The following is a 57,064-nucleotide window of genomic DNA, read 5'->3' as shown; positions in this document are numbered from 1 at the left end:
TGCTGCCGGTGACCGTCGAGGTCGCCGACGTCCAGGTCACCGGTGAGGGGCTGCCATGGCGACCGCGCCGCGACGACGTTCTTGTGCAGTATTGCCGGGAGGTCTTCGGGTTCACCCCATTCGACGTGGTGGACCTGTCGGTGCCCGAGGCAGGGCTGACCGGGGTCGCGTTCGTGCTGCCGACCCCGGCCAACCCGGCGGCCCGCGCCGGCCACCGCGTCTATCTCAAGCGGATGCTGCTCGCCGAGGGTGCGGAGGGCGTCCTGCCCGAGTGGGCGTTCTTCGCCCGGTGCGTGTTCGACGCCGGTGAGCTGCGCCCGACCGCGAGTCGCGAGGCCCTCTATGAGGACCAGCTGCTCGAGTCGACCCGTGAGGCGCTCGGCGACCAGCTGCGCGGCTGGCTGGTCCGGCTCGCCACCCGCGACCCGCGGCGGCTGACGGAGTTCCTCGAGATCCACCACCTCGGCGTCAAGGCGCTCGCCGTCCACGACGACGAGATGCTGCGCCTGGTCGAGCGCTGGTGGCCGATGGAGACCAATGTGGGTCGGATGACCCTCGCCGACTTCCGCGCCGCGCACGGCCTGGTGCGTTACACGGTCCAGGTCGACGAGTTCCGCCAGATCGGCGCGGTCGCCGCGGCGCAGGGCATGCCGGTGGTCAATGCCGGCTATGTCTATGACGCGCAGCTGATCGAGCGGCTGCCGCTCATCGAGCCGGGCGCGATGATCGAGCGGGTCGAGCCCAGCGACCTGACCACGCACTTCGACCCGCTGGAGCCGGGGCTGGAGCTGGCCCGGCGGCCGTTCGTCGCCCACGCGCAGCGGGCCATGGACCGGCTCGGCTGCGAGGTGGTCCTGCGCGCGTTCGACCCGGCGGGCATGCCGGCCATGTATCTGGTCAACCGGTCGGCCGCGTTCGCCGCCGAGCTGCGGGCGACCCGGGAGCGGGTCGACGAGGTGTGGGCCGACGTGCTCGACGCGCTCGCCCGCACCGACGACGAGGACCGGCCCCAACTGGTGCTCAACCATCGCAACCCGCTGGTCCGGCGGGTGAGCGAGCTCGCCGACGACGACCTGGTGCGGCTCGCCGTCGAAGCGTTGTATGGCCAGGCGCTGCTGCTCGGCCACCATCCGCTGCGGCCGGCGGACGCCGCGCTGCTCAACAGCTCATTCCTGGGCCTGCTCAACAAGGCGGTCGCGCGTGAAGACTGAAGACGAGCTCTGGGCCCTGCTCCGCGAGGCCGACCACATGCCTTATGGCAGCGGCCAGATCGCGCTGGTCGAGCAGATCGTGCAGCACGCCGACGCCGGAGGCTTCGACGAGCTGCGCTTCGCCGCCCGCATGCAGGCCACGACGGCGTATGTGCACGGCGGGGAGACCGCGAAGTCGTTCGTGACGTTTTCGTGGTGCCGCGCGGAGTATGACGCCCACCCGGACCGCTTCGACCGGCACTCCGAGAGCCTGCTGCTGTGGCAGTTCAAATACATGGTGTCGGGCCTGCTGAAGTTTCCCGAGGTGCCGCTCGGGCGCACCCATGACGTCCTCGACGACATGGAGCGCCGCTTCCGGGCCGGCGGGCACAGCCTGCAGGCCGTCTATTCCTATCGGCACGCGGTCGCCGCGCACGTCGGCGACCCGTCCGCCGACGAGTGGTATGAGAAGTGGTGCGCGACGCCGAGGGACGACAACTCCGACTGCGTCGGCTGCGACCCGACGTCGAAGGTCTATCACCTGGTGTCGGCCGGTGACGACGAGGCGGCCGTCGCGCTCGCCCAGCCTGTGCTGGCCGGCCACCTCACCTGTGCCGAGCAGCCGCAGTCGATCCTGACGTCGCTGCTCGTGCCGTTTCTGCGGACCGGCCGGCTCACCGAGGCCGCCGACGCGCACCGCCGCGCCTATCGCACGCTCCGCGGCAACCTGGCAGACCTGCAGCGCATCGGCGAGCACGTGGTGTTCTGCGCGCGGACGGGCAACGAGACCCGCGGCCTGGAGATCGTCGAGCGGCACCTGAGCTGGCTCGACAAGGCACCGCACCCCCAGGCCGACATGTGGTTCTCCGCCGCGGCGGCACTGCTGCTCGGTCGCCTCGACGACACGGTGCTGATCGCCGGCACCCCGGCCGGCGTCGGCGGCGGCGGCTCGGGTGGCTTCTCGGGTGGCGGCACGGCAGGCGTCGGCGGTGGTGGCGCGGGTGGCGCGGGTGGCGGTGGTGGCGGTGGTGGCGCGGGCGGCGTCCCCGGTGGCACCTCGGGCGGCATCGGTGGTGGCGCGGGCGACGTCGGTGGTGGTGTTCCGGGCGGTGGCGCGGCAGGCGGTGGCGGTATTGCGGGATACGTGACGGCGCCGGAGCTTGCCGAGCGGCTGGCTGCTCGGGCGCGGGCGCTGGCGGCGCGGTTCGACGCTCGCAACGGCACCGACAACATCGGTCGGCTCATCGAGGCGCGGCTGCGCGCGGAGCCGCTCGTGGAGCACCTCCCGCTGAGCGCCGTGGCCCGGACGCTGCGGGCCGCCGCCGTCCCGGCCCCGGCCCCGGCCCCGGCGCCGCGTCCGCTGCCGAGTGATCCGGCGGAGCTGCTCGACCGGGCCGAAGAGCTGTTCGACGAGTATCGCTTCACCGAGGCGCGCGCCGCGTGGGAACGCTTCGACGAGCTGGTCGCCGACCCCGCGCCGGCGCTCGTGGTCCGACGCATCGAGGGCCGCGGCCGGCTGGCGGGTGTCGACCAGGAGCCCGGCGTGGCCGAGGCCGCGTTCCTGGAGGCCGCCGCCGGCTATCGCCGGCTCGGCGACGAGCGGTCCGCGCTGGTCGCCGAGGCCCGCGCGCTGCTCGCTCCCGACGCCGAGGACCGGCAGGAGGAGGTCCTGGCCAGGCTGACGGAGGTCACGGAGCGGATCGTCGCGCTCGGCGACGCCGACACCCGGGCCGAGGCGCGGCTGCGGCTGGAGTATCCGTTGCTGGCGCTCGACCGGCTCGACGAGGCGCTCGCCGCGGTCGAGGCCGCGGCCGCCGAGCAGCCGGTCCGGCCGGCGCTGCGGGCGGAGCTGGCCGGCCGGCGGGCCCGGTGCCTGCTGGTGCTGGAGCGCTTCGAGGAGGCGGTGACGGCCGCCGTCGACTGCCGGGAGCAGTATGGCCGGCTCGGCGACCCGCCGCCGGTCGCGCTCGCGGCGCTGATCCACGGTCACGCGCTGGCCAATCTCGACCGGTTCGACGCGGCCGTCGAGGCGTTCGACGCCGCGCTCGCCGCCGCCGTCGAGCGCGACCCGAGGCTGTCGGCGCTGGTGGGCCGGGCCCGGGCCAGACTCGCCGGCGGACAGCCGGCCGAGGCCGTCGACGACCTCGTCGAGGCGATCGCCGACCACGTCGCGCACGGCGAGGACGCGCCGGCCGCGATCCTGCGCTTCGATCTGGCCGGCGCCTACGACCAGACCGGGCAGCTGCTCGACGCGGCCGAGGCGGCGGAGAGCGCGATCGACGTGCTCGACCGGATCGGCGCGCAGGACCACGCCGACCGGACCAGGTATCTGCTGTCCCGGGTCTATCGGGAGCTCGACGAGCCCGACCAGGCCCTCGCGCTGCTGGAGACGCTCGCCGGCAATCTCGACGGGTTCGACAACCTGCAGTCCCGGGGCGGGATGCTGCAGGAGGCGGCCCAGCTGCTCTACCGGGCCGACCGGGACGCGCAGGCGGCCGATCGGTTCGGCGCGGCCGCGGCGGCGTTCGAGGCGGCCGGGGTCGTGCAGGCCGAGCTCTACAACCGGCGGATGCGGGCCCTCTCGCTGCGCTGGGCCGGCAGCGTCAAGGAGTCACTCACCGCGCTCGCCGAGGCCGATGCCCTGGTTGCGTCGTTGACCAGGACGGTCGACGCGGCAGAGCCGTGGCTGGTGTGGCAGCGGGCGATGCTCGACTGCGACGCGGCCCGGGTGCTGCTCGGCGCCGGCCGGGGCGACGAGGCCCTGGCCCGGGTCGGCGGCGCGGGCGGCGTGCTGCGCGGCATCGGCGCGCTCGGCGAGGCCCTCGACGCCGACCTGCTGCACGCCGAGCTGCTCCTGCGCGCCGGCGACCCGGCACCCGCCGAGCCGCTGCTGCGCTCGGTGCTCGGCTCCGCGCCGACCGGCTCGCAGGCCGGGCAGAACGCGGCCTGGATGCTGGCCGAGGCCCTCGAGGGAATGGACCGCTCAGACGAGGCCGCCGAGATCCGCCGGCTTCATCTGGAGCAGTGACGAACTTAACGACCGTTCAGCGAACGTCTTGACACAAGGTTAGGCTTTCCCCATGACGCTGGAGCAATCGGCAGTGCGACCACCTGCACAGACCCGCGGTGCCGGTCCTGCCGGACAACGCCGCCGCTCACGGCGCGAGGAGATCCTCGAGATCGCGGTCGGGCTCTTCGCGACCCGCGGCTATCACGGCGTCTCCATGGACAACATCGGCGCGGCCGCGGGCGTGACCGGTCCGGCGCTCTATCACCACTTCGCCGGCAAGGAGGCGATGCTGGCGGCCGCGCTCATCCCGGTCAGCGAGCAGCTCCTCGCCGGCGGGCAGGCCCGCATCTCCGAGGCGTCCGAGGACCCGGCCGCCGCTCTTGCCGCGCTGGTCGACTTCCACGTCGAGTTCGCCCTGGCCAACCCGGCGGTCATCGCCCTGCACCTGCACGAGCTCGACCGGCTGCCCGAGGAGCCCCGGCGGCAGATCCGGCGGTTGCAGCGGCTCTATGTCGAGGAGTGGGTCAACACCCTCACCGCACTGCGCCAGGAGCTCAACGCCGGCGAGGCCCGCGTCCTGGCCCACGCCGCCTTCGGTCTGATGAACTCCACGCCGTTCCTCGGCGGCGAGGTCGACCGGCCGCGCCGCGCCGAGCTGCTCCGCACCGCGACGCTCTCCGCGCTGCGAGGGTGACCCTCCGGGGGTTATCCACAAGCCCTTTACGTGTAAACCCACAGAGTTATCCACAGGAGACGCTCCGCATGCTGACCTCGCTGCTCGTCGCCAACCGTGGGGAGATCGCCCGCCGGATCATCCGCACCGCGCGCAGGCTGGGGATCCGCACCATCGCCGTGCATTCCGACGCCGACGCCGGGCTGCCGTTCGTCAGCGAGGCCGACGAGGCGGTGCTGATCGGCCCGGCCAACCCGGCCCAGTCGTATCGCAACACCGAGGCGATCCTGGCCGCGGCGAAGTCGACCGGCGCGGAGGCGATCCACCCCGGCTACGGGTTCCTGTCGGAGAGCGCGGCCTTCGCCGCCGGCGTCGTCGAGCACGGCCTCATCTGGGTGGGGCCCGGGCCCGAGGCGATCATCGCGATGGGCGACAAGATCAACGCTCGCAATGTCATGGCCGCCGCTGGTGTACCGGTGGCGCCGGGCACCACCGACCCGGCCGCCACTGCCGACGAGGCCGCCGCCGCCGCGAATGACATCGGCTACCCCGTGATGGTGAAGGCCGCCGCCGGCGGCGGTGGCATGGGCATGGGCGTCGCCGCCGACGAGGCCGGGCTGCGCACGGAGTATGAGAAGGTGCGCGCCTTCGCCGAGCGGATGTTCGGCGACGGGTCGGTGCTCATCGAGCGGTATTTCCCCCGCGTGCGCCACATCGAGGTGCAGATCCTCGGCCTCGCCGACGGCCGCGTCGTCGCCCTCGGCGAGCGCGAGTGCTCGGTGCAGCGCCGCAACCAGAAGCTCGTCGAGGAGACGCCGTCGCCGGCCCTCGACCCGCGGCAGCGCGCCGACCTGCTCGCCGCCGCCGTCCGGGCCGGCGAGGCGGTCGGCTACCGCAACGCCGGCACCGTCGAATGCCTCTTCGACCCGACGACCGGACAGTTCTTCTTCCTGGAGATGAACACGCGTCTGCAGGTCGAGCACCCGGTCACCGAGGCGGTGTTCGGCATCGACCTGGTCGAGGAGCAGTTGCGGGTCGCGTCCGGCCTCGCGCCGACCTTCGACCCCGGCGCGCTGCGCGCCACCGGTCACGCCATCGAGGTCAGGGTCAACGCCGAGGACCCGAAGCGCTTCCTGCCCGGCCCCGGTGCGATCACCACGTGGGTCGAGCCGGCCGGCGACGGGGTGCGCGTCGACGCCGGGTATGGGCCGGGCACCGTCGTCACCCCCAGCTACGACTCGCTGATGGCGAAGCTGATCGTGCACGGCACCGACCGTGCCGACGCCCTCGCCAAGCTGCGGGGCGCTGTCGCCGGGTTCGAGGTCGTCGGCCCGAAGGTCAACCTGCCGTTCTTCGCGGAGCTGCTCGACAACGCCGAGTTCGTCTCAGGCGACTACGACACGGGGATCGTCGGCCGGATGCGTGCTGGAGGTGTGCGGTGAGCTTCGTTTCCATCCGTGAGGTCGGGCCCCGCGACGGCCTGCAGAACGAGGACCCCGTCCCGGCCGCCGCCAAGGTGCGGCTGCTCGACGCGCTGTCCGCGACCGGCGTGGGCAGGATCGAGGCCGTCTCGTTCGTCCACCCGAAGGCGATCCCGCAGATGGCCGACGCCGATGAGGTGTGGGCGGCCGCGGTCAAGAACCCGGCGGTGCACTACTCGGCGCTGGTGCCCAACTCGCGCGGCGCCGAGCGGGCGCTCAAGGCCGGCTTCGGCGAGATCGAGGTCGTCGTCTCGGCGTCCGAGACGCACAACCAGCGCAACGTCAACCGGTCGACGGGGGAGTCGCTCGACGACATCGCCGCCCTGATCGCGCTGCTGCACGGCGCGGGCGCCACCGCCGAGGTGATCATCTCGACCAGCTTCGGCTGCCCGTTCGAGGGCGACATCGACCCGGCGCGGGTGGCCGGCATCGTCGACCGGGTCGTCGCCGACGGCGCGGACCGGGTGGCGTTCGGCGACACGACCGGCATGGCCACGCCCCGCCGGGTGCAGGACGTCGTCGGTCTCGTCCGCGACCGCCACCCCGACCTGCCGCTGCTGCTGCACTTCCACAACACCCGCGGCGCGGCCCTGGCCAACATCCTCACCGCGATGCGGATGGGGATCACCGAGTTCGACGCGAGCGTCGGCGGGCTCGGTGGCTGCCCTTACGCGCCCGGCGCGACCGGCAACGTCGCCACCGAGGAGGTCGTGCACCTGCTGCACGACATGGGCTACGACACCGGCATCGACCTGAAGGCGCTGATCGGGGCGGCCGCGATGGCCCAGGAGATCGTCGGGCGGGAGCTGCCGTCGGGCGTGCTCAAGGCCGGTCCGCGAATCCCTTTCTGACGCTCCCTGTCCCACTTGTGCCCGATTCGCCGGGATAGTGGCGTGTCCCCGGCGGAGACGGTTCGTTGCTCAGTACGGAAACAGTCACATGTGGGGCGACGAGCCCGACATTGAGCCCGTACTGAGAGGCGGCCATGGCCCAGAGGAGCGAGCGCAACCCGCGCACGGCCCGCTGTGTCCGGTCCGCTGCCCGGATCGCCGTCAAGGGTCTGGTCGTCGCCGGTTTCGCCGGCGTGGCCTGGATGCTGTCGGCGTCGGCGGCGCACGCCTCCAGCAGCACGACGACGTCGTCGGGCTCCGACGGTTTCGCGTCCGGGGTCTCCCTGATCGCGCCGGTGACCAACCTGGTCACCGGGACCGGCGGCTCAGGACTCGACCTGCTCGGCTTCGGCGCCGGCGGCAACCGTCACGGCGCCTCCAGTCACAGCTCCAGTGGTCACATCGGGTCCACCGGTGTGCCCTCCGGGGCGACGAAGCACGAGTCGAAGCGTGACCTGCTCACCGGGACGGTGCTGACCGTCCTGCGACCGGTGACGGGCACCGTCCTGGCCACCACCGACAGGGTCACGGACAAGGCGGCCACCAAAGCCGCCACTCCGGCATCCGTCAAGATGTCCCGCTTGACGACGGTGAACGCGTCGAGCGCCACGAACTCACGCACCAAGAGGCCGGCCAAAGCCGGCATCAAGAACGCCCGCAAGACGTCTACGCAGGAGCCGGCCGTCCAGGCCGAACCGGTCGGCGTCGGGTCAACGGGCGACGTCGTAGCCGCGGCGACCGGCACCTCCCGTGCCGGCGTCGACCCGACACGCGTCGCCTCCCGTGCCATGGACACGTTCGACCGGCTCGACGCCGGCGACGCCACGCACGAGAAGCCGGTCGCGGACCGGACCGAAGCGCAGGGCACGCGCCACGTGCCGCTGCTGCCCCGCCCGGCGCCCGTCCCGGCACCGGCGGTCGGCATCACCTCGGGAGTCCCGGGCACCGGCTCGGGCCTCAACCACGACGGTGGCGCCGCCGCCACGCTGCCCGCCGCACCGGCCGGCACGAAGGTGGTCACCTTCCGGCTGGACGCGGTCGAAGACGCCGAGCTGAGGCTGCTCGCAGCCGAGAGGCCGACAGTCTCACCCGACTGAGGCCGGCCGGCCAGCCGACGCGACGCGAAGCGGGCCGAGCCGGAGCCAGCCAGGGTCCCTGGGCCTGCATCGACCGCATCGACCACATCGCGGCATCTCGCACCACCGAACACACACGCACCATCCGGGCGCACGTCGACAGGGCGGAGCCGGGCAGAGCCTGCCCGCACGCAGGTATCACGGCTCTGATCCGCGCCCATCAAAAGCAGCACTGAAGAGAAACACCTACCGAAGGGTCTCACTTTCACCATGAAGACGTGGGTTCGTAAGTCGCTCAACGTGGGCGTGCTTTCCGCGGGCTTCCTGCTCATCTCGGGCGGGGCCGCGCACGCCGACTGGACGACTGGCTACAACGCCGGCCTGCTCAACGGCAATCAGTTCGACACCACTCTCCAGCTGCCGGTCAACGTCTGCGGCAACTCGATCGCGGTCCTCGGCTTCGCCGACGCGTCCTGCGGCGGCGGTGCCGCGGCGATCGACACCGAGAGCGCCACCACCGAGGACTGGACCACCGGGTACAACGCCGGTGTCGCCAACGGCAACCAGTTCGACACCACGCTCCAGGCGCCGATCAACGTCAGCGGCAACGCCGTCAGCGTCCTGGGCTTCTCGCAGGCCTCCAGCCAGGGCGGCGCGTACGCCGTCAAGGGCGGCATGGCGTCGGACGACCGTGGCCGGGGCAACGGGCACGGCCACGGCCGGGGTCACGGGCACGGCGGCGGCAACGGCGGCGGCAACGGCAACGGTGGCTACGCCGCGAACAACAACGGTGGCTACGACGACGCCGCGGCCGACGACTACACCGAGAGCACCGGCAACCGCACCGAGGACTGGACCTCGGGCTACAACGCGGGTCTGCTCAACGGCAACCAGTTCGACAGCACGCTGCAGCTGCCGGTCAACCTGAGCGGCAACGCGATCAGCATCCTCGGCTTCTCCAGCGCGCAGAGCGCCGGCGGTGCCTGGGCGGTCAAGGGTGAGAGCGCCTCCACCGAGAGCTCCACCACCGAGGACTGGACCACCGGCTACAACGCGGGTCTGCTCAACGGCAACCAGTTCGACACCACCATCCAGGCGCCGGTCAACGTCTGCGGCAACGCGATCGCGATCCTCGGCTTCTCCAGCGCCTCCTGCGGCGGCGGCGCGGTCGCCGTCGACGGCGACGGCTGGGGCGGCGGCAACGGCGGCGGCAACGGTCACGGGCACGGCCACCACGGCAACGGCGGCGGCAACGGTGACTGGGACGACGACTGGGACGACAACGGTAACGGCAACGGTGGCTACGGCGACGACAACGGCAGCGGCAACGGTGGCTACGGCGACGACGACGCCGACAGCAACGGTGGCTACGGCAACGGCGGCAACGCCAACAACAACGGTGCCTACGGCAACGCCGCGGGCAACGCCAGCAACATGAGCTCGCACGGCGCCTCCGCGTCGCACGGCAAGGCGAAGACCAAGAAGGTCTCCAGCGAGCACGGCCGCGGCAACGGTCACGGCACCGGCGCCGCCAACGACGGTGGCTACGGCAACGGCCAGAACAACGGCGGCTACGGCAACGGCAACAACAACGGCAACAACGACGGCGGCTACGGCGCCGGCAACGGCAATGGGCACGGCAACGGCAACGGCAACGGGCACGGCAACGGCAACGGGCACGGCAACGGGCACGGCAACGGGCACGGCAACGGGCACGGCAACGGTGGCGGCGCGACCGCCGTCAAGAACTCCTGCAGCGACTGGACCACGGGTTACAACGCCGGTCTGCTGAACGGCAACCAGTTCGACACCACGCTGCAGGTGCCGATCAACATCAGCGGCAACGCGATCAGCCTGTTCGGTTTCTCGCAGGCGTCCAGCCAGGGCGGCGCGGTCGCGTACTCCTGCTGACATCGGTGCCAGGGTCCCTCTGATCCGCAGGGGGACCCAGGGTCACGCCGGGTGCACACCGACCCGTGCCCGACGAGCCATTGGTACTTGACCTCCGTTTCGGCTAACCTGAACGATCGTTAGGCATAACGATCGTTCAGGTTGCTGACGCGGAGGTCGCGCCATGGTGGAGGGTCTTCGGAAACGCGTCGAGGCCGGCGGTGCGGAGAAGTATCACGCGGCCAACGCCGCTCGGGGCAAGCTCTTCGCCCGGGAGAGGGTTGCCCAGCTCGTCGACGACGGAACCTTCGTCGAGGACGGGATGTTCGCCAACGTGCTGGCCGAGGGCCTTCCGGCTGATGGCGTCGTCACCGGCACCGCCACCGTCGACGGCCGGCCGATCTGCCTGATGGCCAATGACTCGACGGTCAAGGCCGGCTCCTGGGGCGCCCGGACCGTCGAGAAGATCATCCGGATCATCGAGAAGGCCTACAACACCGGCGTCCCGATGGTCTATCTGGTGGACTCCGCCGGCGCCCGCATCACCGACCAGGTCGATCTCTTCCCCGGCCGGCGCGGCGCGGGCCGCATCTTCCACACCCAGGTCCGCGCCAGCGGCAGCATCCCGCAGGCCTGCGCCCTGTTCGGCCCGTCCGCCGCGGGCGGCGCCTACATCCCCGCCTTCTGCGACGTCGTCGCCATGGTCGAGGGCAACGCCTCCATGTATCTCGGCTCCGACCGCATGGTCGAGATGGTCACCGGCGAGAAGACCACCCTCGAGGCGATGGGCGGCGCGCGGGTGCACTGCGCGGAGTCCGGCGTCGGGCACTTCCTGTGCAAGACCGAGGTCGAAGCGATCGAGACCGTCCGCCGCTACCTGTCCTACCTGCCGTCCAACTGGACCCAGCCGGCTCCGGTCGCCGCTCCCGCCGAGGCCACCGGCCTGCCGGAGATCCCGGCCAGCGAGCGCCAGGCCTTCGACATGCGCCGCTTCGTGAAGGGGCTGGTCGACGAGGGCTCGTTCTTCGAGATCCAGGCGCTGTGGGCGCGGGAACTCACCACCGGCTTCGCCCGCATCGACGGCAAGCCCGTCGGCGTCGTCGCCAACAACTCGCTGTTCAAGGGTGGCGTGCTCTTCGTCGACTCCGCCGACAAGGCGACCCGCTTCGTGCAGCTCTGCGACGCGTTCAACGTGCCGCTGCTCTTCCTCGCCGACGTGCCCGGCTTCATGGTCGGCTCGGCGGTGGAGAAGCAGGGCATCATCCGGCACGGTGCCAAGATGATCACCGCAATCTCCGAGGCGACGGTGCCGAAGATCTGCGTCGTCGTGCGGAAGGCTTACGGTGCCGGGCTCTACGCGATGGCCGGTCCCGGCTTCGAGCCCGATGCCACCATCGCGCTGCCCACCGCCAAGATCGCCGTGATGGGCGCCGAGGCGGCGGTCAACGCCGTCTACGCCAACAAGATCGCGGCGCTGCCCGACGACGAGGCCCGCGCGGCCTTCGTCGCGCAGCGGCGCGCCGAGTATGAGCGCGACATCGACATCATGCGCCTGGCCAGCGAGCTGGTCGTGGACATGGTCGTCGAGCCGGGCGCGCTACGCGGCGAGCTGGGCCGGCGTTTCGCCGCCGCCGCTGGGAAAGACCGTCAATTCTCGCGCCGCCGTCACGGCGTCACGCCCGTCTGAGAGGCACTGTCATGGTCGACTTCACCCTCGGCGAGGATCTCGAGGCGCTACGCCTCAGCGTCCGCGAGTTCGCCAACGACGTCGTCGCGCCCGTCATCGGCGACTACTACGAGCGGCACGCGTTCCCGTATGACATCGTGCGCCAGATGGGCAAGATGGGCCTCTTCGGCCTGCCCTTCCCCGAGGAGCACGGCGGCATGGGCGGCGACTACTTCGCGCTCTGCGTCGCCCTGGAGGAGCTGGCCCGCGTCGACTCATCCGTGGCGGTCACCCTGGAGGCCGGCATCTCCCTCGGCGCCATGCCGATCTACCGCTTCGGCACCGCCGAGCAGAAGGCCCACTGGCTGCCGAAGCTCGTCACCGGCGAGGCCCTGGCCGCGTTCGGTCTCACCGAGCCAGGTGCCGGCTCCGACGCCGGCGGCACCCAGACCCGCGCCGTGCTCGACGAGACCACCGGCGAATGGGTGATCAACGGCTCGAAGGCGTTCATCACCAACTCGGGCACCGACATCACCGTCATGGTCACTGTCACCGCCGTCACCGGCGTCAATCCGGACGGCTCCAAGGAGCTCTCCTCGATCATCGTGCCGAACGGCACCCCGGGCTTCACCGTCCAGCCCGGCTACTCCAAGGTCGGCTGGTGCGCCTCCGACACGCACGAGCTGAGCTTCTCCGACGTGCGCGTGCCCGCCGCCAACCTGCTCGGCGAGCGCGGCCGCGGCTATGCGCAGTTCCTGCGGATCCTCGACGAGGGCCGGGTCGCGTTCGCCGCGCTCGGTGTCGGCCTCGCCCAGGGTTGTGTCGACGAGTCGGTCGCCTACGCCAAGCAGCGTCGCGCGTTCGGCAAGGCGATCGGCGAATACCAGGCCATCCAGTTCAAGCTCGCCGACATGGAGGCCCGCGCCCACACCGCCCGCCTCGCCTACTACGACGCCGCGTCGCGCCTGGTCAACGGCCGGGACTTCAAGCGCCAGGCCGCGATCGCGAAGCTGCAGGCCAGCGACGCCGCGGTCACCAACGCCCGCGAGGCGACCCAGGTGCACGGCGGCTACGGCTTCATGAACGAGACCCCCGTCGCCCGCATGTGGCGCGACGCGAAGATCCTCGAGATCGGCGAGGGCACCTCAGAGGTCCAACGCATGATCATCTCCAGGTCGTTGGGGCTCTAACGTTTAAGGGGATTTCGCGGGCTTGCACGGGCGTGCTTGCATACTGCGATGTTCGCGAAACTCGGCACGCTCATGGACCGCCACCGCTGGCCCGTCATCGGGGTGTGGCTGGCAGTGACCGTGGCGGGTGCGGTCTTCGGTGGCGGCCTGTTCGACCGGCTCGCCACCACGAGCACCAACCGCGCCGACAGCGAGTCGGCGATCGCCCAGCACCGCATCGACGAGCTCGCCCCTGAGGGCTCGATGGTGATCGCCGTCATCGAGGGCAAGGACGTCTACGACCCGGGGCTCAACGCCAGCGTCACCAAGGCGACCCAGGAGATCAAGGCCATGCCCGGGGTCAAGGAGGTCAACGACCTCTACAACGGCCCCGGCGGTCAGATCGGCGCCGACAACATGAGCTCGACGGTGCGCGTCGAGCTCGACCCGAAGCTCGGCGAGAGCGCCCGCGAGGACCTCGAGGACAAGGTCAAGGCGCGCCTGAAGCGCATCGAGGCGCCGAAGGTCACCGTCGGCGGCACGAAGATCGCCGAGCGGGCGTTCGGCGAGCAGTCGGTGCGCGACCTCGCGATCGGCGAGAGCATCGCGCTCGTCGCCCTCCTCGTCGTGCTGGTGCTGATCTTCGGTGGGGTCATCGCCGCAGGGCTGCCGCTCGCGGTCGCAGTCGTCGGCGTGTCCGGGTCGCTGCTGCTCCTGCTCGGCCTCAGCTTCGCGACCAAGGTCAGCGAATACTCCCTCAACGTCGTCACCCTGCTCGGCATCGGGCTCGCCGTCGACTACTCGTTGCTCATCGTCGCCCGGTTCCGCGAGGAGCGGCTGACCCACGAGCCGACCGAGGCGCTCGTCGAGGCGGTCGCGCGGTCCGGCCGGGCGGTCGCGATCTCCGGCATCGCGGTCGCGGCGACCCTCGCGGGCCTGACGGTCTTCGCGGAGCCGCTCCTGGCCGCCGTCGCGCTCGGCGGCGCCGCCGTCGTCGTGCTCGCGACCGTTGCCGCTCTGTCGCTGGTACCGGCGCTGCTCTCCCTCGCCAAGCACAAGATCCCGGCCGCCGGCGAAGGGCGGTTCACCCTCAGGACGGACCTCCTCGCGAAGCTCGCCGCGAAGGCACAGCAGTCGCCCGGACCGGTCGCCCTCGGTGTGACCGTCGGCCTGCTCGTACTGGCGGCGCCGCTGCTCGGGGCGAACTTCGCCAACTCCGACGCGCGGGCGCTGCCGCACAGCAACGAGGCCCGGCAGGCCTACGACGCGCTGCAGACGAAGTTCAACAACAACCACCCCGACGACGTCGTCGTGCTGCTGGAGGCCGGCCCCGAACGCGCCGACGTCCGCATGTTCATGAACCAGGTCAACAAGGAGCTCAGCGGCCAGCTGTTCCGCCAGGAGGTGCGCCCCGACGTGCCCAAGGGCTGGACGGTCCTCGACCTGACCCCGAAGGGCGAGGTCGGTGGGCAGGAAGGCCTCGACCTGGTGCGCAAGGTGCGGGCCATGCCGACCCCCTTCCCGAAGTGGGTCACCGGATCGAGCGCGGAGGTCATCGACTACCGGGACTCCCTTGCGCGGCGGCTGCCGATCGTGGCGCTGATCGTGCTCATCGTGACCGTCGTGGTGCTCTTCGCGCTCACCGGCTCCGTGGTCATCCCGCTCAAGGCCGTCCTGATGAACCTGCTGACCCTCGTCGCCACGCTCGGCGTCCTCGTCGTGGTGTTCCAGTGGGGCTGGGGTCAGCTACCGCTCTTCTTCGACTCATGGGGCGGCATCGACCTGACGACCCCGGTGCTGCTGTTCGTGTTCATCTTCGGACTGTCGATGGACTACGAGGTCTTCCTCCTGGCGCGGATCAAGGAGGAGTACGACCAGCGTCCCGACACCAACCGGGCGGTCCTGCGCGGCATCACGAAGTCCGGCCCGGTTGTGACGGCCGCCGCGATCTGCATCGTCATCGTGTTCCTCGGCTTCGCGGTCGGCGGGCTGGTCGCGGTGAAGGAGATCGGCGTCGGCATGACCGTCGCCGTGATCATCGACGTCACGGTCGTGCGGGGGCTGCTGCTGCCGGCGCTCATGACGATGCTCGACACCTGGAACTGGTGGGCACCGTCGTTCCTGGCCCGGCCGGGTGCTGCTCGGGTGGCGGGGGCCGGGACGCCTTCAGGGAAGCGGGCTCCGAAGCAGCGGGCCGCGGACCCCGCGGACGACCTGACGGTCGAGGTGCCGACGCTCACCAAGCCCGATAAATAGACAATCGTCGGCGTTCCGACGACCAGCTTCTGCGGGACGGCTCCGATTAGTACCCTTCCTCAACATGTCTCCAGTTGCGGATCATGATCCGCGGGGCGCCGGGGCAGGGTTCGCCGCCGCGTTGCGGGCCCGCCGCCTGGCACGGGGACTGACCCAGGAGGAGCTCGCCGGCCGGGCCGGCCTCGGTGTGCGAACCCTGCGCGAGCTCGAACGCGGCCGGGTCGCCCGCCCCCAGCGGGGAACCCTCGCCCTGCTCGCCGACGCGCTCGACCTCGTCGGTGCCGACCGGGAAGACTTCCTGGCCGGGATCGTCACCACCACCCCGGCGACCCTGCCGCTGCCCACGGTGCCCGCGCTCATCGGCCGCGACGCCGACATCGCCGAACTCCTCGACCTGCTGGAGCGCGCCGACCTGGTCGCGCTCGTCGGTCTGGCCGGCGTCGGCAAGACGGGCCTCGCCCACGCCGTCGCGCACGCCACCCCGGGGACCGCGGTCTCGGTCACGATCACCGATGTGTCGCAGCCCACCGACGTGTTCGCCGCCGTCGCCGCCGTCTTCGGCGTCGCCCGCGCCGAGGAACTCCTCGACCGGCCGGCGCTGCTCGTCCTCGACGGCATCGACCGATCCCACCGCAGCGCGGTCAAGGCCATCACCTGGCTCCGCGCCCGCGTGCCGGCGGTGAAGATCCTCGCGACCAGCCGCCGCCCCCTCGCCGGCGTCATCCCCGGCGCCGTCGACTGGCGGGTCGAGCCGCTGGACCTGCCGCACACGTCGGCACCCACCTCGCTTGCGGAGGTGCGCCGCACGCCGGCCGTCGCACTGTTTCTCGACCGGCTCCGCCAGGTCCGCCGGGAACCCGTGCCGGACGCCGAGATCCCCGCCGTCGCCGAACTGGTCCGCCGCCTCGACGGCCTGCCGCTCGCGATCGAGCTCGCCGCCGCCCGTGGGCGGGTGCTGGAGCTGCCCGAGCTGCTGTCGCGGTACGGCAACCGCGTCCTCGACCTCGCCGCCACCGACCCCGACGGTCAGCGGCTCCGCGACGCCGTCGCCGCCAGCTACCACCTGCTGGACGAGCCCGACCAGGCCGCGCTCCGCCGACTCGCCATGTTCCGCGGCCGCTGGTCGCTCGAGCTCGCCGAGGCGCTGCTCGGGTTCAACGCCGAGACCGTGCTCGACCGGCTCGTCGGGCTCGGCCTGGTCAGCGTCCGTGGCCCCGGCGACCTGCGCTTCCGCCTCCTCGACGTGGTCCGCGACTTCGCCTCCGAACGGGGCGCCGAGCAGGGCGAGCTGCGGAAGTTGCGCATCCGCCACGCCGAGGTCGTCACCAGGATCGTGGTCCGGCTCGCCGCCGACCTCGTCGGACCGGCCAGCGCCGCCGCCGTGTCCCGGCTCGACTACCTCAACAGCGACATCCGCGCGGCGCTGCGGTACGCCTCCGTCCGTGATCCCGCCATCGCGCTGCGCCTCGCCGGGGCCATCCCGCGCTGGTGCCGCCTGCGCGGCCGTGACGTCGAGGCGCACAGGCTGCTCCGGCGGCTCCTCGACGACCCGCGCACCGCCGGCTGCGACCCGCTGATCCGCGCGACCGCCCAGGTCGCCGCCGGGATGCTCGCGATGGCGCACGGGCGGGGCTTTGCCGAGCTCTGGCCGACCGAGGCCGCGCTCGAGGTGCTCGTCGCTCACGGTGACGCCGCCGGGGAACTCGCCGCCCGAGCCGTCCTGGCGGGGGTGTGGCAGGCGGTCGGCGGCGCCGACGAGTCCCGCCGGCACAACGAGGCGATGCTCGGGCTGGCTATCCGTACCGGCCGAATCCGGGAGATCGCCGTCTCGCAGAACAACATCGCGTGGCACGACATCCGCACCGGCGACCTGGCCACCGCGGCCCGGCGGCTGGCCGGCGCCGGACGGCGCGCCGCGGAGGCCGGCGACACCCGCCTCCAGGTGCTCACGCAGGCGAACCTGGCCGAGGTCGCGCGCCTCGACCGCCGCTACGACGACGCCGTCGACCTGGCCCGCCGCGCTGCCGCCGCGACCGCCGAGGTCGGCGACCCCACCCACCGGGTCCGCGCGCTCGGCACGCTCGGGCAGGCGCTCGCCGAGTCCGGTCGCCTGCAGGAGGCGGCCGAGGTGCTGGTCGAGCTCGCCGAGCTGCCCGGCAATGCGGGGGCGTCGGCCATGATCGGCGGGTATCTCGGGCTGGCCGAGGGCGACCGTGCCGCGGCGGCTGCCGCGTTCGAGACGGCGGCGAATCTGCTCGCCGGTCGCGATGACATCCGGGATGTACTGGAGGCGCTCGTCGGACTGGCCGCGAGCGCCGGGGCGGCCGACCGGGAACGGGCGCTGGGCGAGCTGGACGGGATCTGCGCGCGGGGCGGGCTGGCGTTGCTGCCGCGGGAGCATTCGCTGCTGGCGGGCTGATCCCTGCCTGGGCTTCGGCCCGGCTTTACGGCTGAGCCTTTGGTCCGGGCTTAGGCCGGGCTGCGGTCCGGGATTGGACCGGGCTTCGGTCCGGCTTTTGGGCACGGACGAAGACCCCCCGGGCGCGTGTTGCCTTCCCACCTGCTTCGTCCGTGCCGGTCCCCGTGGTGCGGTGCCTCCCCAGGGCGGACATTAACGAAGCTGTTCGTCTGGAATGCGGCTTTGCGTCCTTTTCACCACATGGACCGGCAGAAGCTGCCGGTGATCCTGCCGGTCGCGTTCCCGGCCTTTCACGTCCTGGATCAGGCGGCGGCGGCGACGCCTGAGGTCGCGCCGGGGCGGACCGCGTCGCGGATCGTCCTCAGCCCGCCGAGCAGGGTCTGCAGGGACTCCGGCGACAGCCGGCCGGTGAACCACTCGTCGATGAGGGCGACGTGACCCGGCAGCACCGCATGCATCTTGGCGACACCGGCCGGCGTCACCACCGTGAACGAGCCCCGCCGGTCCGTCGGGCAGGCACGGCGCATCGCGAGCCCGTCGCGCTCCAGGCGGTCGACGACCCGGGTCACGCCGCTGGTCGACAGGCCGGTCTGCGCCGCGAGGTCGGTCATCCGCAGCTCGCCGCCGGGCGAGCGGGCGAGCCTGACCAGCACCTCGAAGTCGACATTTCCGAGACCGTGCTCGGCCAGCTGGACGTTGAGCCGCGCGGTCACACCGGTGAAGGCCTCGACGAACAGGCCCATGGCGGTGATTCGCGGATCTTCCAGCATCTCGTCGGTCACAGTGGCAGTCTAACAGAAGAGCTTGACAAACGAGAGTCTGCCGTGAGTATATTTGCGTCAGCAATCTTCTCCGCCACAGCACATCTGGAGGGCATCATGACCGCACCGGTCGGCACCCGCGAGTTCAACGGCGTCAACATCCCCACGCCCGGCAAGTTCGACATCGACCCGGCCCACACCCGGGTCAGCTTCACCGCCAAGCACCTCATGGTGAGCAAGGTCCGCGGCGGCTTCACCAAGGCCGGCGGCACGATCGTCATCGCCGAGGACCCGCTGCAGTCGCACGTGGAGGTCGAGATCGACGCCGCCAGCATCGACACCGGCGTGGCCGACCGTGACGGCCACCTGAAGAGCCCCGACTTCCTGCACGTGGAGCAGTGGCCGGCGCTGACCTTCAAGAGCACCCGCGTGGTCGGCTTCTCCGGCGGCGAGTTCAAGCTCGTCGGCGACCTGACGATCCGCGACGTCACCCGCGAGGTCGAGCTCGACGTCGAGTTCGAGGGCCACGCGAAGAGCCCGTGGGGCCAGGAGGTCATCGGGTTCAGCGCGACCACCGAGATCGACCGCGAGGAGTTCGGCATCACCTGGAACCAGGCGCTCGAGACCGGCGGCGTCCTCGTCGGCAAGAAGATCAAGATCGAGATCGGCGCCGAGGGTGTGCGCCAGGCCTGAGTCGGCCCCGGCCGACAGCTGTTCTGATAGATCGCCTTCGAGACCGGTTCGCGACTTAAGCCGGAGTTTGACCGTCGTGCAGAGGGTGGGCGAAATATCCCACCCTCTGCAAGGTTTTGCTCACCGTCGGCTGAAGCTGCGCCCGTTTTGTCCCTAGCGGTACATCCCGACCACTCCTAACGTGGAGGGTCCACGGGGTCGGCCGGGATTTGGGGAACACAATGGGGCAAGACGTCATACGGGGAGCATTCTCGCGTGAGGACCGCGCCCGATATCGGTATAAAGTACGTCGATGTCTTGATGTGTTCGCCCTGATGCTCAACGACTTCCGGTTCGACTCGGACCGGCCGATGACAGGTCTCGAGATCGAGCTCAACCTCATCGATCCCGAAGCCCAGCCGGCCATGCGCAATGCCGAGGTGCTCGCCGACCTGGCAGACCCGTCGTTCCAGACCGAGCTCGGCCAGTTCAACCTCGAGATCAACGTCGCGCCGCGCGTCATCGAGGGCGACGGCCTCGACGTCTACGAGCGCGAGGTCCTCGCCAGCCTCGTCCACGCCGACGAGCGCGCCCGCAAGTCCGACGCCCAGCTCGTGCTCATCGGCATCCTGCCGACCCTGCGGCCCGAGCACACGGTGCTCGCCAACCTGTCCAACAACCCGCGCTACGCGCTGCTCAACGAGCAGATCATCAATGCGCGCGGCGAGGACATCGCCCTGGACATCCGCGGCCAGGAGCGCCTCGAGGCCGAGTCCGACTCGATCGCCGCCGAGTCCGCCTGCACCAGCGTCCAGTTCCACCTCCAGGTCGCCCCCGAAGACTTCGCGATGCACTGGAACGCGTCCCAGGCGATCGCCGGCATCCAGGTCGCGGTCGGGGCGAATTCGCCGTATCTCTTCGGCAAACGGCTCTGGGCGGAGACCCGTATAGCGCTGTTCGAGCAGGCCACCGACACCCGCCCCGAAGAGCTCAAGGCCCAGGGCGTCCGGCCCCGGGTCTGGTTCGGCGAGCGCTGGATCACGTCGATATTCGACCTGTTCGAGGAGAACGTCCGCTACTTCCCGCCGCTGCTGCCCATCACCGACGACGAAGACCCCGTCGCCGTCCTGGAGGCCGGCGGCGTCCCGCACCTCGGCGAGCTCCGGCTGCACAACGGCACCATCTACCGGTGGAACCGTCCGGTCTATGACGTCATGAACGGCCGCCCTCACCTGCGCGTCGAGAACAGGGTCCTGCCCGCCGGCCCCACGGTCGTCGACCAGGTCGCCAATGCCGCGTTCTACTTCGGTCTCGTCGGCGAGCTCGTCCAGCAGGACCGTCCGATCTGGACGCAGATGACGTTCTCCGCCGCCGAGGAGAACTTCCACACCGCCGCCCGCGAGGGCCTCGACGCCCGGCTGTGGTGGCCCGACCGGGGCGAGGTCCAGGTCGCCGAGCTCGTCCTGGACGAGCTGCTGCCCCTCGCCTCGGCCGGCCTCGACCGCTTCGGCGTGCACCCCGCCACCCGCGACCGCCTGCTCGGCGTGATTGAGGGCCGCTGCCGCACCGGCCGCAACGGCGCCGCCTGGCAGACCGAGACCGTCGACGATCTGGAGGCCAGACACCACCTCGACCGCCGCTCAGCACTTCGCGAAATGCTCCAGCGCTACAGCGTCGGCCTCCACACCAACGAGCCCGTCCACACCTGGCCCGTCTGAACCACCGGGGCGCGGTGGCTTGCCGGCGGGGTTGCTCGTGGGCGCGCTGCGGGCGGGGCGTTTCGCGGCGGGGTGTTACTCGCCGGACTTGCCGCGGCCGCGACCACGGCCCCGGCCGGGGGCGGGCTTGGCGGGTTCGGATGAGGTCGAGGTGTCCGAGGGCCACAGCGGCTCGACGGGGCCGCGGGCCGACGACGTCGGGGCAGGGCCGTCCGCGTCGTCGGTGACGGTGTCCTCGGCGTAGGCGCGGTTGGCCGACTCCGAGGCGTAGGTGCGGCCCGACGACTCGGAGCTGCCGTAGGCGCGGGACGGGGCGTAGGCGTCGGACTCGAGGTCCTTGGCCGAGTCCAGCTCAGCGCTCTTGGCGACGCTCGCCTTGCCGGCCGAGGCAGGCGGCTTGCTTGCGGCAGCGGGCGCGGGCGGCTTGGTGGCGGTGGCCGTCGCGGATGGCTTGGCCGTCGCGGTCGGCTTCGCGGCGGCGGCCTGCTTGGGGACGGAGGCCTTGCCCGAGGCCCCGATCGTGACCGGCTCGGCGGTGCGGTCGGGGGCGGCGGCCCACGGGTCGTCGGTGTCCGGCTGCTCGCCCGACTCGGCGCGGCGGCGGGCCTCGGCGGTGTCCGCGTCGGCGAGGGCCTGGGTCCAGTCGGCGATGTCGGAGGCGGCGCGGGCCTCGCGATCGGCGGCGGCGGCCTGGCGGGCGGCCCGGGCCTGGGCGCGGGAGCCGCGTGGGCCGATCGCCGACACGATGACCGAGCCGGCGAGGCCGGCGAGCACCGCATACGGGGCGATGACGAAGGCCGACAGCTGCGGGTCCCGCTCGCCCACGGCGGGGGCGGCGAGGAAATAGGCCAGGGCGACGAGCAGTGGGCCGGCCGCGCCGGAGACCGCCACGCCCACTCGGTTGTCGCCGCGGCGGCTGGCGGGCCATGCCGCGAGGGCGCCGATGACCAGGGCTATGGCCAGCATGAGCAGCGCGCCCGGCAGGTTGACCATGTTGCGGATCCAGGTCGCGTCGGTGAACTGCCAGGTGCCGAGCTGGGCGGCGGTGGCGAGGTTGCCGTCGGCGCGGACCACGTCGACGACGGCGACGACGGCGAGGGTCCACAGCCACGCCGACGAGGCGATGACGTTGGCGGCGATCGCGCGGGCGGCCAGAGCGGCGACGGCGATCAGCAGGCCGACGATGATGCCGGCGATCGCGTAGCCGCCGGCGGTGAAGTAGGGCGCGACGTTGTCGGGCCGGGGCGTGCGCGACGGCACGGCGACCAGCGGCACGACGATGAGGGCGCCGACCGCCGCGGACAACGCGATCACGATCCGCCAGGCGGCGGTCAGCGCGTGCGCGCCGGGTGTGGAGGCGTCGCCCGCGACCGGGGTGTCAGCGGGGCTGAGCCGGTCGGCGCACAGCGCACCGATGACCGTCGAGGAGGCCGCGAGCCACGCCACCCAGGCGAGGCTGCTGACCCAGACGGTCGCGCTGTTACCGGTCGGCTGCCAGGAGATGATCCCCAGGCCGTAGCCAAGACCGAGCTGCGCGGCACCCGCGCCCGCCGCGACACCGATCGCGGTGAATATTGAGGTTGCCCAGCTTCTTGCGGCCATGCCGCGCAGCGTACGCCGAGCAGGCAACCCGGGCGAGTCGATGTCCGGGGAACGTCAGGCGGTGCAGCGCGCCGTCGCGGAGGGTGGACCTGAGGTGGGCAACCTGTGCACAGGCAGGCGATATGTCGGACAAGGTGATGAACTGGGACCTATGCCTGACGAGCCGGACGCTACCGCCCCGTTCGACAAACCACCACGTCCGGGCGACGCAGACCCGGATGCCACGAGGATCGGCCCCGGCCAGAGCCAAGACCCGGACGCCACGAGGATCGGCCCCGGCCAGAGCCAAGACCCGGAAGCCACCCGGATCGGCGGGGGTACGTCGCCGCTGCGGCCCGACGACAGCGGCGCGACCAGGATCGGCGGCCCGCTCGGCCATGACGAGCCGCCCCGGTGGTCGGCCCGCGCCAATGTCCCCCGACCGGGTGACCCGTCGCTGCGCCCGCCCGCGCCCGAGGAGTGGATCGAAGAGGACCCGTATCAGGGGCGCTCCTGGTTCACCCCCGTGATCGTCGGCGTCGTGGCGCTGCTGCTCGTCGGCGCGCTGACCGTCGGGTTGTACCTCATCTATCAGGCCACCGCCGACGGCGACAACGCGCCGTCGGGTCAGCTGCCGGGTGTGACGGAGAGCAGCAGCGCCGCCGTACCGACGCAGACGCGACAACCGTCGACCGCGCCTCCCTCGTCGGCGGCTCCGTCCGAGACGACGGAGGCCCCACCGGTCAGCGTCACGATCCCGCCACTGAAGGGCGACTCCCTCGCGCAGGCGACGATCAAGCTCCAGCAGCTCGGGCTCGAGGTGAAGGTCGTCCGCCGCGCCGACGGCTCGGTGCAGCCCGGCGAGGTCGCCGCGTCCGACCCCGACGAGGGCGAGATCATCGCGACCGGCGGGACCGTCACCCTGTACGTGGCGACCGCACCGAGCGCGGCACCGTCGAAGAGCTCGGCGTCGCCGTCAGCGGTGCCCCGCTAGCGAAGGCGGGGCCCGCACGAACCCAAGGAACTACAAGGAAAAAGGAAGCGAAGCAGCGGCTACGCCGATGCGGAGACGGGTATCCGCGTGGTGACGCGTTGGGTGCGGGTGACGAAGCCGGGCTGTAGTCCTTGCAGCAGCACGAAGATGGACCGGCGCTCGACCGCGTCGCCGGCGGCGTTGAGCTGGTAGCCGTCCAGCCACGCCCATCCGTCGTAGGTCTGCCAGTCGTGCACCCGGATCACCCGGAACAGCATCGGCTGCACGAACTGCACGCTCGCGGCCTTGGTCACGCGCAGCACGTCGCCGGTCTTCGGTAACACAGTTGGGACTCCCGTCATCATCCGTCGGCATGGGGAAGGCCGGCCACGGCAAAGCCGTAACCGCCGATCGGCTCGATCGTTTGTCGCTGCGTCCGCGATGGTGCTCAAGGTCGTCTCGCTGGCGCGAAGATGAACAGACCGTGACCACCGCCACACCCACAGATTGCCCCAGGACAGTGATCATTGCAACTTGCACGACGAAAATTCCATCTCACGCATGAGTGAAACCACCCCCGGGTGGCGGCGACCGCACGAGGTGGCGAAAAATGTCGTGCCGACGCTGGGTTGCGCAGCTTCATGATGTTGCGCTGATCTATACGTATCGGTATTACGTGTCCTGGCGCGGAGGTGTGACGCGTGGCAAGTCGACGAGGCAGCCCGACGCTGCGACGGAGGCAGCTCGGCATGGAATTGCGCCGTCTCCGCGAGGCGGCACACGTCACTATTGATCATGTCGCCGAGCGGCTGGAATGCTCCGGATCCAAGATTTCCCGGCTCGAAACAGGACAGACCGGCGTCACTCCCCGAGACGTACGGGACATGCTGGACATCTACGGTGTCGACCCTGAATACGCCGAGCAGCTGCTGAAGATCGCCCGGGAGGCCCGCCAGAAGGGTTGGTGGCAGCTCTACGGCGATGTGCTCACCGGTGCCTACGTCGGCCTCGAGGCGGCCGCCGACCACATCCGCTCCTACGAGGCGCTCGTCGTGCCCGGCCTGTTGCAGACCGAGGAGTACGCGCAGGCCATGATCCACGCGGCCCGCCCGGACATCAGTGTCACCGAGGTTGAAAAACGGGTGCGTGTCCGTATGAGCCGCCAGTCGTTGGTCACTCAGGATGACCCGATAGATCTCTGGGTGGTACTGGACGAGGCAGTGCTACGCCGCCCGGTCGGGGGAAGAGCGGTCATGCGCCGTCAGCTCGAGCATCTGAGCCTGGCGGCGGGATGGCCGAACGTGACCCTCCAGATCCTGCCCTTCTCCGCCGGTGCCCATGCCGGGATGGACGGGACATTCACGATGTTGCTGTACGACGAGTCCGCCGGGCAAAACTTCGTGTTCGCCTCGAATGCGGCTGGCGGTCTCTTTCTCGAGAAGGACGACGAGCTTCAGCGCTACGGATTCATCTTTGACTACTTGCGCGCCAACGCACTCCGTCCGGACGAGTCAGTGTCAATGATCGTGAAACTGACAAAGGAGCTGTAGTGGAAATCCAGGCCAAGGGCTTCAGCGTGAATCTTGAGGATGCCGGCTGGCGCAAGAGCACCCGCAGTGGTCCGTACTCGGACAACTGCGTCGAGGTCGCGTTCGTCGGCGGGGCCGTGGCGCTCCGGGACTCGAAGGACAAGGCTGGGGCGGTTTTGCTGTTCACCCCGGAGGAGTGGCTGGCCTTCGTCGGTGGGACCAAGGACGGGGAATTCGATCTCGCGTAGGTAACACGCCAGGTCCGCAATCGACCGGTCCGGCCCGCGACGGTGGTATCGCCGTTGCGGACCGGGCCGGTCATCGTTGTATTTGACGAGCGCTCAGACCCGAACACACCCGAGTCAGATAAGGCTTGTATCCGATGAACAATGGCCCCGACAACTTCGGCAACGGATCGTCGAAGACCGACGACCGTTTCTCCGGGCAGCTCGGAAGCTACCGCCCGGGCGGGCGCCGGGACGTCATCGGCGACGGGCCGATCGACGACCTGTCGCCGCGCAACGGCTCGCCGCTGGACCGTGCTTCCCTGCCGCTGGACAACTCACCGATCGCCTCATCGCTGACGCCGCCGAAGCTGCCCGAGTCGTCGCTGGTGGCCGACCTCGGCCCATTGGGTGGCCCGCTGACCGAGCCGATGTTCGGCCGTTCCAACGTGCTGCAGGACTCCTGGCTGGACGGCCCCAGCGGCTCGATGGCCGACCACCCGCTGCTGCGGGGGCTGCTGCTGGAGCTGCCGCCCAAGGGCACGATGCCGCAGCAGGAGTGGCTGGACCGCTGGTTCGAGGCGGCCCGCTCGATCCTGGAGCTCATCTACTCGCAAGAGGCACGCGGACTGAAGTAGTCACCGAGCTCGCCGGTCGACAGGTCGGATCCCCATGCAGTACAAACGCAGGGAGACTCGACCTGGGGAGGTCGGGCGGGCTCCGGTGCGCGTGAACGCGCATCGGGCCCGTCGTTAGGTTGGGACGCATGAGCTTTCCCAAGATCGAGCTGCACGTGCACCTCGAAGGGGCGATTCCTCCCGCGACACTGCTGGAGATCGCCCGCCGCAACGACCTGCCGCTGCCGGTCGACACCGTCGAAGGCGTGCTTGGGCTCTACGAGTTCACCGACTTCAAGAAGTTCGTCGAGGTCTGGATCCTCACCACGAACTGTCTGCGCACCGCGGACGACTTCCGGCAGATCGTGGTCGACTACGCCGGCGTGGCCGCGTCGCACGGTGCGGTCTACCTGGAGGCGATCTTCTCTCCCGGGGAGCGGGCGCAGCGCGGGGTCGCCTGGGAGGACCTGTACGAGGGCTACACGGACGGCATCGCCGAGGCGTACGAGCGGCACGGCGTGATCGTGCGGCTGACCCCTGACCTGTACCGCGGCATGCCGGTGGACGTGGCCGAGGACGTCGCCCGCTGGAGCGTCCGTTACGCGGACCGGGGCATCGTCGGCCTCGGGCTGGGCGGCAACGAGCAGGCCGGTCCTGCGGTGACCTACGCGAAGGCGTTCGAGCTGGCCCGCGACGGTGGACTGGCGATCGTGCCGCACGCCGGCGAGTCGGCGGGCGCGGAGTCGATCCGCGAGATCCTGACCCTCGCGCCGGACCGGCTGCGGCATGGCATCCGCGCTGTCGAGGATGCCGGTGTACTGGCCGAGATCGTCGATCGTGGCCTGGTCCTGGACGTGTGCCCGACGTCGAACCTCAGGACCCGCTCGGTGGCGTCCCTCGCCGAGCACCCGCTGCCGGCACTGCTGGCGGCCGGAGTGCCGTGCACCGTCAACACCGACGACCCGGCGATGTTCAACACGGATCTGGCTCAAGAGCACCGGGTCGCTGCCGATCTCGGTCTAGGTGCGAAGGACGCCTACCTGGCCGGCGTCGCGGGTGCGGCCTGCGACGACGACATCCGGGCAATGCTGAGAAGCAAGATCAGTGATATCGGCTGAATGTCCGATTTGCTGGCTACGTTCGGCCGAGGTCGGTGTCGCAAAGTTGATGGTCGATCTTGAAATGTCCGCTTAGCTTTGGGCGGGTTCGCCGGTGGTATGGAAAAAGGCAAGGGTGAGTGACGTGTCTGATCTGATGTTCGCAATGATGAGTGGCGGCGGCCTCCTGGCCCTCAGTATCGGCGCGTTCGGCGTCCTTGACGCCTACCACAAGCGGGGGATCGGCGAGAAGCGTGTCGACTGGCTGATCGCGCTCTACGCGTTCGGCGTCGTCATGAACATCGTCGCCTACGTGATGCTCGACCGCTGGTACATCGCGGCGCCGCTGGCGCTCATGCTGGTGCCGGCCGAGCAGGCGCTGGCGAAGCGGGGCACCTTCAAGCGGCGGACCGTCAAGGTCGACGCGATCACCGGCCGCTGACCGCACAGATTTCCGTTTGAGGCCGGTCCCCACGCGGGGACCGGCCTCAAACTGTGCCTTTGAACTTCAGACCGCGAACGTGCTCAGCGGCTCCGTGGCCGGGGCCGGCGGGGTCGCCCGCCACAGGCGTGCCTTCTGCGCGCCGAGCCGGGCCAGGTAGGCCGGGTTGAGCAGCACGTAGCGCTTCCAGAGCCGCTTGGGCTCCAGGCCGAGCCGCCACAGCCACTCCAGGGCGTATTTCTGCATCCACGCGGGAGGGTTCTTCAACCCGCCGGCGTGATAGTCGAACGCCGCGCCCACCGCCAGCATCGGCGCGTCCACGAGGTGGCGCATGCCGTAGACGAAGATCTCCTGCCGCGGGCAGCCGAGGCCGACCATGACCACGCGCGCCCCGGACTCCTTGATCCGGGCGGCGATCTGCTCGGGCTCACCCGGCTGGGCCGCACGGAACTTCGAGGCCTCCATGCCGGCGATCCTCAGTGCGGGGAACCGCTCGTGCAGCTTGCTCACCAGCAGCTTGAGCGTCTCCTCGGTCGAGCCGTAGAGATACACCGGCAGCCCCTGCTCCGCACTGGCCCGCAGGACCCGCAGCGTGAGCTCAGGCCCGTAGACCCGGTCGGCGAGCCTGGCCCGGTGCAGCAGGTTGAGCGCCCAGCGCACCGGCTGCCCGTCGGGCGTCACGAGGTCGAACGCGTTGAGCCGGGCGCCGTGCGCCTTGTCCTGCACGCCGGTCATCACGCCGTGCACCGCGAGCGCCGTCACCGCGAGCGGCCGGCCGTCCCGGGCGGCGCCCATGACCTTCTCGACGGCGCTGTCGTAGTCGACGGCGCTGACATTCACGCCGAGGACGTTCTGCTTGCCCTGGTCGATCACCGGTCAGGCCGCCGGGGTCCACTTGCCGACGTTGGCCTCGTGGATCTCCTGAAGGATCATCGGCACGTCGTAGACCTGCTTCCAGTCCGGATAGTCCAGCTGGAAACGCTCGTTGGACCCGATCCACCACTGGTGATCGCCGACCCGGTTCGCCTCGTGATACTCGGTGATCATCTCCTGGCCGGTGATCCGCTGCGACTCCGCGAACGCCTCCAGCATCGAGGTGTTGGAGTGCCGCCCACCGCCGAGGTTGTAGACCGCCGCCGACCGAGGGTTGCGGAAGAACGCCTCGAACGCGCTGGTCACGTCGTGCGAGTGGATCGCGTCCCGAACCTGCTTGCCCTTGTAGCCGAACATCCGGTAGGTCCGCCGCTCCATGTTGCAGCGCATCACATACGCCAGGAAGCCGTGCAGCTCGGTCGCCGAGTGCGCCGGTCCGGTCAGCGTCCCACCCCGGAAGCACGCGGTCTTCATGTCGAAATAGCGACCGTACTCCTGCACCATCACGTCAGCGGCGACCTTCGACGCCCCGAAAACGGAGTGCAGACACGCGTCGATCGACATGTCCTCCTTGATCCCGTTCTCGTACGGGTGACCCGCCTCGATCTCCCACCGCGTCTCCTGCTCCACCAGCGGCAGGCTGTTGGGCCGATCCCCATACACCTTGTTGGTGGAACAGTGGATGAACGGCGCCTCGATGCAGTGCTCCCGGACGTTCTGCAACATGTTCAACGTCCCGCCCGCGTTCACATCAAAATCCGTGAACGGGTCCCGCACCGCCCAGTCGTGACTGGGCTGCGCCGCCGTGTGCACCACCAACGCCACATCTTTTGCGTAACGCTTGAAGATCCCCGAGAGCGCGTCCCGATCCCGGATGTCCACGTCATGGTGCGTGTAGGCATCCCCAAGGTCGCTCGTGAGTCCGACCACGTTCCAGGCGGTGGAAGCTTCGGCCCCGAAGAACTGCTTCCTCATGTCGTTGTCGATGCCGACGACATCAAGCCCCAAAGAGGCGAAGTGCCGGACAGCCTCGGACCCAATCAACCCGGCAGACCCGGTGACGATGACGACGCTCACGACAAGCACTCCTTGCGGCTCCAGCAGGACCGGCCGAGCATACCCCGCACCAAGAAGTCACCTTTTTGACGCAGTACACGAGCCAACAAAGACGGCAGGGCCGGCCACCGACGCTTCTGAGGGGGTGTGGGTGGAGCGAAGCTCCCCCACCGGGGAGCGAGGCTTGCCTCGCGCGGAGGATCCGCCACGTAAACAGCGAACGCTCCCCGCAGCGTGAGCAGGGAGCGTCCAACGTGGTGGGGAAGGGGGGAGTTGAACCCCCACGCCCTTTCGGGCACACGGACCTGAACCGTGCGCGTCTGCCATTCCGCCACTTCCCCTTGACCGTCGGCGAGCCGACCGTCTGGCAGTGCTCAGAGTAGCGTGTCCCAACTCGGCGTTTTGGCCGGGTAGGGACTAGGCTGCCCTGGGCGCCACGGAAGAGTAGCACGGGCTGACCGGTCAGCTTGCAACTGGGCGTGCGACGTCCGGATACCATCATGACCTCGGAACCCGAGGAGGAACCGGTGAGTGTGCTGCAGCGCTTCGAGAAGCGCCTAGAGGGCCTGGTCGAGGGGGCCTTCGCAAAGGTCTTCAAGGGGGTCGTCCACCCCGTGGAGATCCTCAACGCCATGCAACGAGAGGCGGAAGCCCACAAGGCGATTCTGGCTGGCGGGCGCACGCTCGTGCCGAATCGCTACGTGATCGACCTTTCGCCCTATGACCACAGTCGGTTGGCGCCGTATGCCGCCGCGCTCGCCCAGGAGCTCGCCCAGTCTCAGGCGGAGTTCATCGGCGAGCAGGGGTGGACGGTCTATGGCGACGTCATCGTCGAGATCGAGCGGGGTGATGGCCTCGACACCGGCATGTTCCGGGTGACTGCCGAGGTCTACACGGGTGGCGAGCAGCCGCAGGCCGCTCCCGATCCGTATGGCGGCTACAACCAGGGTGGTGGCTACGGTCCGGGCGCCGGCGGTCCCGGCGGGCCCGCCCGCAACGTACGACTGGTGTCCGGCGACGGGCGCAGCTACCCTCTGTCGATCGGCTCGACCGTGATCGGCCGGGGCGACCAGGCCAACATGCGGCTGCCAGATGTCGGCATCTCGCGTCGTCACGCGCGACTCGACTTTGACGGTGCGCAGGTGGTGCTCACCGATCTCGGCTCGACGAACGGCACGATGGTCAACGGTCAACGCGTCTCCGCGGTCGCGTTGAATCCGGGTGACATGATCCAGCTCGGCACGACCACGCTCACCTACCGCGTGGATGGCTGAGTCACTGCACCCCGTGGTCGACGTTAGGCGGATCTGGATGAGTGCACCTGCTCGACCGGGCCTTCACCAGGCCCCTGATAGGTCGTAGATGGAATTTGTCATTACGGTCGCCCGCTACGGGTTGCTCGTGCTGCTGTGGATCTTCGTGTTCACGGTGGTGGGAGTGATCCGGCGGGACCTGTTCGCGGGCTCTCGGTCGAGCCGGATCGTCGCCGCACCCCGGGGGGTTGGTGCGGTGACGGCTCCTGGCCGTCCGGCGAAGGTGAAGCGCGGCAAGACCGCTCACCAGCTCTTCGTCACCGCCGGTTCGCTGGCGGGCACCCGGATCACGCTCGGCGAGGCGCCGATCACGATCGGCCGCGCCGAGGATTCGACGCTGGTGATCACCGATGACTACGCCTCGGCGAAGCACGCCCGCCTCGTGCCACGTGCCGGCCAGTGGTATCTCGAGGATCTCGGCTCGACCAACGGCACCTACCTCGACAAGACCAAGGTCGGCGCCCCTACCCCCGTCCCCCTCGGCGTGCCGATTCGCATCGGCCGCACTTCTCTCGAGTTACGGCCATGACCCTCACCTTGCGCTATGCGGCCCGCAGTGACCGCGGTCTGATTCGGAGCGGCAACCAGGACTCCGTCTACGCCGGACCGCGGCTGCTCGCCGTGGCCGACGGCATGGGCGGCATGGCCGCCGGTGACGTCGCCAGCAACATCGTCATCGCCACCATGGCGCCGCTCGACGAGGATGTGCCCGGCAACGCCATGATCGACACGCTTCGCGGCGCCGTCGATCTGGCCAACCAGCAGATCCGGGACGCCGTCGAGGAAAACCCGGCCATGGAAGGCATGGGCACCACCCTCACCGCCATGCTGTTCTCCGGCAGCAAGATGGGCATGGTCCACATCGGCGACTCCCGCGCGTACATCACGCGTGACGGGGAGTTCGCCCAGGTGACCAAGGACGACACCTACGTCCAGATGCTCGTCGACGAGGGCCGGATCAGCCTGGAGGAGGCCAACAGCCATCCCCAGCGCTCCCTGCTGACGCGTGCCCTCGACGGGCGCGACGCCGACCCCGAGTATTCGGTGCGCCAGGTCAAGACGGGCGACCGTTACCTGCTGTGCAGCGACGGGCTCTCCGGCGTGGTCAGCGCCGAGACGATCGAGTCGACGCTGCGGGAGTACGTCGACCCCAACCAGTGCGCGGGCCGGCTCATCGAGCTCGCCCTGCGCGGCGGGGGCCCCGACAACATCACCGTGATCGTCGCCGACGTCACCGACGAGGACATCGTCGAGGAGCGGCCGATCGTCGGGGGTGCCGCCGCACAGGACCGCGGCATGGCCACGTCCGCCGACCAGTCGATGTCCTCGGCCCGGGGTGCCGCGCTCGCCGCGCCGCGCCCGCCGGTGCCGGAGCCGGAGGAAGAGGCACGGGCGCGCGCCGCGGCGAACGCCCGTGACGACGCCGGCCGGCCCAAGCGCCACCCGGTGCGCACCGTGGTGCTGCTCGTGGTGCTGCTGGGCCTGCTCGGCGGCGGTCTCTGGTACGGGTGGAGCGTCACCCAGTCCCGCTACTACGTGAGCGCGACCGACGACGGCACCGTCGCGATCTTCAAGGGCGTGCCCGGCAAGATCGCCTGGATCGAACTGTCGGAGGTCTACGAGTCGAGCGAGCTCAAGCTCGACGACCTGACCCCGGCCGCGCAGGGCACCGTCAAGCAGGGCATCCAGGTCGGCAGCCTGGAGCAGGCGAGGGACAAGCTCGCCGCGCTGACCGACCCCGACAACCCGTCGCGGAAGCAGGCGTGCCCGACCGGCGGCCCGACCCCGGACCCGAGCATGAGCGCGACCGGTGCGACCAGCGCCGTGGTGCCGGGAGTCACCGGCACCGCCTCCGCTTCCGCGGCGCCGGCGTCGGCCGCGCCGACCAGCGAGCCCCCGACGATGGCGTCCGAGACCCCGACCCCGACCGCCAGCTGCTGATCCGACGATGACCCTGACCGCGAGGCCAAGAGGAATTCTGCTGTGACCGCAACAGCCATCCCTTCCCCGTCGCCTGCCAACCCGGGTGACGGGGTGGGCGCGTCCCAGCCGCGCACCAAGCGCAACGTCGAGCTGGGGCTGCTGCTGTTCGTCGCGGCGATCCTCTTGGTCTACGCGGCGGTCGTCGAGGGCAACTCGATCGGCGAGGTCACCCCGGACTTCTGGGTGCAGATCGCGATCCTCGGGGTCATCTTCGCGGGCGCGCACCTCGCGATCCGCTTCCTCGCCCCCTATGCCGACCCGGTGATCCTGCCCGCGGTGGCGCTGATCAACGGCCTCGGCGTCGGGTTCCTGCGCCGGCTGGACCTGGGCCGCGCCAAGGCGCCGCTGCGCGCCGACCTGAGCGTGTTCGGCGGCGACGGCTTCCGGCAGCTCGGCTGGACCGCTGCCGCGATCATCGGCGCGATCGTCCTGATGGTGATCGTGCGGGACCACCGGTCGCTGTCGCGCTACGCGTACACGCTGGGACTCTCCGGCATCGTGCTGGTGCTCATCCCGGCGGTCCTGCCGGCGCGGTTCTCCTCGATCAACGGCGCCAAGCTGTGGATCAAGTTCCCCGGCTTCTCGATCCAGCCGGGCGAGTTCGCCAAGATCTTCCTGCTGGTCTTCTTCGCCTACTACCTGGTGCGCAAGCGCGAGGTGCTGTCGATGGCCAGCAAGCGCTTCCTCGGCATCGACTTCCCCCGCGGCCGTGACCTGGGCCCGGTCGTGCTGGTCTGGCTGCTGTCGCTGATGGTCCTCATCTTCGAGAAGGACCTCGGCACCTCGCTCATGTACTTCGGCATGTTCGTCGTGACGCTGTACATCGCGACGGTCCGGGTCAGCTGGCTGATCATCGGCCTCGGGTTCTTCCTCGGCGGCGCGTTCCTCGCGTACTTCCTCGGCAAGACCGTCGGCGGGCCGTTCCTCAACTTCTCCGAGCGCGCGACCACCTGGCTCGACCCGTTCGCCGACGCCGACAACAAGGGCTACCAGCTGGTCCAGTCGCTGCTCGGGCTCGGCACCGGCGGCCTGACCGGGGCCGGTCCCGGCGCGGGCCAGCCGCTCAAGGTGCCCGAGGTGCGCACCGACTTCATCTTCTCCGGCCTCGGCGAGGAGATCGGGCTCTTCGGCCTGACCGCCCTGCTCGTGGTCTACCTGCTGCTGGTCGAGCGGGGCCTGCGCGCCGCGATCAACGTGCGGGACTCCTTCGGCAAGCTGTTCGCCGGTGGCCTCGCGTTCACGCTGGGGTTGCAGGTGTTCGTCATTGTGGGTGGCATCAGCCAGCTGATCCCGCTGACCGGCCAGACCACGCCGTTCCTCTCGGCGGGTGGCTCGTCGCTGGTGGCCAACTGGCTGCTGATCGGTCTGCTGCTGCGCATCTCCGACGCGTCACGGCGCCCGGCCGGCGGTGCGCCGTCGATCGGGCTCGGCGGTGTGTCCACCGGTGGTGGGGGCGGCGCGCCGGTCCAGATCCAAGAGCTTCCCACGGAGGTCGTGCGATGAACGCCCCACTGCGCCGGGTCGGTGTCGTGGCGCTGGTGCTGTTCGCGATGCTGTTCGTGAATCTGAACTACCGCCAGGTGGTCAAGGCCGACGACTACCGGACCCACCCGCGCAACGGCCGGGTCCAGGCCAGCGAATACGAGCGCGCCCGCGGCAAGATCATCAACGCGCAGGGTGTGGCGATCGCCGACGCGCAGGAGACCGGCGACACGCTGAAGTTCCTCCGCACGTATCCGCTCAAGGACAAGTACGCGCACGTGGTCGGCTTCAAGCCGGTCAACCTCGGCGCGACCAACATGGAGAAGCTCAACAACGACTTCCTGATCGGCACCTCCGACAAGCAGGCCGCCGACCGGATCGCCGGGCTCTTCACCGGCAAGGACGTGGCCGGCGGCAATGTGCTGCTGACGCTGTCGCAGGCCGCGCAGGAGACGGCGTACACCCAGCTCGGCACCAACAAGGTGAAGGCGAAGAGCGGCGCGGTCGTCGCTCTCGACCCCGCCACCGGCGCGGTGCTCGCCGAGGTGTCGCTGCCCAGCTACGACCCCAACCTGCTGAGCACCCACGACATCAACGCCGCCAGCGCGAACTACAAGAAGCTGGACGGCGATCCGGCCAAGCCGATGCTCAACCGCGCGGTGCAGGAGATCTACCCGCCCGGTTCGACGTTCAAGGTCATCACCTCGGCGGCGGCGCTGTCCGCGGACTCCTCGCTCACGCCCGACTCGGTCGTGCCGGGCGGCGAGTTCTACCAGCCGCCGGAGACCTCGTCGTTCCGCATCAAGAACGCCCACGAGGGCATCTGCCCCGAGCAGATCACGCTGAAGCAGGCGCTGACCGTCTCGTGCAACACCGTCTTCGCCCGCATGGGCGTCGAGCGGCTCGGGGCGGAGAAGCTCAAGTCGATGGCGCAGGCGTTCGGCTTCGAGGCCCAGCCGCGCTTCATCGAGGACCAGGACAAGAATTACTGCAACGTCGCGGCCAGCCACACCGGCCCGATGACCGCCGGCGCCGACAACCGCGTGGACCCGCCCGCCGTGGCTCAGTCGAGCATCGGACAGCGGGAAGTGAAGATGTCTCCGCTGCAAGGCGCCATGATTGCGTCGACGGTCGCCAACGGGGGGCGCGAGATGCGTCCTTACATCGTCGACCGTCTGCAGAACGCCGATCTGTCCAACGCCGACCGGACCGACCCCAAGGAGCTGGGCCGCCCCATCAGTGGCGACGTGGCCTCCGCACTGCAGCAGATGATGTTCAGCGTCGTCACCTCCCGTGACGGCACGGGCCGCAACGCCAACATCTCCGGTTTGCAGGTGGGTGGTAAGACCGGAACGGCGGAGGACGGTGACGACGCCGGCGATCACGGCTGGTTCATCGGCTTCGCAATGAAGGACGGCAAGCCGATCGTCTCGGTCGCGGTCTTCCTCGAGAACGCTGGCAAGGGTGGCAGCGCGGAGGCGGCTCGTATCGCCGGCCTGGTCATGAAGGCATACGCGGACGAAAAGGGCATCAAATAATGAGGTGCGCGACATGTTGAGCGCCGGCACCACGTTGGGTGGGCGCTACCGCCTGGACGAGCGCATCGCCGGCGGTGGGATGGGTGACGTGTGGCGTGGCACCGACGAGGTGCTCGGCCGCACGGTCGCGATCAAGGTGCTGCTGCCCGCGCTGCTGGAGGAGGCCGGCTTCGCCGAGCGCTTCCGCGGCGAGGCGCGCACGATGGCCACCATCAACCACCCCGGCGTGGTGGACATCTACGACTACGGCAGCGAGGGCGGCACCGCCTTCCTGATCATGGAGTACGTGGAAGGCGACGCGCTCTCCCGCACCTTGTCCCGCGTCGGCCGGCTCACCCCGGCCCGGGCCATGGCGCTCGTCGCCCAGGCCGCCGACGCGCTGCACGCCGCGCACGAGAAGGGCATCGTCCACCGCGACGTGAAGCCCGGCAACCTGCTCGTGCGTCCCAACGGCACGCTGGTCCTCACCGACTTCGGCATCGCCCGGTCCGCCGCCATCGCGCAGCTCACCGCGGCCGGCTCGGTGCTCGGCACGGCCTCCTACATCTCGCCGGAGCAGGCCTCCGGCGCGCAGGCGACGCCACTGTCCGACGTCTACGCCCTCGGCGTGGTCGCCTACCAGTGCCTGTCGGGCCAGCGCCCGTTCGAGGGCGACAACCCGCTGCAGATCGCCATGCGGCACGTCCGCGACATGCCCCCGCCGCTGCCCGCCGACATCCCGCCGGCGATCGTGCAGCTCGTCGAGCGTGCGATGGCCAAGGACCCGGCGGCCCGCTGGCCCAGCGCCGCCGCGCTCGCGCAGGCCGCCCGCCGCGTCTCCGGCGCCGGTGGCGGCACCTCGGCCGGCCCCGGCATCCCGATGGCGGCGCCGCTCGGCCCGCCCGGGTCGCCGGTCAGCATGCCGGGCTCGCCCGTCGCGTACACCCCCGTCTCCGGCCCTCCGGTCTCCGGTGGCCCGATGTCGGGCGCCTTCGGCACGCCCGTGTCCGGCGGCGCGCCCACGTCGGGTGCCGGCGGCACGCGGATCATGCCGGGTGGCGCGATCCCGCCGCCCCCGGGTGCCGCCGCTGGTGGACACGCGGCCCGCGGTGCGGCCGGTGTCCCGCCGCCGCCGAGCAACGAGACCGCCTACTTCCCCGGCGACGCCGGCGGCTACCAGCCGACAGGTGGCTACCAGCCGACGGGTGGTGGCTATCAGCCGTCCACTCCGACGAACAACAAGCCGGGCGGCAACCGCAACATGCTCGTCATCCTCGGCGCGGCCGCCGCGGTGCTGCTCGTCCTGTGCGGCGTCGGCGGCATCTGGTACGCCACCAAGGGCGACGACAAGAACAACATCGGTGCCGGCAGCCCGGCGTCGTCGGCGGCCAGCCAGGCGCCGACCAGCACGAAGCCGACCGGCAAGCCGGTCAAGGTGCTCTGCGGTGAAGAGTGGACGAAGGGCGCGCCGAAGCTGCGGGCGCAGGTCGTGCAGCAGCTGAAGAAGCAGAAGCTCAACGTCAAGCAGATGCCGCGGGACGACAAGAAGCCGATCCCGGGTCAGGTCCTCGACGTGCAGCCCTGCGGCGACGTGCCCGAGGGCAGCGACGTCACACTGTTCTACCAGGCGGGCGCCGGCGCCCAGCCGCCGTCCAACGAGCCGTCGGACGACGGCGGTGCGGGGGGGTCGCCGAGCGCCGGCAACTCGTCCGAGCCGGCCGGGGGCGCCAAGCCGTCATGCCCGCCGGGGCAGAAGCCCGTCGGGGTTCTCTGCGTCCCGGCCTAGGCCGGAATGGGTTCTCGTCGCAAGACGTGGCAAGGTAAGAGCCGATGACCGAAGGACGACACGACATGACCGCCCAGCCTCGCCTCCTCGGCGGCCGATACCAGGTCGGGGAGTTGCTTGGCTATGGCGGCATGGCCGAGGTGCACCGCGGCCGTGACCTGCGTCTCGGCCGCGATGTGGCGATCAAGACGCTGCGCAACGACCTGGCCCGCGACGCGACCTTCCAGCTGAGGTTCCGCCGTGAGGCGCAGAACGCCGCCTCGCTCAACCACCCCGCGATCGTCGCCGTGTATGACACGGGCGAGGAGCGGGGCCCGGCGGGCGAGGAGCTGCCCTATATCGTCATGGAGTTCGTCAACGGTCGCACCCTCAAAGAGGTGCTGGCGGCCGAGGGCAGGCTCATGCCGAGACGGGCGCTGGAGATCACCGCCGACATCTGCGCGGCGCTGGAGTTCAGCCACCGGCACGGCATCATCCACCGGGACATCAAGCCCGGCAATGTGATGCTGACCCAGACCGGCCAGGTCAAGGTGATGGACTTCGGCATCGCGCGGGCCCTCGCCAGCGGCGCGACCACGATGACGCAGACCTCCGCGGTCATCGGCACCGCGCAGTATCTGTCGCCGGAGCAGGCCCGCGGCGAGCCCGTCGACGCCCGCAGCGATGTCTATGCGTCCGGCTGCGTGCTCTTCGAGCTGCTCTGCGGCCATCCGCCGTTCGTCGGGGACAACCCGGTGTCGGTGGCCTATCAGCATGTCCGGGAAGATCCGCGGCCGCCGAGTAACAGCAACCGCGACGTGACCCCCGACATCGACGCGGTCGTGCTCAAGGCTCTGGCCAAGAACCCGCTCAACCGCTACCAGAGCGCCGGCGAGATGCGCGCCGACGTCATGCGCGCGGCGGCCGGCCGGCCGGTTTCGGCGCCGCCGGTCATGACCGAAGACGAGATGGCCACCGTGATGGCGGCGCAGACCGCCTATCGGCCGCCGCCGGCCTCGCGTCAGCCCGCCCGCGCCGCGCAGCGGCAGAAGCGGAAGAACTCCACCGGCATCGCGGTCGCGCTCACGGTGCTGAGCATCCTCGCGATCGCCGCACTGTCGATCGGGCTCTACCTGGCCAACCAGGCCCCGATGGTGGACGTGCCCGACCTCGTCGGCAAGAGCCAGACCGAGGCGGCCGCGACGCTGCGCCAGTTGAAGCTGGAGGGCGACCCGCGCACCGGCTCGAGCGACAACTGCAAGGCCGGCACCGTCATCTCGCAGAGCCCGGCGAAGGGGCTGCAGGTCAAGCAGGGCTCCCAGGTCGACTACGACATCTGCGGCCAGCCCACGCTGATCACCATCCCGACCCTGGTGCGGTCGACCAAGGATGTGGCGAGCCAGCAGCTGACCAACCTCAACCTGAAGGTCGTGGTGGTCCCGAAGGACGGGCCGCAGGCCAAGGACGAGGTCATCGAGTCCGACCCGCCGGCCGGCCAGCAGGTGAAGGCCGGCAGCACGGTCACGCTCTACGTCTCGAAGTTCAACCAGGCGATCATGCCCGAGGTCGCGAACAAGACCCTGGCGCAGGCGCAGGCACTGCTCGAGGCGGCGGGCTTCACGGCGGATCCGAAGACGCAGGACACGCAGGTGACTGACCAGAGCAAGGACGGTCTGGTCGTCGGCGCGTCACAGCCGACCGGCAGGGTGCTGATGAAGACCGACGTGATCACGCTGCGGATCGGGGTGGCGCCGGGAGGCAACCCGTCCGGCTCACCGAAGCCGAGCAGTTCGACGGCGTCGCCGAACAATTAGTCCGGTTACGCCCTCTATTCCCAGATCACCGTGCGTACCCTGTGGATAACAAGCCAGTTATCCACAGGGTTTTGCACAGGCTGGGCTCTCTGGGGTCTTACGCGGGGTCTTACGCGAACGCGGCGACCCGCCGGGCCTCGACCTCGGCGACGAGCTCCGGAGCCCGGTCCAGGGCCGCGGGCAGGCCGCAGACCGCCAGCCAGTTCGCCAGCATCTGGTGCCCGCCCTGGGTCAGCACCGACTCCGGGTGGAACTGCACGCCCTCGATCGGCAGCTCACGGTGGCGCATCGCCATGATCACGCCAGACTCGGTGCGACCCGTCACCTCGATCTCCGGCGGCAGTGTCGACTCGACCACCGCGAGCGAGTGGTAGCGGGTCGCGATGAACGGGTCCGGCAGGCCCTTGAGAACGCCCTGGCCGCCGTGACTGACCAGAGAGGTCTTCCCGTGCAGCAGTTCGGGTGCGCGCGTCACGGTGGCGCCGAACGCCGCCCCGAACGCCTGGTGCCCGAGACACACTCCGAAGATCGGGATCTCGCCCTTGTACCGGTCGATGACCGCCATGCAGATGCCGGCCCGCTCCGGTGTGCCCGGGCCGGGGGAGAGCAGGATTCCGGCCGGGTCCGCCGCGCCGACCTCGTCGACGGAGATCTCGTCGTTGCGGCGCACGTCGCAGTCGACGCCGAGCTGACCCAGGTACTGGACCAGGTTGAACACGAACGAGTCGTAGTTGTCGATGACCAGGACGCGCAATCGGCTCACCTAGCTCGGTAGGACCGCGGGGGCGGAGAGGGTCTTCGTCGGCAGCTTGGACGGCACCTTCGACGGCAGGCTGGACGGTCCCTTGGAGGGGGCGGTGCTGGGCGGCGGCTCCATCTGCCCGCTGTCACCGGCCGGGTCGTCGGTCTCCACCTGGACGTCGTCGAACGGCAGGATCGGCTCGACCGCGGGGAAGACCTTGTACCAGAGCACGGCGGTGAGCGCGCCGATCAGGACCACCGAGACGAGCGACTTGAGCTGCCACTGCTTGAAGGGGATGTGCCGCCAGATCCATCCGTACACGCGGCTATCCCTTCAGCTCTGCGGGGTCACCGGCGGCGACGGGCTGGCTGCGGTCGAGCTTGGCGTGCACGACGAGCCGCTGATAGTTGTTGAACTTCGGGTTGCACGTCGTCATCGTCAACAGGGCCTCGGTCGGCGCCACCCCGGGCTTGCCCGGCACCGGCGCGACGACCTGCACCGCGGTCGGCAACACGATCTCGTGGCTGCTGACCCGGTAGACATACCAGGTGTCCGCGGTCTTGACGACCACCGGATCGTTCGGCTTGAGCTGGTCGAGGTCCCACCAGATCGCCGGCGTGCGGTGCCCGGCCATCGAGAAGTTGCCGATCTGCCCCGGCAGCACGGTGTCCGGATAGTGCCCCGGCGCGTAGCGGATGTCGGCGGGGGTCACACCCTGGACCACGGCCCACTTCTTCTTCAGCCGCGGGATGTGCACGGACGCGATCACCGCTCCGTTGGCGGGCTTGGCAACGGGCGTGGGCGGTCCTGACGGTGCGACGGTGGGGTCGGCCTCCGGCTGGGCCCACTGCTGCTCCAGCTGACGGTTGAGGTCGTCCTGGTGCGCGTCGACGATCGCGGACTTGCCCCAGACCTCGTAGCCGGCGAAGAGCAGCACGATGAGGCCGAACGTGATGAGCAGCTCGCCGGTGCCCCGGCTGACCGCCCGCACGACCGTGCCGAACGTGGTCCTCGTGTATTCGGAGTACACGCTGCGATAACCCTCCTGGGTGCGGACCGGGCGCAACGGCACGACCTTGACACCCTTTGGGATGTCAGGGTCCTGAGTAGCGTCCGGTTCATCCTGGGGGGTGGCTTTTAGTGCATTTTCCGACGTTTTCGGCGTCTCGGAAATCTTCGGAAGGACCGTGGTCGCGTCGGCCTGCTCCGTGAACTTCGGAATGTAGGCCGTGGCATCCGCGGGTCCGGCCTCGGCCGGTGGGTGGTCGTCCCGGATGCGGGGGATCATCCGGGTCGCGATGTCGTCCTGGTCCAGGGCGCGATGCCGGGGACGGTGCGGGTCGCTCATGCGTCAGGACCCGGTCGTGGCCGACCGCAGCGCGGTGGAGCCGTCGTAGGCCTTCGCCCGCACGTCTGCCTCCGTCCGCACCTGATAGCCCAGGCCGAAGTTGTCCGCGGCGTCCCTGAACAGAGCAACTCCCTCCGTGTCGTCGAGGGAGCGCTGGAGGCGCACCTGGTCGCCGATCGCGGCGATCTCGAACGGGGGTGAATACACCTGGCCGTCGAGCAGCAGCGTGTTGCCAACGCAGCGTACCGCGCTCGTGGAGATGACCCGGACTCCCATGAGTGTCATCGCCTCGGCGCCGCCGGCCCACAACGCGTTGACCACGGCCTGCACGTCCTGCTGGTGGACGACCAGGTCGTCCGGGCGGGCCCCGGCCGGACGGCTGCCGTCGGGCCGCCTGGGGGCGTCGTCGAGCACCACCACGAGCCCGGGGCCGTGCACGGCGGTCAGACCCGCGCCGGCCAGCTGGCCCTCGCCGCGGCGTCGCTGCTCGTCGACGGCGCCGTCCGCGCCCGCCTGCCCCTGCTGCTGGGTCTCGAGCTCGCCGCGAAGCCGCGCGGCCCTGGCGCGGGCGATCGAGATTTCCTGTTTTCTTTCAGCGATCAGATTCGTCAGCTCGGGCCGGCGGTCGTCGCGAAGATCTGTGCCGCCGGCCGTCCTGGCCGTCAGCGAGAAGAGCAGCCCGGCCGTCAGGAACACCAGCGGCGTCGCGGCTGACCAGCCGAAACGCTGCCCTTTGCGCGGGTGGGGCAGCATAGCGCGACCGAGCCTGCGCAGGGCGCGAGCCCACGAGGAGCCGCCTGATGTGTACTCCACGACGACCCCTCCCCGCAGACGCGTGCCGACTTGACTACGCTAGACGTAGAACATTATTCAGGCCGACGCTGGCGGAGGTGGCGGCGTCACGTGGATAGTGTTGGCCAGACGACCCCTCCAGGAGAGCGCCGTGCCGAAGTCGACAGTTCGTAAGAAGAAGGTGTACACGCCGCCGGCGGAGTTGCGCCCACAGGAGACGGTGGCCGCCAAGCGCCGTCCGAGTCCAGTCTGGGTGCCGATCCTCGCGGTGAGCTTCATCGTGATCGGCATCGGATGGTTGGTCGCGTACTACCTGACGCAGGGCTTCTTCGACGTGGAAGCGTTCTCCGCCGTCGCCAAGCTGCAGTACTGGAACCTGGCCATCGGGTTCGGGTTCCTCGTGGCCTCGCTCGGCGTGCTCTCCAAGTGGCGTTGATCTAGACCTGCGTTGCCAGCCCCTTCGGTGCATCCTTGTGCCGAAGGGGCTTCTTGGCGTTATCTCGGCCCAATGTGAGAAGGGTGTCATAGCGTTTGCTGCGACAAACTTCACGTTACTCATGGGTAACCAGGGGGACTAAGGTCTTCTGAAAGACCAGCGGCGTTGGAGGCATCGGCATGGGCCCAGTGCAGGTCATCGCGACCAGTGTCGCGGCGGTGATCACCGTCGTGGCCACCGTGCTCGTCGTGCGCACCGTGCGCCGAATGATCGCTGTGGTGCGACTGGGTCAGCCCGATCCGTCCCGCGGCGGCTCCCGGGGCCTGCGCGTCAAGACGATGCTTGCCGAGACCCTCGGCCACACCAGGATGCTGCGCTGGGGCGTCGTCGGCGCGGCGCACTGGTTCGTCATGATCGCGTTCCTGGCGCTGTCGTCGCTGGTGCTCGAGGCGTACTTCGAGGTCGCCATCCCCGACCACGGCCTGCCGCTGATCGGCACCTGGAACGTCTACGGCCTGGTCACCGAGTGGATCGGCGTGCTCGGCTTCATCGGCATCCTGGTCCTGATCGGCATCCGCCTGCGCAACCTGCCGGGCAATCCCAACCGACGGTCCCGCTTCACCGGGTCGACGATGTGGCAGGCCTACTACGTCGAGTACACCATCCTCGCGGTGCTGCTCTGCGGCTTCTTCATCCGTGGCTTCAAGGCCGCCAACGACACCCTCGAATGGCCTGTGTGGGCCGCGCCGGTCAGCCACGGCCTCGGTGCCCTGCTGCCCGCGAGCGCCGCCGCCGTCAGCCTCATCGCCATGGTGAAGATCATCGTCTCGATGACCTGGGTCATCGTGATCGCCAGCAACATCACGATGGGCGTCGCCTGGCACCGCTTCCTCGCGTTCTTCAACATCTACTTCAAGCGCAAGCCGGGCGGTGCCGGCTCCGGCCTCGGCGGGCTGCGCCCGATGATGAGCAAGGGCGAGCCGCTCGACTTCGAGGAGGCCGACCCGGACAAGGACCAGTTCGGCGTCGCCGAGGTCGAGCAGTTCACATGGAAGGGCATGCTCGACTTCTCCACCTGCACCGAGTGCGGGCGGTGCCAGTCGCAGTGCCCGGCCTGGAACACCGGCAAGCCGCTGTCGCCGAAGCTGCTGATCCTGAGCCTGCGCGACCACGCCTACGCCAAGGCGCCCTACCTGCTGGCCGGCGGCTCGACCGCCACCGAGGAGGCGCTGGCCAAGGTCGACGTCCTCGCGCTCGCCGAGAAGGACCGTCCGCTCATCGGCGGCGCCGACGAGAACGGGGTCATCGACCCCGACGTGCTGTGGTCGTGCACCACCTGCGGCGCCTGCGTCGAGCAGTGCCCCGTCGACATCGAGCACGTCGACCACATCGTCGACATGCGCCGCTACCAGGTGCTCATCGAGTCCAACTTCCCGACCGAGGCGGGCGTCATGCTCCGCAACCTCGAGAACAAGGGCAACCCGTGGGGCGCGGCCCAGTCCACCCGCGACGACTGGACCAAGGGTCTCGGTTTCGACGTGCCCAACGTGGCCGACGGCGGCGACTTCGAGTACCTGTTCTGGGTCGGCTGCGCCGGCGCCTTCGAGGACCGCGCGAAGAAGACGACCCGCGCCGTCGCCACCCTGCTCAACGAGGCCGGCGTGTCGTTCGCGATCCTCGGCCAGGGCGAGACCTGCACCGGCGACCCGGCCCGCCGCATCGGCAACGAGTTCGTCTTCCAGATGCTGGCGCAGCAGAACGTCGAGACGCTCAACGAGGCCGGCGTCAAGAAGATCGTCGCGACCTGCCCGCACTGCTTCAACACCCTCGCCAACGAGTACGGCCAGCTCGGCGGCCACTTCGAGGTCATCCACCACACGCAGCTCCTCGCGCAGCTGGTCTCCTCGGGCAAGCTGACCCCGGTCCAGCCGCTCGACGGCGCCATCACCTACCACGATCCCTGCTACCTGGGCCGGCACAACCGGGTCTTCGCCCCGCCGCGCGAGGTTCTGGGCGCCGTCGCGGACACCGCCAGGCAGGAGGACGCCGGGCTGGTGGAGATGGACCGGTTCGCGGAGCGCTCGTTCTGCTGCGGCGCCGGCGGCGCGCGCATGTGGATGGAGGAGCGGATCGGCAAGCGCATCAACGTCGAGCGCGTCGAGGAGGCGCTGTCCACCGGTGCGAAGACCGTGGCCGTCGCCTGCCCGTTCTGCCTGACGATGCTCGGCGACGGCGTGACCGGCAAGAAGGCGGCCGGCGCCGCTCCGGAGGACGTCGAGGTCGTTGATGTCGCGTCCGTCCTGCTGCGGTCGCTGGCGTCCAAGGATTCTTGACAAAACGGACTTTTAGCTTCTATCGTGGTCAGCGCTGGCCGATGACGTTCATCGCCATCGCCAGCGCGACCAGGACCGCCGCTGCCGTCGCGATCACCCGGAGGCCGCGCAGCGTCTCGCCCACCGCCGCCTTGCGAGCGGTCGGCACGAGCGCCTTCGTGCGGGTGTAGTCCAGCCGGGCCCGCCTCGCCTTCATGTTCGCGCTGCCGGCGGCGAACCCGGCGACGACTGCAATGCAGACACCGATCAGTGCCGCTCCCATTCCGCCCTCCTTGCGTCGTTTCCACAGCATCCGCGCTGCCAGGGAAGGCGAGAAGCCCCCGAAAGAGGGAGGGTGATCTACGCCTCTCGATGTGAGGGTGGTCACCGTCAGCGGAGTGTGGGTTCACGTGGAACAATCGGCTGTCACCTTGAAGGGATCGTCGCGCTCGCGTGTTCACCACCCTGTTGCCCCTGCTGGCCTTCGCGCTGCTCACCGCGGCGAACGCAGGCTTCGTCGCGGCCGAGTTCGCCCTGGTCACCGTCGACCGAGCGGAGATCGAGCAGCAGGCCAGCGCCGGTGACCGCAAGGCGCGCACCGTCCGGCTGGCGCTGCGGGAGCTGTCGTTTCAGCTGTCCGGCGCGCAGCTCGGCATCACCATCACCGCCCTGCTCGCCGGCTATCTCGCCGAGCCCGCCCTGGCGCACCTCTTCGAGCCGCTGCTGAAGCCGGTCTTCGGGACGGTGACCAAGGGCGCCGCCCACGTCGCCGCACTGATCCTGGCCACCCTGCTGTCGATGCTCTTCGGCGAGCTCGTGCCGAAGAACGCCGCACTCGCCAAGCCGATGCCGGTGGCCCGGGCGACCGCCGGCCCGCAGCGCACGTTCTCCAAGCTGTTCTCCTGGCTGATCCGCCTGCTCAACGACTCCGCCAACTGGGTCGTGCGCCGCTTCGGCGTCGAGCCGCAGGAGGAGCTGGCCAGCGCCCGGTCGCCGGAGGAGCTCGGCCTGCTCGCGGCGATCTCCGCCCGCGCCGGCGCCCTGCCGCGCGAGACCGCGGTGCTGCTGCAGCGCACCATCCGCTTCGGCGACAAGCGGGCCGCCGAGGCGATGACCCCGCGCGTCGACGTCATCTCGCTGCGTGCCGACGCCACCGTCGCCGACCTCCTCGCCACGTCCGTGCAGACGGGGTACAGCCGCTTCCCGATCTACGTGCAGACCCTCGACCAGGTCACCGGCGTGGTGACGGTCACCGACGCGCTGGGGGTGCCGCCGGTGCGCCGGCCCACCACCAAGGTCGGCGCCGTCGCCCGCGAGCCGGTGTTCGTGCCGGAGAGCCTCGACCTCGACGGCGTCCTACAGGCACTGCGCCGCGGCGGCTCCGACTTCGCGATCGTCGTCGACGAATACGGCGGCACGGACGGCGTCGTCACCGTCGAGGACCTTGTCGAGGAGCTCGTCGGCGAGATCGTCGACGAGCACGACATCGAGGAGGAGCCGACCACCGCGCACGGCATGCCCGACCTCACCGCCCCCGGCGACGAGCGCACCCTGCTCGTCGACGGCGTGCTGCGGGAGGACGAGCTGGCCGAGGTGACCGGCTTCCGGATGCCCGAAGGCCCATATGAGACGCTCGCCGGCTTCCTGATGGCCCGGCTGGGCCGCATCCCCACCGTCGGGGAGATCTGGAAAGAGGACGGCTGGGAGTTCACCGTCGTGGAGGTCGAGCGGCGCCGGATCGAGCAGGTGCGCGTCGTGCGCCCGGAGGCCTTCGATGAGTGAACTGCTGATCACGGTACTGCTGCTGCTGGGCAACGGGTTCTTCGTCGCGAGCGAGTTCGCGCTGATCGCGTCACGGCGCACGGTGATCGAGCCGATGGCCGCCACGTCGCGGCGCGCCCGCACCGCGCTGCGGGCGATGAGCGAGATCCCGCTGATGATCGCGGGTGCGCAGCTCGGCGTCACGATCTGCTCGCTCGGCCTCGGCGCACTGGCCGAACCCGCGCTCGCCCACGGGCTGGAAGGGCCGTTCGAGGCGCTGCACGTACCGGAGCAGCTGATCCATCCCGTGGCCTTCATCCTGGCGCTCGGGGTGGTCGTGTTCGCGCACACCGTCGTCGGTGAGATGGTCCCCAAGAACCTGACCCTCGCCTCGCCGGAGCGCGCGGTGCTGTGGCTCGGCCCGCCGATGCTCGCCTTCTGCATGGTCTTCAAGCCGGTCCTGGTCGCCATGAAGTGGGCGTCCCGCACGATCCTGTCGCTGTGGCGGATCGAGACGACCGGCTCGGTGAAGACCGTCTTCACCGCCGAGGAGCTCGCCGGGCTCGCCGCCCAGGCCACCACGCAGGGCCTGCTGGCACCCGAGGAGCACGCCCGGATCGCCGGCGCGCTCGCGCTGAGCCAGCGCACGGCCCGCGACGCGCTGCGGCTCTGGTCGGAGATCACGACCGTGGCGGAGGACGTCTCGCCGGCGTCACTGGAGGTCCTCGCGACCCGCACCAACCGGTCCCGATTCCCGGTCGTCGATCGGGCGTCCCGGCGCGTGCTGGGCTTCGTGCACGTCAAGGACGTCATCGGTTTCGTCGGCCCGCAGCGGCGCGCCCCGATCCCGCTCGACCTGATCCGACCGCTCGGCATCGTGCCGCCGACCCGGACCCTGGCCGAGCTGCTGCTCGCGATGCGCCGGGAGCGACAGCACATCGTCCTCGTGAGCGACGGGCGCGTGCCGATCGGCGTGGTCACCCTCGACGACGTCCTCACCGCGGTCGTCGGCGGCGAGCAGGCTGTCCCTCTTTAGGGTTTTGCCGCGATTTCAGCATCCGCATTTCGGCATAATGTCCGGTTATGCGTATGTGGCCCCCCGTTCTACTTGCGCTTGCCTCGGTGGTCGCGGCCAGTGGCTGCGCGGCTCGTCGAGTGCCTGCCGAGACGCCCTCCGCCCGGCCGTCCTCCGGTCGTGCCTCGGTCTCCGCCGCACCGACCGCGGTGGTCCAGCCGTCCTCGGCGGCGGCCGCCGCGCATCGGGCGACCGGCATCCGGTACTCCTTCGACAGCGGCATCATCGGTCCAGTCCTGGACGGTGCGGGCCGGCTGCCGCTGCGGGTCCGCAAGGCCGGCGGGGACCTGTCGACGGTGCCGCACAACGGCGGACTCGCGGTGCGATTTCCGCAGCCGTGTGAGCATTACGGTGCGGAGAGTTGTGCACGTGCCATCCTGCAGAGCGGCCCCGCGGAATTCCTCAATCCGGGACAGGGCGCGTTCACCTATGGCGCCAGTGTGCTCGTAGCGCCGGATGAGACTTCCAAGGGCGCCAATGTGCTGCAAAAAGGGTTCTCGGTCGGTGGCAGTCAGTTCAAGTTGCAGGTGGACGGTGCCGCGGGGCGTCCCAGTTGTGTGATTGTCGGCACTTCTGGACCTACCATTTATGTAGCCCTCGCGTCGCTGACCGTGGCCGACGGACGGTGGCACCAGATCGAGTGTTCGCGCAGTGACGCCCTGCTCACAGTGGCTGTCGACGGTCGGATCAAGGGAAGATCGCCGATCCCTTCGTCACTGTCCATAGTGAACCCGGATCCCCTCTGTATTGGTGGCAAGGGCACCAGTGCGAACAACGACCAGTTCATCGGTGCAATTGATGACGTGTTTGTCGCCGGAGTGGCCTGACTTTTCGCCCAATTCGGACAACAATCGAGGATCGACTTGCCCGTTCGGAGCGGTCGCCATAACGTGAATTCCGGTCGGATGGATGTCCGCGCCCAGCACGGGCGCGCCAGACGGCACCGCCGAGTCGAATTTTTCTTTGAACCGGGGACCCACCTGCGCCATTTGGGGTGAATCCGCGACACGTCGCGGTAGGACGACCTTCCCGTCCGAACCCGTCAGCTAACCCGGTAGGCGGCTGGAAGAAGGAGTATCTCCTCGATGCGGCCCAACCGTCTGGTTCGGCTCCTCGTCGCTACACTCGGCGGCCTGTCGCTCGCCATCGGGATCACCGGAGCCGCCAAGGCGGACCCGACCCCGGCCGAGCTCGAAGCGCAGATCGACAAGAAGTGGAATGAAGTCGAGCCCATCATCGAGCAGCACAACCAGCTCAAGGGCGAGCTGAAGGCCAACCTGGCGAAGCAGACGGCACTCAAGAACCAGATCGACCCGCTCCAGGCGCAGGTCGACTCCGCCCTGCTGCGGGTCAGCGCGTTCTCGGTCCTGCAGTACAAGACCGGCCGCGTCTCCAGCTTCAACGCGCTGATGACGACCGGCTCGCCGGACACCTTCGCCGAGCAGCTGGTCATGCTCAACATGCTGGCCAAGGACGAGGCCGCCGGCATCAAGGACGTCATGGACAGCAAGAAGGTCCTCGACGACCAGAAGAAGCCGCTCGACGACCTGATCGCCACGCAGAAGGCCGCCGAGGCCGAGATGGCGGCCAAAGAGACCACCATCAACGCCGAGATCAAGCAGCTCAACGACATGCGCACCAAGGCGTATGGGTCCGGCGGCGCGACCGGCGAGCTGCGCCCCGTCGCCTGCCCGGTCGAATACTCCGGCGGCGACGCCGCGAAGGCCGCGCAGGTCGCCTGCCAGCAGATCGGCAAGAAGTACGTGTGGGCGGCCGAGGGTCCCAGCACGTTCGACTGCTCGGGCCTCACGCTGTACGCGTGGAAGCAGGCCGGCCACACGCTGCGCCACTACACGAAGTGGCAGTACTCAGACACGAAGCGCGTCACCCGCGCCGACCTGAAGGCCGGCGACCTGGTCTTCTTCTACAGCGACCTGCACCACGTCGGCCTGTATGTCGGCGGCGGCTGGATGGTCCACGCCCCGACCAGCGGCGACGTGGTCCGCATGAAGAAGATCGACAGTGCGCCGATCGCGGGATACGGCAGAGTGGGCTAGTTTCCGGTTTCGACCAAGGGGGGCTTCGGCCCCCTTACGTCGTTGTGGGCCAGGTGCGCCAGTTCTGATAGGAGCGGCTCGCCGTCGGGCCGCGCTGGCCCTGGTACCTGCTGCCGTAGACCGCGGACCCGTAGGGATGCTCTGACGGGCTCGACAGCCGGAAGATGCACAGCTGCCCGATTTTCATCCCCGGCCAGAGCATGATCGGCAGGTTGGCCACATTGGACAGCTCGAGCGTCACGTGCCCGGAGAACCCCGGGTCGATGAACCCCGCGGTCGAGTGCGTCAGCAGCCCGAGCCGCCCGAGGCTCGACTTGCCCTCCAGCCGGCCGGCCAGCTGATCGCCGAGGCTGATCACCTCGAGCGTCGAGGCGAGCACGAACTCCCCCGGGTGCAGCACGAACGGCTGCCCGTCCTCGACCTCGACCATCGCGGTGAGATCGTCCTGCTGCGTCGCCGGGTCGATGTGGGTGTACAGGTGGTTGTTGAACACCCGGAACCAGCGGTCGAGCCGCACGTCGATGCTCGACGGCTGGACCAGGTCTTTTTCGAAGGGCTCCAGCCGGAGTTGGCCGTCGGCGAGCTCTTTTGTCAGGTCACGGTCGGAGAGCAGCACGTCTGTGACCCTATTACGCCGCCTCTTCAGTGGCCTTCGCGGTCGCCTCGTTGATCTTTCTGAGGACCTTGGTAGTGATCGCTAGCTCCTCCTCGTCGAACTCCTCCAGCGCCCCGCGCATGTGCCGCCCCAGCGGCGCGAAGAACGCCTGCGCCAGGTCCTTCGCCGACGGCTGCATCACGAGGTGTACCCGACGCCGATCCGCCAGGTCGTGCCGCCGCTCGACATGGCCGGCCCGCTCGAGCCGGTCGAGCAGCGCCGTCGTCGCCGCCGGGCTCAACCTCAGCGTCCTGGCCAGCTCCCCGGGCGTGAGCGGCGTGTCCTCCTCCGTTGCCCGCCAGATGTACGCCACCGCGTTCATATCCGTGCGGTGCAACCCGTGCGCCCGCGTGAACACCTCGACGAACCGGTCTGCCTCGAGGTTGAACTTCCTGAGGAGGTCGATCAGCGCGTCGGTGTCACCCACCGGACCATTGTCCTTCATTCGTGGAATCACACACTTTTCGTACACGTGTACGAGTAACTTGGAGGCATGGCGACGTGGGCTTCATTCTCCGCGGCCGAGCCCCTCCTGGCGACGGCCATCCGCACCCTGATCTGTCAGTACGGCCCGGGCATGGGCTACCTGGCCACCATCCGCCCCGACGGAGGACCCCGCGTCCACCCCGTGATGCCCGTCATCACCGACGAGGGCCTCTACTGCTTCATCCTCCCCTCCCCGAAGCGCCACGACCTGGACCGGGACGGCCGCTACGCGCTGCACAGCTTCCCCGCCGAAGACACCTCCGACGAGGCGTATCTCTCAGGCCACGCTGCCCCGGTCATGGATCCCCTGGTCGTGGCCTCCCTCGCCCTGCAGATGCGAGCGGCCCAACGCGTGGACTGGAAGCTCTACGCCCTCACCATCGAGGTAGCGATGATCGTCCAACGCGACTCCCCCCTCACCTCCACCAGGACCCTCTGGCGCGACCGCTTAGCCCGAGTTCCCAGAGCCCGCCGGAATGGTCCGTGCACGACGCCCGCGGATTCGGTACAGTAGGCGTCGCTCGCGGGTGTAGTTCAATGGCAGAACATCAGCTTCCCAAGCTGACAGTGAGGGTTCGATTCCCTTCACCCGCTCCACGACAAAGGCCCTGGTCAGGACATATGTCCAGCCAGGGCCTCTTGCATGTCTGGTCACTCGAAACCCACCGCGGGCCATTAGCGTGCCATTGGCTCAACTGTCAGCTGTCCTGATGCGACTCAGCCCTGATCCACCGATGAAATTTCGACGCTGTGCTGATGTCAGTTCATGATCTTGGAGTGTTGATCGGGGCGTGTGGGGGTGACCGGCCGGTTTGTCGGTGCGCTCGGTGGCTCGGTGGGTCTGGTGCTGGGGGGTGGCCGGCGTCGGCTGCGTGTGTCTGTCCTGTGGATGGTCAGGTGGGTGGGGCGTGTGCGTTGGTGAACAGGCGTAGCCAGTTGTGTTGCCAGGGCCAGTGTTGCGGCAGGTGGATGGTGAGTTCGCGGGCGTGGCGGCTGATCCGGCCGGCGATGTTGATGAGGTGTCTGCGGATGGTGGCGGCGCGGGCTGTGGCGTGGGGTCGTCCGGCGAGGGTGGCGGCGGCGCGGGTCAGGTTGTGGGCGATGGCGATGCAGGCCAGCCAGGCGTTGTTGGCGTTGAACCGGCCCGATGGTAGGTGGGCGAGGGGTCCGTCGATGAGTTCGGCGAAGACCTGTTCGATGATGGCGTGGCCGCGGTGCTGGGCTTCGGCCTGGACGAGGACGTACGGGCTGTCGGTGAACGCGGCGTGGTAACGCCAGACGGTGAAGAGCTCACCCTGATCGTCCACTGTGGATTTGTTGAGGTCCGGGACGCGGCGTGCGATGAGCCGGGCGGTGACTTCGTGGCGGGTGCCTTCGAACGCGGTGTAGGTGGTCTCGGCGATCTGCGCGCGGGAGATGAACCGCTGCTGGTCGTCGTCCCAGACCGGCTGTGGGTAACGGATTTCGGTCCAGGCGTCCTCGCCGATCGCGGCGATCGCCCGCCGCACCTTGGCGTCGATGCGGACGGTGACGGAGAACCGCACCCGGCCGCGGCGGCAGGCGGTGATCACCGTCCGGGAGTAGAACGCTGAGTCTGCACGGACCACGATCTCGCTCGGTACCGCCGTTGCGGGCGACGCCGTGGTGGTGGCCGTGGTGGTGGACTGCGCCGCCAGGACGGCCTTGGTCGTGGCGACGGCTTCGGCGACCAGGGCTGCCGCGCCGCGGGCTGAGCCGGCGTTGCCGGCGCGCAGCTGGGTCGCGGCGATCACCGGTGCCGCGTCCGGGGTGCTGATCGTGGCGATCAGCGGGTTCAGGCCCCGCAGCAGGACCTGGTATCCGCCGATCTTGGCGTGACCGAACGCGGCGCCCTGTTTCTGCTTGCCGTAGACCCTGCGCAGCAGCGAGTCGACGTCGACGAACGTGACCGCGTCGGCGCCGGTCAGCAACGGTGCCTGCCCGGCCAGCCGGACCAGGAACTGCCGTCCCGCGGCCTGCAACTGCCGGACATGGCCGTGGGTGAACGTCCGCAGGAACGACCCCAGCGTCGAAGGCGCGTACACGCTGTCGAACAGGACCGGCATACCGCCGTGGCGCAGCACGTCCAGGTCGTCGATCGAGTCGGCGCCGGTTACCATGCCCGCCACGATCGTGGCGACCTTCCCCGACGCGTTGGACCCCTTGTCCGTCGGCACCCGCAGCCGGGCAGCAACGACCCCGTGCAGGTCACACCGCCGCGCGAGGGCCAAGACCGGCGCCAGCCCAGCGCACGACACCAGATTCGGATCATCGAACGATGCGCGCAGCCGCGCCGCGCCATGCGATATTCTCACCCTGACGGTGCCCTCTCGAACCGGACGATAGATGCCTCAAGAACCTCTATCTTTCCAGCTCGCGGGGGCATTGTCGCGTCCGAGACGCCTCCGTCACATCAATATCATCGGTGGATCAGGGCTCAGGCGGCAGCGTCGCGGTGAGGCTTGAAGGTGATGTCGAGCTCGGCGTCCAGTGCGGCGGCGAGTCTTGCCAGCAGAGGCACGGTGGGTGTGGCGCCGCCCGACTCCAGGCGGGACAACTGGGGCTGAGTCATGCCGGCGCGTTCGGCGAGTTCGCCTTGGGTGAGGCCGAGTTCGGTGCGGCGGTCGTAGACCATCTGGCCGAGCAGGAGTGCTGCCCGTGCCTCTTCGTAGGCGGCGTTGTGTTGCTCGGCGCCGGTGCGCTCCCAGCGAGAGTGACGTGCCGTCATGATCCTTCCGCCCTTCCGTTGTGCTTCATTGCCATTTTCGCTCGAAGATCTCCGTCGCCGGCGCATGGTCCTCGTGTCCGAGCTCGCACGTCTGCTGAGCGGCGATGGCTCGCATGACCTCGGCGCGCTCGACCTGGCGGGACTTGCGGAACACAGTCAGCAGCACGACCCGCGTCTGCGGCGCGAGCCAGTAGCTGACACGGACGGCTGACCTGTCGAGGTGGAACCGCAGCTCGCGGGTCTTGCCGCCGAGGTGGCGTGAGTAGGGTTCGCCGAGCGTCTCAGCGCGCTCGGCGAGGATGTCAGCCATCGCTTCGACCTTGGCGTACTCGGTGAGCCGCAAAGTTTCGAGCCAGTCCCGGACCTCTGGCTCCAGCTCGATGACGTAGCGTCTCACCCTTCGAAAGGTATACCGTTCTTGGTATATCCGGCAAGCTGTCTCCGGGCCATTAGCGGGCCATTAGCCCAGGCGAAGGCTGGCCGCTCCAGGCCGTTCGCGGCAGGCGTGACCTGGAGGTTGGCGAGTTCGGCCGGGGAGACTTGTACGGTTCCCAAGCTGACAGTGAGGGTTCGATTCCCTTCACCCGCTCAATCCCGGGGTCCCCCTGTTCGCGTCAGAGCGCGAACCAGGGGGATTTCGCATTCCTCCTGGGGCCCGAGCCCCAGACCCCACGATCTGTGGTCACCCACCGTCGTGGCCGGCCGCATCACGTCATCTTCACCCCCGTCTTCCTGATGGCGGTTCGAAGTGGTGCTTGCGGGTGGCAGCGCTCCGGCTGGTTGGGGTCTCGCGTCGGATGCTGCAGGGCTGACTCTTGCCCTCGCTGCGGTAGCCTCGGGTTGCACTATGTAGAGGAGTCGGGATGAGTGCCGCGACTGTGGGTGCTGAGATGCCGGCCCAGGTCACCTTGGATGACCTGGCCGCGATGGCTGCTGCCGACGAAAACCACCGCTACGAGCTCAGCCCCGAGGGAGTGTTGTCCGTCATGCCGCCAGCGGACCCCGATCACGCGCTGCTCGTGACGCGGATCTTCGCCTGGTTCCTGACCAATGGATACGGTCCGGAGCAGGTCGTTGTCGATTGCGGCATTGACGTGGGCGGCGGGCGAGTGCCAGACCTTTCGGTTTGGGCCGAGGGTCGGCCTCCGCGGCGGGCGCGCTCGAGCTACGCGGGCACGGACGGCCTGCTCCTGGCAGTAGAGGTTGTTTCCAGGGGATCCGAGATTGCCGATCGAGTGACGAAGAAGGTCGAATACGCAAAGGTCGGCATTCCGCACTACTGGATCGTTGAGCGGGACGCAGGCAACACCGTTCACCGGCTGGATCTGGACGTCGAAGCAGCGGAATATGCCACTGCGGGTGACCCGCAGCCCCTCGCCTGGCTGTTGACCACGATCCCAGACGTGTGATGTGGGAGGTCGGCGCCGAGGCGGGATGCTGGCCGGCCGCGCCGACGTGCCATTAGCGTGCCATTACGGCAGGCTCAGCGAGGTCGCTCCAGGCCGGTCTATGCCGTGTGGTCGAGCACCTGACCTGGGTGAGCCGGACTGATCTGTGCAGTTCCCAAGCTGACAGTGAGGGTTCGATTCCCTTCGCCCGCTCCAAACGCTCCGCCCAGGTAGACGACATGATCGCCACCCCTGGGCCGTCGTCATTTCGATCTCTGTCGGGTGAGCGTGCCCGCTGCGTGCCCCTTGGTCGTGCGCGGATACCCTTCGCGAGTGCAGTTCGACGTGCCGGACGCCATCAAGCGCATCACCAAGCAAGAACTGATCGACCTGACCGCCAAGGCGTGGGGCCTGCACCTCGGGGCGGGGCGTCATGCCGACTGGCTGGTGGAGCACCTGCCGGACGCCGCCACCGGCTTTCTTTACGCGGTGCTGCGGGAGTCGCACCCTCAGCCGTCCTACCGCTGCCTGATCGTGGTCCGGGTGGCGGGCAGGGAGGTCGAACACTTCTCGCTCGACCTCCTTCCCGAAGACTTCGATCAACTGCCGGACGTTGACGGACAGGCGTTGCTCCGCCTCACCCGCTGGGCGCTGTCGTACGTCCCGATCAGTCCGCTGCCACCGGAGACGTAGACCGACCCTGCTCGATCATCTGGCTGAGCCGGTCGGCGATGACCTGGTCACGGCCCGCCGACTTGTGCAGGTAAATGAGCGCGGCGCGGGTTGTGGCGTGTCCCATCGATCCATGAGGTCGCGCAGGGTTGCGCCGGTCTCGGCGCCCAGGTGTTCCCGGTGTGGCGGAGGTCGTGGAAGTGCAGCCTCTCGACGCCGACCGCTGTGAGGGCCTTCGTCCAGTGGTCCTGGAAATTCGACCGGCGCAGCGGCCCGCCCTTCGGCCCGACGAAGAGCAGCCCGTTCGGACCCTTCTCGGCGTACTCGTCAAGTGGCCCGCTACGCGGGCCGCGCCGTTCGCGTTCGGCCTGCTGGCGGCGCGAGCGCCGGCATCGGCCGGCGCGGCGGCGGGTTCGGCCTATCGTGCTCGCAAGTGCCCTACCACGCGGAGTGCGCATATCATCGAAGATGACCCCGTCGGCTCGTCGTCAGCTTTCGTGGAGTGGCAACGCGCACTGCATGTGCTCACCTCCGACGAAGCAGCAGCGCGTGAGTGGCGCCGCCTGCGCTACCGGTTCGCGCACCGTCTTGGTGAGGCGCTGGTCGGCAGTGCAGATTCCGAGCAGGAAGTCAAAGGGCCGGTGCTCTACGGTGTTTGGCTGCACTGGGGGCTGCTCTACATCGGCCAGACGCTGGAAGCGCAGCGGAGGCTACGGGACCTGCCGATCGGGGAGAGCCATCATCTCGCGACGACCTTCCCGCCTGAGATCTGGCATCGGGTTGTGGTCATTGAGTGGTCCAAGCTCCCCGAGGCTACCGCCCTCATCGCGGAGTTCTCGCTGGATCTCATCGGCTTAGCGTTGGAGCACGGTATGCAGGTGCGCCTTCGCCCGCTGGTCAACTCCGAACGTCGGACCTCCGCTGGTGGCTGGAGACTGGTCGACTGGGAGCGGAGCCAGTCCCGTGGTGCTCGTGCCGCCGTACAGATTGACATGCTTCTCGGCGCTGTACAGAACCTCTGGGATGAGGCGGCGAAGCAACGCCCGGGGTCGATCGTAAGTCCGGTGGCCTATCGGGTGATCTTTCCGGAGAGGTTGGTCGACCGCCCGGCGGCGCCGTGACGATCGCGTGGGCGGTCGAGGGCCGTCGTGTGCGGGGCGATCGGCTGCCGCGCCGCTGCGCGGCTTGCCCTCGATGACGTCGACCAGGCCGTCGAGCAGCAGGCCAGCGGCGGCGGGCGCGGCCAGCGCGACGGCAGGCTCGTGTCCTTGCCGTGCCCCTCACATGCCCGGAGCCACGGTGAACAGCGGCATCTCATGGTCCGGGCCGGGCTCCGGGTCGAGCGGCTGACCAGGGCGCGGCGCTGGTGAGAGGTTCGGTGGAGCGAGATCCGCGCGAGTTCGTGAGCTGCGGTTTCATCTGGAGCGTGACGCCGTGCGGATCACGTACTGGATCGC

53 protein-coding genes, 2 tRNA genes and 1 riboswitch (1 of these 56 cut by a window edge) are annotated in these 57,064 nt (G+C 69.6%); of the genes, 38 read left to right on the top strand and 17 right to left on the bottom strand.

Annotation, left to right across the window (positions count from 1 at the left end; all coding sequences use genetic code 11):
* The 11 genes from ABZS58_RS02890 to ABZS58_RS02840 all read left to right on the top strand — a co-directional run.
* Window positions 1-1,211, top strand: partial view of an HSP90 family protein gene (locus ABZS58_RS02890; protein ID WP_354776921.1) — the 3' portion only. 556 nt of this gene lie to the left of the window's left edge; the window shows 1,211 of its 1,767 coding nt (coding positions 557-1,767); its start codon lies beyond the left edge, outside the window; the stop codon is at window positions 1,209-1,211.
* Entirely contained in the window at window positions 1,201-4,218 is a 3,018-nt protein-coding gene (locus ABZS58_RS02885) for a hypothetical protein (protein WP_354776919.1), read from the top strand. The genes ABZS58_RS02890 and ABZS58_RS02885 overlap by 11 nt, the downstream gene beginning before the upstream one ends.
* A gap of 52 nt (window positions 4,219-4,270) precedes the next feature.
* Window positions 4,271-4,894 carry a TetR/AcrR family transcriptional regulator gene (locus ABZS58_RS02880; RefSeq protein ID WP_354776917.1) on the top strand — a complete coding sequence of 208 codons (624 nt, stop codon included), beginning with the start codon at window positions 4,271-4,273 and terminating at the stop codon, window positions 4,892-4,894.
* 68 nt (window positions 4,895-4,962) lie between these two features.
* Window positions 4,963-6,315 carry a biotin carboxylase N-terminal domain-containing protein gene (locus ABZS58_RS02875; protein ID WP_354776915.1) on the top strand — a complete coding sequence of 451 codons (1,353 nt, stop codon included), beginning with the start codon at window positions 4,963-4,965 and terminating at the stop codon, window positions 6,313-6,315.
* Window positions 6,312-7,205 (top strand): hydroxymethylglutaryl-CoA lyase, encoded by an 894-nt coding sequence (locus ABZS58_RS02870; protein ID WP_354776913.1) that lies wholly within the window; start codon window positions 6,312-6,314, stop codon window positions 7,203-7,205. The genes ABZS58_RS02875 and ABZS58_RS02870 overlap by 4 nt, the downstream gene beginning before the upstream one ends.
* A gap of 134 nt (window positions 7,206-7,339) precedes the next feature.
* Complete coding sequence (locus ABZS58_RS02865; protein WP_354776911.1) at window positions 7,340-8,341, top strand: hypothetical protein; 1,002 nt, start codon at window positions 7,340-7,342, stop codon at window positions 8,339-8,341.
* A 249-nt stretch (window positions 8,342-8,590) separates the two neighbouring features.
* Window positions 8,591-10,231, top strand: a complete 1,641-nt coding sequence (locus ABZS58_RS02860; protein ID WP_354776909.1) for a chaplin family protein — start codon at window positions 8,591-8,593, stop codon at window positions 10,229-10,231.
* A 163-nt stretch (window positions 10,232-10,394) separates the two neighbouring features.
* Complete coding sequence (locus tag ABZS58_RS02855) at window positions 10,395-11,897, top strand: acyl-CoA carboxylase subunit beta (protein ID WP_354776908.1); 1,503 nt, start codon at window positions 10,395-10,397, stop codon at window positions 11,895-11,897.
* 11 nt (window positions 11,898-11,908) lie between these two features.
* Window positions 11,909-13,066 carry an acyl-CoA dehydrogenase family protein gene (locus ABZS58_RS02850; protein WP_354776906.1) on the top strand — a complete coding sequence of 386 codons (1,158 nt, stop codon included), beginning with the start codon at window positions 11,909-11,911 and terminating at the stop codon, window positions 13,064-13,066.
* Between the two features lie 48 nt (window positions 13,067-13,114).
* Window positions 13,115-15,301, top strand: coding sequence for an MMPL family transporter (locus ABZS58_RS02845; RefSeq protein ID WP_354776904.1), 2,187 nt, complete (start codon window positions 13,115-13,117; stop codon window positions 15,299-15,301).
* 64 nt (window positions 15,302-15,365) lie between these two features.
* Window positions 15,366-17,720, top strand: coding sequence for a helix-turn-helix domain-containing protein (locus tag ABZS58_RS02840; protein WP_354776902.1), 2,355 nt, complete (start codon window positions 15,366-15,368; stop codon window positions 17,718-17,720).
* A gap of 302 nt (window positions 17,721-18,022) precedes the next feature.
* Here ABZS58_RS02840 and ABZS58_RS02835 read toward each other — a convergent pair whose 3' ends face one another.
* A complete protein-coding gene (locus ABZS58_RS02835) occupies window positions 18,023-18,490 on the bottom strand; it encodes a MarR family transcriptional regulator (RefSeq protein ID WP_354777414.1) in 468 nt (155 codons plus the stop codon).
* Between the two features lie 108 nt (window positions 18,491-18,598).
* On the opposite strand from ABZS58_RS02835, the gene ABZS58_RS02830 reads away from it, so the two are divergent.
* Both ABZS58_RS02830 and ABZS58_RS02825 read left to right on the top strand, forming a co-directional pair.
* Entirely contained in the window at window positions 18,599-19,174 is a 576-nt protein-coding gene (locus ABZS58_RS02830; RefSeq protein WP_354776900.1) for a YceI family protein, read from the top strand.
* 221 nt (window positions 19,175-19,395) lie between these two features.
* The gene (locus ABZS58_RS02825) at window positions 19,396-20,871 is read left to right on the top strand and encodes a glutamate--cysteine ligase (RefSeq protein WP_354776898.1); all 1,476 of its coding nucleotides are present in this window, start codon (window positions 19,396-19,398) and stop codon (window positions 20,869-20,871) included.
* Between the two features lie 75 nt (window positions 20,872-20,946).
* On the opposite strand, the gene ABZS58_RS02820 is transcribed toward ABZS58_RS02825, so the two are convergent.
* The gene (locus tag ABZS58_RS02820; RefSeq protein WP_354776896.1) at window positions 20,947-22,473 is read right to left on the bottom strand and encodes a hypothetical protein; all 1,527 of its coding nucleotides are present in this window, start codon (window positions 22,471-22,473) and stop codon (window positions 20,947-20,949) included.
* 151 nt (window positions 22,474-22,624) lie between these two features.
* Between ABZS58_RS02820 and ABZS58_RS02815 the strand changes: the two genes are divergently transcribed.
* Window positions 22,625-23,446, top strand: a complete 822-nt coding sequence (locus ABZS58_RS02815) for a PASTA domain-containing protein (RefSeq protein WP_354776894.1) — start codon at window positions 22,625-22,627, stop codon at window positions 23,444-23,446.
* A gap of 59 nt (window positions 23,447-23,505) precedes the next feature.
* Here the strand turns inward: ABZS58_RS02815 and ABZS58_RS02810 are convergent, their stop codons facing one another.
* A complete protein-coding gene (locus ABZS58_RS02810) occupies window positions 23,506-23,769 on the bottom strand; it encodes a hypothetical protein (RefSeq protein WP_354776892.1) in 264 nt (87 codons plus the stop codon).
* A 357-nt stretch (window positions 23,770-24,126) separates the two neighbouring features.
* On the opposite strand from ABZS58_RS02810, the gene ABZS58_RS02805 reads away from it, so the two are divergent.
* The 5 genes from ABZS58_RS02805 (at window position 24,127) to ABZS58_RS02785 (ending at window position 27,334) form a co-directional block, all read left to right on the top strand.
* A complete protein-coding gene (locus ABZS58_RS02805; RefSeq protein ID WP_354776890.1) occupies window positions 24,127-24,975 on the top strand; it encodes a helix-turn-helix transcriptional regulator in 849 nt (282 codons plus the stop codon).
* The gene (locus ABZS58_RS02800; protein ID WP_354776888.1) at window positions 24,975-25,202 is read left to right on the top strand and encodes a DUF397 domain-containing protein; all 228 of its coding nucleotides are present in this window, start codon (window positions 24,975-24,977) and stop codon (window positions 25,200-25,202) included. The genes ABZS58_RS02805 and ABZS58_RS02800 overlap by 1 nt, the downstream gene beginning before the upstream one ends.
* A 134-nt stretch (window positions 25,203-25,336) precedes the next feature.
* Entirely contained in the window at window positions 25,337-25,816 is a 480-nt protein-coding gene (locus ABZS58_RS02795; protein ID WP_354776886.1) for a hypothetical protein, read from the top strand.
* 128 nt (window positions 25,817-25,944) lie between these two features.
* Complete coding sequence (add, locus tag ABZS58_RS02790) at window positions 25,945-26,913, top strand: adenosine deaminase (protein ID WP_354776884.1); 969 nt, start codon at window positions 25,945-25,947, stop codon at window positions 26,911-26,913.
* Between the two features lie 124 nt (window positions 26,914-27,037).
* Entirely contained in the window at window positions 27,038-27,334 is a 297-nt protein-coding gene (locus ABZS58_RS02785) for a hypothetical protein (RefSeq protein WP_354776882.1), read from the top strand.
* Window positions 27,335-27,400: 66 nt separating this feature from the next.
* On the opposite strand, the gene ABZS58_RS02780 is transcribed toward ABZS58_RS02785, so the two are convergent.
* From ABZS58_RS02780 to ABZS58_RS02770, 3 genes are all read right to left on the bottom strand, one after another.
* Window positions 27,401-28,207 carry a WecB/TagA/CpsF family glycosyltransferase gene (locus ABZS58_RS02780; protein ID WP_354776880.1) on the bottom strand — a complete coding sequence of 269 codons (807 nt, stop codon included), beginning with the start codon at window positions 28,205-28,207 and terminating at the stop codon, window positions 27,401-27,403.
* A 3-nt stretch (window positions 28,208-28,210) separates the two neighbouring features.
* Window positions 28,211-29,284 carry an NAD-dependent epimerase/dehydratase family protein gene (locus tag ABZS58_RS02775; RefSeq protein ID WP_354776878.1) on the bottom strand — a complete coding sequence of 358 codons (1,074 nt, stop codon included), beginning with the start codon at window positions 29,282-29,284 and terminating at the stop codon, window positions 28,211-28,213.
* A gap of 234 nt (window positions 29,285-29,518) precedes the next feature.
* Window positions 29,519-29,604, bottom strand: a tRNA-Leu gene (locus ABZS58_RS02770).
* A gap of 159 nt (window positions 29,605-29,763) precedes the next feature.
* On the opposite strand from ABZS58_RS02770, the gene ABZS58_RS02765 reads away from it, so the two are divergent.
* From ABZS58_RS02765 to pknB, 7 genes are all read left to right on the top strand, one after another.
* Window positions 29,764-30,537, top strand: coding sequence for a DUF3662 and FHA domain-containing protein (locus ABZS58_RS02765; protein ID WP_354776876.1), 774 nt, complete (start codon window positions 29,764-29,766; stop codon window positions 30,535-30,537).
* A gap of 88 nt (window positions 30,538-30,625) precedes the next feature.
* Window positions 30,626-31,105: an FHA domain-containing protein gene (locus ABZS58_RS02760; RefSeq protein WP_354776874.1), complete on the top strand. Its 480-nt coding sequence runs from the start codon at window positions 30,626-30,628 to the stop codon at window positions 31,103-31,105.
* Window positions 31,102-32,517, top strand: a complete 1,416-nt coding sequence (locus tag ABZS58_RS02755) for a protein phosphatase 2C domain-containing protein (RefSeq protein ID WP_354776872.1) — start codon at window positions 31,102-31,104, stop codon at window positions 32,515-32,517. The genes ABZS58_RS02760 and ABZS58_RS02755 overlap by 4 nt, the downstream gene beginning before the upstream one ends.
* Window positions 32,518-32,574: 57 nt before the next feature.
* Window positions 32,575-34,062, top strand: a complete 1,488-nt coding sequence (locus tag ABZS58_RS02750; RefSeq protein WP_354777412.1) for an FtsW/RodA/SpoVE family cell cycle protein — start codon at window positions 32,575-32,577, stop codon at window positions 34,060-34,062.
* Window positions 34,059-35,579, top strand: a complete 1,521-nt coding sequence (locus ABZS58_RS02745; protein ID WP_354776870.1) for a penicillin-binding transpeptidase domain-containing protein — start codon at window positions 34,059-34,061, stop codon at window positions 35,577-35,579. The genes ABZS58_RS02750 and ABZS58_RS02745 overlap by 4 nt, the downstream gene beginning before the upstream one ends.
* A gap of 13 nt (window positions 35,580-35,592) precedes the next feature.
* Window positions 35,593-37,344 (top strand): protein kinase, encoded by a 1,752-nt coding sequence (locus tag ABZS58_RS02740; RefSeq protein WP_354776868.1) that lies wholly within the window; start codon window positions 35,593-35,595, stop codon window positions 37,342-37,344.
* Between the two features lie 65 nt (window positions 37,345-37,409).
* A complete protein-coding gene (gene pknB / locus ABZS58_RS02735) occupies window positions 37,410-39,137 on the top strand; it encodes a Stk1 family PASTA domain-containing Ser/Thr kinase (protein ID WP_354777410.1) in 1,728 nt (575 codons plus the stop codon).
* A gap of 109 nt (window positions 39,138-39,246) precedes the next feature.
* Here pknB and ABZS58_RS02730 read toward each other — a convergent pair whose 3' ends face one another.
* From ABZS58_RS02730 to ABZS58_RS02715, 4 genes are all read right to left on the bottom strand, one after another.
* Window positions 39,247-39,891, bottom strand: a complete 645-nt coding sequence (locus ABZS58_RS02730; protein ID WP_354777408.1) for an aminodeoxychorismate/anthranilate synthase component II — start codon at window positions 39,889-39,891, stop codon at window positions 39,247-39,249.
* A gap of 9 nt (window positions 39,892-39,900) precedes the next feature.
* Window positions 39,901-40,200 carry a hypothetical protein gene (locus tag ABZS58_RS02725; protein ID WP_354776866.1) on the bottom strand — a complete coding sequence of 100 codons (300 nt, stop codon included), beginning with the start codon at window positions 40,198-40,200 and terminating at the stop codon, window positions 39,901-39,903.
* 4 nt (window positions 40,201-40,204) lie between these two features.
* Window positions 40,205-40,951, bottom strand: coding sequence for a class E sortase (locus ABZS58_RS02720; RefSeq protein ID WP_354776864.1), 747 nt, complete (start codon window positions 40,949-40,951; stop codon window positions 40,205-40,207).
* Between the two features lie 279 nt (window positions 40,952-41,230).
* On the bottom strand, window positions 41,231-42,040 hold the full coding sequence (locus tag ABZS58_RS02715; RefSeq protein ID WP_354776862.1) for a DUF881 domain-containing protein: 810 nt from the start codon (window positions 42,038-42,040) through the stop codon (window positions 41,231-41,233).
* Between the two features lie 130 nt (window positions 42,041-42,170).
* Between ABZS58_RS02715 and ABZS58_RS02710 the strand changes: the two genes are divergently transcribed.
* Window positions 42,171-42,455, top strand: coding sequence for a cell division protein CrgA (locus tag ABZS58_RS02710; RefSeq protein WP_354776860.1), 285 nt, complete (start codon window positions 42,171-42,173; stop codon window positions 42,453-42,455).
* Between the two features lie 179 nt (window positions 42,456-42,634).
* On the top strand, window positions 42,635-44,788 hold the full coding sequence (locus tag ABZS58_RS02705; protein ID WP_354776858.1) for a (Fe-S)-binding protein: 2,154 nt from the start codon (window positions 42,635-42,637) through the stop codon (window positions 44,786-44,788).
* A 28-nt stretch (window positions 44,789-44,816) separates the two neighbouring features.
* Here the strand turns inward: ABZS58_RS02705 and ABZS58_RS02700 are convergent, their stop codons facing one another.
* Window positions 44,817-45,050: a hypothetical protein gene (locus tag ABZS58_RS02700; RefSeq protein WP_354776856.1), complete on the bottom strand. Its 234-nt coding sequence runs from the start codon at window positions 45,048-45,050 to the stop codon at window positions 44,817-44,819.
* 170 nt (window positions 45,051-45,220) lie between these two features.
* Between ABZS58_RS02700 and ABZS58_RS02695 the strand changes: the two genes are divergently transcribed.
* The 4 genes from ABZS58_RS02695 to ABZS58_RS02680 all read left to right on the top strand — a co-directional run bounded on the left by ABZS58_RS02695 (window position 45,221) and on the right by ABZS58_RS02680 (window position 49,660).
* Window positions 45,221-46,549: a hemolysin family protein gene (locus ABZS58_RS02695; protein WP_354776855.1), complete on the top strand. Its 1,329-nt coding sequence runs from the start codon at window positions 45,221-45,223 to the stop codon at window positions 46,547-46,549.
* Window positions 46,542-47,564: a hemolysin family protein gene (locus ABZS58_RS02690; RefSeq protein WP_354776853.1), complete on the top strand. Its 1,023-nt coding sequence runs from the start codon at window positions 46,542-46,544 to the stop codon at window positions 47,562-47,564. The genes ABZS58_RS02695 and ABZS58_RS02690 overlap by 8 nt, the downstream gene beginning before the upstream one ends.
* A gap of 188 nt (window positions 47,565-47,752) precedes the next feature.
* The gene (locus ABZS58_RS02685) at window positions 47,753-48,430 is read left to right on the top strand and encodes a LamG-like jellyroll fold domain-containing protein (RefSeq protein ID WP_354776851.1); all 678 of its coding nucleotides are present in this window, start codon (window positions 47,753-47,755) and stop codon (window positions 48,428-48,430) included.
* 107 nt (window positions 48,431-48,537) lie between these two features.
* Window positions 48,538-48,680, top strand: a riboswitch (cyclic di-AMP (ydaO/yuaA leader).
* A gap of 8 nt (window positions 48,681-48,688) precedes the next feature.
* Window positions 48,689-49,660 (top strand): NlpC/P60 family protein, encoded by a 972-nt coding sequence (locus ABZS58_RS02680; protein ID WP_354776849.1) that lies wholly within the window; start codon window positions 48,689-48,691, stop codon window positions 49,658-49,660.
* Window positions 49,661-49,694: 34 nt separating this feature from the next.
* Here ABZS58_RS02680 and dcd read toward each other — a convergent pair whose 3' ends face one another.
* Complete coding sequence (gene dcd / locus ABZS58_RS02675) at window positions 49,695-50,276, bottom strand: dCTP deaminase (protein WP_354776847.1); 582 nt, start codon at window positions 50,274-50,276, stop codon at window positions 49,695-49,697.
* Between the two features lie 13 nt (window positions 50,277-50,289).
* The gene (locus tag ABZS58_RS02670; RefSeq protein ID WP_354776845.1) at window positions 50,290-50,742 is read right to left on the bottom strand and encodes a MarR family transcriptional regulator; all 453 of its coding nucleotides are present in this window, start codon (window positions 50,740-50,742) and stop codon (window positions 50,290-50,292) included.
* Window positions 50,743-50,808: 66 nt separating this feature from the next.
* Between ABZS58_RS02670 and ABZS58_RS02665 the strand changes: the two genes are divergently transcribed.
* Complete coding sequence (locus ABZS58_RS02665) at window positions 50,809-51,315, top strand: pyridoxamine 5'-phosphate oxidase (protein WP_354776843.1); 507 nt, start codon at window positions 50,809-50,811, stop codon at window positions 51,313-51,315.
* A gap of 9 nt (window positions 51,316-51,324) precedes the next feature.
* Window positions 51,325-51,398, top strand: a tRNA-Gly gene (locus ABZS58_RS02660).
* A 296-nt stretch (window positions 51,399-51,694) separates the two neighbouring features.
* On the opposite strand, the gene ABZS58_RS02655 is transcribed toward ABZS58_RS02660, so the two are convergent.
* The 3 genes from ABZS58_RS02655 to ABZS58_RS02645 form a co-directional block, all read right to left on the bottom strand.
* Complete coding sequence (locus ABZS58_RS02655; RefSeq protein WP_354776841.1) at window positions 51,695-53,134, bottom strand: IS1380 family transposase; 1,440 nt, start codon at window positions 53,132-53,134, stop codon at window positions 51,695-51,697.
* 122 nt (window positions 53,135-53,256) lie between these two features.
* The gene (locus ABZS58_RS02650; RefSeq protein WP_354776839.1) at window positions 53,257-53,547 is read right to left on the bottom strand and encodes a helix-turn-helix transcriptional regulator; all 291 of its coding nucleotides are present in this window, start codon (window positions 53,545-53,547) and stop codon (window positions 53,257-53,259) included.
* 25 nt (window positions 53,548-53,572) lie between these two features.
* Complete coding sequence (locus tag ABZS58_RS02645; RefSeq protein WP_354776837.1) at window positions 53,573-53,944, bottom strand: type II toxin-antitoxin system RelE/ParE family toxin; 372 nt, start codon at window positions 53,942-53,944, stop codon at window positions 53,573-53,575.
* Between the two features lie 466 nt (window positions 53,945-54,410).
* Here ABZS58_RS02645 and ABZS58_RS02640 point away from each other — a divergent pair, with 466 nt between their 5' ends.
* Together ABZS58_RS02640 and ABZS58_RS02635 are read left to right on the top strand one after the other, a co-directional pair.
* Window positions 54,411-54,956, top strand: coding sequence for a Uma2 family endonuclease (locus ABZS58_RS02640; RefSeq protein WP_354776835.1), 546 nt, complete (start codon window positions 54,411-54,413; stop codon window positions 54,954-54,956).
* A gap of 312 nt (window positions 54,957-55,268) precedes the next feature.
* Window positions 55,269-55,628, top strand: a complete 360-nt coding sequence (locus ABZS58_RS02635) for a hypothetical protein (protein ID WP_354776833.1) — start codon at window positions 55,269-55,271, stop codon at window positions 55,626-55,628.
* A gap of 47 nt (window positions 55,629-55,675) precedes the next feature.
* On the opposite strand, the gene ABZS58_RS02630 is transcribed toward ABZS58_RS02635, so the two are convergent.
* The gene (locus ABZS58_RS02630; protein WP_354777406.1) at window positions 55,676-55,876 is read right to left on the bottom strand and encodes a hypothetical protein; all 201 of its coding nucleotides are present in this window, start codon (window positions 55,874-55,876) and stop codon (window positions 55,676-55,678) included.
* Here ABZS58_RS02630 and ABZS58_RS02625 point away from each other — a divergent pair.
* The gene (locus ABZS58_RS02625) at window positions 55,790-56,728 is read left to right on the top strand and encodes a hypothetical protein (RefSeq protein ID WP_354777444.1); all 939 of its coding nucleotides are present in this window, start codon (window positions 55,790-55,792) and stop codon (window positions 56,726-56,728) included. The genes ABZS58_RS02630 and ABZS58_RS02625 overlap by 87 nt on opposite strands.
* Window positions 56,729-56,755: 27 nt before the next feature.
* A complete protein-coding gene (locus tag ABZS58_RS02620) occupies window positions 56,756-56,977 on the top strand; it encodes a hypothetical protein (protein WP_354776831.1) in 222 nt (73 codons plus the stop codon).
* The last annotated feature ends 87 nt before the right edge of the window (window positions 56,978-57,064 follow it).

Source organism: Dactylosporangium sp. NPDC005555, from assembly GCF_040605635.1.
In the GTDB taxonomy this organism is placed as follows: Bacteria; Actinomycetota; Actinomycetes; order Mycobacteriales; family Micromonosporaceae; genus Dactylosporangium.
The sequence above is the reverse complement of the archived record's forward strand: the minus strand, read 5'-3'. Positions and strand labels throughout refer to the sequence as shown.

Coding starts and splice junctions, on each gene's coding strand:
- ABZS58_RS02825 (WP_354776898.1), top strand. CDS start 19,396: ATGGGGCAAGACGTCATACGGGGAGCATTCTCGCGTGAGGACCGCGCC.
- ABZS58_RS02680 (WP_354776849.1), top strand. CDS start 48,689: ATGCGGCCCAACCGTCTGGTTCGGCTCCTCGTCGCTACACTCGGCGGC.
- ABZS58_RS02835 (WP_354777414.1), bottom strand. CDS start 18,490: ATGCTGGAAGATCCGCGAATCACCGCCATGGGCCTGTTCGTCGAGGCC.
- add (WP_354776884.1), top strand. CDS start 25,945: ATGAGCTTTCCCAAGATCGAGCTGCACGTGCACCTCGAAGGGGCGATT.
- ABZS58_RS02830 (WP_354776900.1), top strand. CDS start 18,599: ATGACCGCACCGGTCGGCACCCGCGAGTTCAACGGCGTCAACATCCCC.
- ABZS58_RS02855 (WP_354776908.1), top strand. CDS start 10,395: ATGGTGGAGGGTCTTCGGAAACGCGTCGAGGCCGGCGGTGCGGAGAAG.
- ABZS58_RS02880 (WP_354776917.1), top strand. CDS start 4,271: ATGACGCTGGAGCAATCGGCAGTGCGACCACCTGCACAGACCCGCGGT.
- ABZS58_RS02650 (WP_354776839.1), bottom strand. CDS start 53,547: ATGACGGCACGTCACTCTCGCTGGGAGCGCACCGGCGCCGAGCAACAC.
- ABZS58_RS02765 (WP_354776876.1), top strand. CDS start 29,764: ATGACCTCGGAACCCGAGGAGGAACCGGTGAGTGTGCTGCAGCGCTTC.
- ABZS58_RS02755 (WP_354776872.1), top strand. CDS start 31,102: ATGACCCTCACCTTGCGCTATGCGGCCCGCAGTGACCGCGGTCTGATT.
- ABZS58_RS02760 (WP_354776874.1), top strand. CDS start 30,626: ATGGAATTTGTCATTACGGTCGCCCGCTACGGGTTGCTCGTGCTGCTG.
- ABZS58_RS02875 (WP_354776915.1), top strand. CDS start 4,963: ATGCTGACCTCGCTGCTCGTCGCCAACCGTGGGGAGATCGCCCGCCGG.
- ABZS58_RS02850 (WP_354776906.1), top strand. CDS start 11,909: ATGGTCGACTTCACCCTCGGCGAGGATCTCGAGGCGCTACGCCTCAGC.
- ABZS58_RS02820 (WP_354776896.1), bottom strand. CDS start 22,473: ATGGCCGCAAGAAGCTGGGCAACCTCAATATTCACCGCGATCGGTGTC.
- pknB (WP_354777410.1), top strand. CDS start 37,410: ATGACCGCCCAGCCTCGCCTCCTCGGCGGCCGATACCAGGTCGGGGAG.
- ABZS58_RS02860 (WP_354776909.1), top strand. CDS start 8,591: ATGAAGACGTGGGTTCGTAAGTCGCTCAACGTGGGCGTGCTTTCCGCG.
- ABZS58_RS02700 (WP_354776856.1), bottom strand. CDS start 45,050: ATGGGAGCGGCACTGATCGGTGTCTGCATTGCAGTCGTCGCCGGGTTC.
- ABZS58_RS02795 (WP_354776886.1), top strand. CDS start 25,337: ATGAACAATGGCCCCGACAACTTCGGCAACGGATCGTCGAAGACCGAC.
- ABZS58_RS02745 (WP_354776870.1), top strand. CDS start 34,059: ATGAACGCCCCACTGCGCCGGGTCGGTGTCGTGGCGCTGGTGCTGTTC.
- ABZS58_RS02865 (WP_354776911.1), top strand. CDS start 7,340: ATGGCCCAGAGGAGCGAGCGCAACCCGCGCACGGCCCGCTGTGTCCGG.
- ABZS58_RS02640 (WP_354776835.1), top strand. CDS start 54,411: ATGAGTGCCGCGACTGTGGGTGCTGAGATGCCGGCCCAGGTCACCTTG.
- ABZS58_RS02740 (WP_354776868.1), top strand. CDS start 35,593: ATGTTGAGCGCCGGCACCACGTTGGGTGGGCGCTACCGCCTGGACGAG.
- ABZS58_RS02705 (WP_354776858.1), top strand. CDS start 42,635: ATGGGCCCAGTGCAGGTCATCGCGACCAGTGTCGCGGCGGTGATCACC.
- ABZS58_RS02665 (WP_354776843.1), top strand. CDS start 50,809: ATGGCGACGTGGGCTTCATTCTCCGCGGCCGAGCCCCTCCTGGCGACG.
- ABZS58_RS02815 (WP_354776894.1), top strand. CDS start 22,625: ATGCCTGACGAGCCGGACGCTACCGCCCCGTTCGACAAACCACCACGT.
- ABZS58_RS02845 (WP_354776904.1), top strand. CDS start 13,115: ATGTTCGCGAAACTCGGCACGCTCATGGACCGCCACCGCTGGCCCGTC.
- ABZS58_RS02690 (WP_354776853.1), top strand. CDS start 46,542: ATGAGTGAACTGCTGATCACGGTACTGCTGCTGCTGGGCAACGGGTTC.
- ABZS58_RS02840 (WP_354776902.1), top strand. CDS start 15,366: ATGTCTCCAGTTGCGGATCATGATCCGCGGGGCGCCGGGGCAGGGTTC.